The sequence below is a fragment of the Bacteroides sp. ET225 genome, assembly GCF_024733745.1.
Lineage (GTDB): Bacteria > Bacteroidota > Bacteroidia > Bacteroidales > Bacteroidaceae > Phocaeicola > Phocaeicola excrementipullorum.
The window spans coordinates 1-40390 of record NZ_JANRHN010000032.1 but is presented as its reverse complement, the minus strand read 5'-3'; the positions used below and the strand labels follow the sequence as shown (position 1 = coordinate 40390).

Here is a 40390-nt window from a genome sequence, read left to right as displayed (position 1 = left end):
TCCGGGATCAACGTAAAAGCCTGAGGGATTCCTCAGCCTACATCCTTATTATTAGATTTTTTTATTTTGAGAGTTATTATTTAAAGCCGGCTGTTTGAACAGTTGATATAACAGAAAAGTCGGCTGGATAGCTATTGAAAGTTCCGGCCGACTTTTGTTGAAAAAATATCGCGTCTGGTCTTATTGCAATTTCTCACTGATCTTTTCCATTATCTTTTTCAGTGCGCCTGCATTTTCGCGCACGTAGGTGTAGGCTGATTTTCCGGTTTCTTTGAGAAACTCCTTGTTCGTTATCAGTCTGTCTGCAAGCTCCTTGAAATCTTCCTTGTCGTGGATTTCAAATCCCCCTTCACAAGCTAAAAGTCCCAGGGCTTCCCTGAATTTTCTGTTGTTGGGGCCGAAAACAACGGGCATGCCATATACAGCCGCCTCCAGCACATTGTGTATGCCAACGCCGAATCCTCCTCCGATATAGGCGATTTCTCCGTACCGGTAGATGGAAGAAAGCAGTCCGAAACAATCGATTATGAGGCAGTCTGCTTCGGCGATTGTTTTTTCATCGGCCTGCGTGTATCTGACAACTTTGCGTGTTATTTTTTCTGTGATTGACTTCAAGTGGCTCTCGTCTATCACATGAGGTGCGATGATGAGCTTTAGTTCAGGATGCGAGTTGAAATAGGGTATGAAGATGTTTTCGTCCGGTTCCCATGAGCTTCCGGCAATCAGCGTGAAAGCATCGCTCTTGAATTTTTCGACCAAAGGCAATTCTTTTGCCCGTTTATAGATTTCGATTACGCGGTCGAAACGAGTGTCGCCAACGATGGTTGTATTGTTCACGCCGATTTTTTTGAGCAGTTCTACCGATATCCGGTTCTGGACAAACAGGTGGGTGAATGTATGCAGCACTTTGCTGTATTTTCTGCCATACCATTTGAAGAATATCTGATCTTCGCGGAAGATAGAAGAAACGCTGTATGTTGGAATGTGCCGGCGGTGAAGCTCGTTCAGATAATTAGTCCAGAACTCATACTTTATGAAAAAAACCATATAAGGCTGTGCCAGTTCGATGAACCGTCTGGCATTGTGAGGCGTGTCAAGAGGGAGGTAGCAGGTGATGTCGGCCCCTTTGTAGTTCTTTCTCACTTCGTAGCCTGATGGAGAGAAGAAAGTCTGAAGAACCTTATATTGCGGGTAGTTCCGCTTGATTTCTTCTATCAGCGGCCGTCCCTGCTCGAATTCTCCCAGCGAGGCCGCATGAAACCAAAGATACTTTTCCCCCTTTATGATATTTCTTTCCAGAATGGCGAAAGCTTCCTTTTCTCCTTTTTGCATCAAGGAAACTTTTTTGTTGAAGGGTGCAGCCATTCTGACTGCACCTGCATATATGTGTATAGCTAAATTATAAATCATGTCGTCCGGATTATTTGAGCACCTCAATGGCACGGCGCATGCGCTGTATCGTTTCTTCTTTGCCCAGTACTGCTGAGATGTCAAACATGTGCGGTCCTTTTCCTTCTCCTACCAGCGTTAGCCGGAAAGCGTTCATGATATTTCCCAGGTGGTAGCCTTTGTCTTCAATCCATTTCATGACCACTTCTTCCTGATGGGCCAGCGAGAAATCGTCAAGTGATTCGAGCAGGTCTGCCAGTTCGGTCATTCTTTCGGCAGAATCCTCTTTCCAGCGTTTCTTTACTGTCTTTTCATCGTAGGCTGCAGGTGCTACGAAAAAGAACTTGCATGTGTCCCAAAGCTCGTTGATGAAGCTTACCCGTCCTTTCATCAGTCCTACAACTGTCACCACCTTGTCCATCGGCGCATGAATGCCGTGTTCTTCGAGAACAGGTGCGAACATGGATGCAACTTCCTCGTTGCTTTTCATCAGGATATATTCGTGGTTGAACCATTTGGCCTTTTCATAGTCGAAGCGCGCTCCGGCCTTGCTGCACCGGTGCAGGTCGAATTGTTTCACCAGCTCGTCCATCGACATGATTTCCTGGTCGTTTCCCGGATTCCATCCCAGAAGTGCGAGGAAGTTGATGACAGCTTCCGGCAGGTAGCCCGATTCGCGGTATCCTGAAGAAACCTCTCCGGTTTTCGGGTCGTGCCATTCGAGCGGGAATACCGGGAATCCCAGCCGGTCGCCGTCGCGCTTGCTCAGTTTCCCGTTTCCTTCGGGCTTCAGCAGCAGCGGAAGATGGGCGAACCGGGGCATCGTGTCTTCCCATCCGAAAGCACGGTATAGCAATACGTGCAGCGGTGCCGACGGAAGCCATTCTTCTCCGCGTATGACGTGTGAAATCTCCATCAGGTGGTCGTCTACGATATTTGCCAGATGATAGGTCGGCAGTTCGTCGGCTGATTTGTAGAGCACCTTGTCGTCCAGGATTGACGAATTGATGACCACGTCGCCGCGGATGATGTCGTTTACATGAACTTCTTCGTCCGGTTCGATCTTGAAGCGCACGACGTATTGTTTGCCTTCGGCTATCAGCCGGTTCACTTCATCTTCTGGCAGCGTGAGCGAGTTGCGCATGGCGTTGCGCGTAGAAGCGTCGTACTGGAAGTTCGGGATTTCCTTCCGTTTGGCTTCCAGCTCTTCCGGCGTGTCGAAAGCAATGTAGGCTTTTCCGTTGTCGAGCAAGACCTTCACATATTTCTTGTAGATCTCGCGTCGTTCCGACTGACGGTAAGGGCCGCAGTTTCCTCCAAAGCTGACGCCTTCGTCAAATTCGATTCCCAGCCATTTGAATGATTCCAGTATATATTCTTCCGCTCCCGGAACGAAGCGGTTTGAATCGGTATCTTCTATGCGGAAAACCAGATCTCCGCCATGTTGTCTTGCAAACAAATAGTTATACAGAGCGGTGCGTACACCGCCGATGTGCAGTGCGCCAGTCGGACTGGGCGCAAAACGGACTCTTACTCTTCTTTCTGACATAATGGACTTTTCTAAAAATACATCGCAAAAATAATCTAAATTTCCCGTTTTTTTCCTTATTTTGCGGTAAAATATCCTTGCCGATGAAAACTTTATCGTCAGAAAAAAACTTCTCTTACCGGGAGTTTCTTTATAAATGTGTCATATTTGCTGTCACATTGTCGGTTATCGTTTACTTTTTGCCGCGTGAAGGCAAATTCAATTATCAATTTGACATCAACAAGCCATGGAAGTATGGCTTGCTTCAGGCGTCGTTCGATTTCCCGATATATAAGCCTGATACTGAGATGCAGAAGGAGCAGGACAGTATCATGAAGCGGTATGTCCCTTATTTCCAGCTGGACAAGAGCGTTGGCGAGTCGATGATTGCCAAGTTCAGAAAGGATTATGCCGAGAATCTGAAGACGATCATTCCCCATCCGGCTTATGAGCGGCATATTGAAAATGCGCTGAAGAACATTTATTCGGCGGGGGTCATCGCTTCGAACGACCTGGCGCTGCTGGACAGGGATTCGGTTGCAAAGATACAGGTGATAGACCGAAACATGTCGAAGCAGGAGGCGGTGTCGGACGTGTTTACTTTCAAGCAGGCTTATGAAAAGCTGATCGGGGCAGATACGGTGCGTTACCGGAAATCGCTTTTGCAGAAATGCAATCTGAACGATTATATCACGCCCAATCTCACGTATGACGCCGAACGGTCTGAAACGGCGAAGCAGGAGCTGTTCCGCGAGCTTTCGTGGGCAAACGGATTCGTCATGAACGGCCAGAAAATCATTGACCGCGGCGAGATTGTGGATGAAAACACTTACAACATCCTTAAGTCGCTTGAAAAAGAGTGGGACAAAAGAAGCGAAACCGTCACAGAAAAGCGGCTGACGCTGCTGGGGCAGCTGCTGTTTGTCGCCATACTTGTGGGATGCTTCATGACATACCTGGAACTGTTCCGCCACGATTATTACAGCAAGCACCGGTGTCTTGCACTGCTGTTCATCATCATTACGGTTTTTCCGGTCATCACTTCCTTGATGATGGAACAGTCGTTGCTGAGCATCTATGTCGTTCCGTTTGCCATGATTCCGATGATTATCCGTATATTTCTGGATTCGAGGACGGCGTTTATGGCGCATGTGATTACGGTTCTTTTATGCTCTGTCTGCCTGCGCTCGCCCCATGAGTTTATCTTGTTGCAGACGCTGGCCGGCATGGTGGGAATATACAGCCTGCGCGAGCTTTCGCAGCGTTCCCAGCTGCTGCGCAGTGCGGTTCTGGTTGCCTTTTCGTATGCGGTGATGTATCTGGCTCTTGATCTGATCCATGTCAGCGAATGGGAGCAGCTGAACACGCGCATGTATGTCAATTTCTTGCTCAACGGCGCGCTGCTGCTGTTCACCTACCCGCTGCTGTTCATCCTGGAGAAACTTTTCGGATTCACTTCGAATGTAACGTTGGTAGAGCTTTCAAACATAAACAACAAGCTGATGAGGGAGATGTCGGAGGTTGCTCCCGGAACTTTCCAGCATTCGTTGCAGTTGGCCAATCTCACGGCAGCGGCAGCTAACCGTATCGGAGCCGACAGCCAGCTGGTGCGTACGGGAGCCATGTATCATGACATCGGGAAAATGCTGAACCCCGTCTTCTTTACGGAAAACCAGTCGGGAGTGAACCCCCACGACCAGCTGAGCTACAAGCAGAGCGCGCAGATCGTGATTAACCATGTGACAGACGGCATGAAGCTGGCAGACAAGAACAATCTGCCTCAGGTGATAAAGGATTTCATACGGACGCACCACGGGAAAGGGCTGACGAAATATTTCTACATTTCTTATAAGAACGAACATCCGGATGAGGATGTGGACATGTCGGTGTTCCGCTATCCCGGACCGAATCCCTTTACCAAGGAGCAGGCCATATTGATGATGGCTGATTCGGTGGAAGCGGCTTCAAGAAGCCTGCCTTCGTACACCGAAGACAGCATATCCTCGCTGGTCGACAAAATTGTAGATGCCCAGGTGCAGGAGGGCTACTTCAAGGACTGCCCGATAACGTTCAGGGATATTGAAACGGTGAAGACGGTGTTCAAGGAAAAGCTGAAGACAATGTATCATACGCGCATCCAATATCCGGAACTGAAGAAATAGGCCGGTCTGCAAGACCCGTATTCCCGCCTCTTCGGGTATTGAAGGCAAGAATCGAAATGCAAAAGAATATGCCGCAACAGCTTCCACAGCACAAAGCTTTTATGCTTTCGGATTTTGGAGTGCGTCTTCGCAGAATCGCTCCTCCGCAGACCGGCAGCGGACCTGTGGCTTATGCCCATCAGGACGACTATTATATTGTCGGTCTGGTGGAAAAAGGGACGGGGCGCGGCATCATAGATTTCAAGGAATGCAGCTTTGCCCAAGGCGAAGTGTTTCTCATACAGCCGGGGCAAGTGCACCGTTTCATCGGTTCGGAAGATGCAGAAGGATGGATGCTTTTTGCTGACAGCAGCTTTGTCGGAAGCGAGGAAAAGAATATCTTCGACAATTTCCTTCTGTTCGCTCCGGCGGTGAAGATCGACGAGAGGCGGATGGGCGAACTGAAACAGCTTGCAGGCATCCTTGCGGGCAGAGTGGACTGCATCACGGGTGAGCAGGCCAAAGCAACGGCAAGGCGGCTGGCGGAAACTTTTATCGGCATTGTGGCAGAAGCCGTGCAGGAGGCCGGTTTGAATCGGGCGAGGCATAGCCGCAGGCATGTTGAAATCGTCTTGTCGTTCCGCAGCCTGCTTGCCGGACACCTTGCCGCAAACCGCTATCCCTCGTATTATGCCTCGATGCTGAACATTTCGCCTGTATATCTGAATGAGGTGGTGAAAGAAGTCACGGGGATGAGTGCCAGCTCATATATCCGCAATGAAATGGTATTGCAGGCCAAACGGATGCTTGTCTACACCGGCCTTTCTGTCAAGGAGATATCCAACCGCCTCGGCATCGAAGACTGTGCCTATTTTTCCCGCCTGTTCACATGGACAACCGGCCTGCCTCCAAGCCTCTTCAGGCAAAAGAACCTTGAATAGTCCAAGTGCTTCCTCGCTCTGTCTATCTTCCTTTTGCGCTGGTCTGCCTAATTTTGCAGCAAAAAAAGGAGGGTGAGATGAAAAGAACGGAAACAAAGTATGTCGCGATGGATCCATGCCGCTGTGTGGCATGCTGGAAGTGTGTGGATCAATGTCCGCGGAATGTGATCGGCAAGGCCGACTTTTTATGGCACAGGCATGTGGCATTTGAAAATGCGGATGGCTGTATCGGTTGCGGCAAATGTGTGAAGACCTGTCCTAACGGTGTGTTTTTCAGGCCGGATGAAGCGGATCCTGTCCGTCGGGAGAGCAGGAGCGTGTTGTTCCGTATGGAGCGGTTGCAGCCATTGGCTTTTCTGGCATCAGCCGTAACCGGTATCGGGCTGCATGTTGCCGGACATGGAGCCGGGCATGAGTTGTGGCACAATTGGGGAGTGGCGCATGTGCTGGCCAGCCTTCTTTGGCTTTTGTCTGCGGGGATTCATCTCAGGCGGCACGGGGACTGGTATAAAAAGCTTGTTTTACGGGGCATCGCTAAAAAAGAGTGGGCAACTCTTGTCTTGTCGGCTGTTTTTCCGGCGGTGACGGTTACGGGCGTCGTACTTTTATGCTGTGTCGACGGACCGGATTCTGCTGCTGGATTGTGGCACTATCAGCTCGGCATCCTGTTGCTGCTTTTTTCTTTGTTTCATGCTTTCCGCCGGAGATAGCGGGAGTGCATTTCTTTGCAGAGAGGCATCAGCTTGTCGGTGCGGTGTCTGAATGAATGTGTCCGGATGTCTTAAGAATGCCGGAAGAATTCGTCAGAAACTGTATTCCACATCGTGGAATGTAGAAACGACACTGTGGAATGTGCAAACCACGGTGTAGAATATAGAAACCGAAGTGTGGAATAAAGTTTTTTGCCGGTATCAGACTTCTTTGTCAGGGATTTCCGGCTTTGGCGCAGTGCTTCGCGGCTTATTCTTTCGCGCACTTATAGATGAAAAGAGTGGGGCCGCCTTGAAAAGATTGCAGTCCTTTCATGAGCGGCCTCACTTTGCTGTTTGTCGGTGAGCTTTTAGGAACGTAGCCTTACAGCTTGACCAGCTTGTATTTCGGTACAAACGCTTTCATTACGCACCACGCCAGCAGATAGGCTACGGCGCAGATGCAGAAAATGATGAAGTAGCCTGCCTCTTTGCCTTCAAATCCCATGAATGTCAGATGCGTCTTTGCCGCATAGTCAAACAGCATCCCCGATCCCATGTTGATGAGAAACGAACTGACTCCGCCCGCCATGCCGTTGATTCCGGTAATGGTGGCCATGGCATTTTTAGGGAACATGTCGCTTCCCACCGAATAGAGGTTGGCCGACCATGACTGGTGTGCAGCTCCGGCTATGCCGATGATGATGATCGGGAACCAGCAGGAGATGCTTCCGAGGGGCTGTGCAAAGAGTGCGAGCACCGGGAACACTGCAAAAATCAGCATGGCCTGCATACGTGCCGCATACGGGTTTTTCCCCGTCCTGTTGATGATGATGCTCGGAAGCTTCCCTCCGAAGATTGAAAGCATGGTGATGGCGTAGAGTACAAATATGAGCATTTGTGCCATGCTGCTGTCCGACGAGTAGCCGTATACGTCGGAAATGTAGGCGGGAGTCCAGAAGAGGAAGAACCACCATACGCCGTCGGTCATGAATTTTCCCAGGGTGATAGCCCATGTCTGCCGGTAGGTGAAGCATTTCCATAGCGACAGTTTCGGTCCGTTTTCGCCGGTCTGCGGCGATTCTTGTGCCGGTTCGCTGTCTTTGTCCTGCTGTATGTATGCCAGTTCGGCAGCATTCACGTGCGGATTGTTTTCGGGCTTCTTGTATACGAACACCCAAAGCCCCATCCAGATAAATCCCAGTCCTCCGATTATGACGAATGCCATTTCCCAGCCGTTGCCGACACCGATTCCCTGGAAGTAGCTGGCCAGCGTGGGGATGCTGACAGGAGCTATCAAGGCTCCCACCACGGCTCCTGCATTGAATATTGCTGTCGGGAACGCCCGGTCTTTCTTTGGAAAGTATTCTGCCGTAACCTTGACCGCAGACGGAAAGTTGCCCGCTTCTCCTATGGCCAGTATGATGCGTGCTGCTATGAAATAATACACGCTGGTGATTGCTATGGTCGATGCGATCCCTCCCGAAGCGGCGATCATGCCTGTCACGTCGCTTATGCCGAGTGACATTTCGGTAGCCCATCCGCACAGGGCGTGCAGGCATGCGCCCACAGACCAGATGGCGATGGCCCATAAATATCCTTTCCGGCTTCCCAGCCAGTCGATGAAACGTCCGGCAAAGAGGTTGGCGATGGCATAGACCAAGGAAAATACGGCCGCTATTGTTCCGTAGTTTGTGTCAGTCCAGTGAAATTCGGGTGCGATAAAGTCTTTCCAGGTGAGAGAAAGTACTTGTCTGTCAAGGTAATTGACTGTTGTTGCGAAAAAGAGCATGAAACAGATTATCCATCTGTAGTTCGTCTTTTTCCCGTCTGTTCTTTCGAGTGCATTCATGATAAAAGATATTGGTTGTGTATTCTTCTGTTCCAGATTGCGTCTGGTCGGCAAAGGTTGTCCGGACATGCAGGTTTGGATGGGGCATTCAAAAAAGAGAATCTCTGAAGATTCTCCTCAAAGATTCTCTTTTTGTTTATGCAAGTATCCTTCCGTTACCTGCATGGCTGCATTATTTCATTTCTGTGTAAGGAATCTTGTCCATGTCATTGTAGTCCAGATTCTCTCCGGCCATACCCCAGATAAACATGTAGTTGCTTGTTCCGGCTGCTGCGTGGATTGACCATTCCGGCGACATGATAGCCTGTTCGTTGGCCATCCATACCAGGCGTTCTTCCTGGGGCTGTCCCATCAGGTGGCAGATCATGTTTCCTGCGGGCACGTTGAAGTAGAAGTATGCTTCGATGCGGCGGCTGTGAGTGTGAGCCGGCATGGTGTTCCATACGCTTCCCGGCTTCAGTTCGGTCAGTCCCATTTGCAGTTGGCACGGGCCTTCTTCAAGCACGTTGTTTACAATCAGCTGGTTGATTACGCGGTCGTTGCTTTCTTCCATTTTTCCTGCAGGGAAAGAGTTGGCCTTCAGCGAGCCTTTGCGTCCGTCGATGGTGATCAGCTGAGTCTTGTAGGCTTTATGCGCAAGTGCAGAGTTGATGTAGAATTTTGCAGGCTTGCTGGCGTCCTTGCTCTTGAAGGTAACCTTCTGGTTGCCGCGTCCTACATACAGGGCTTCCTTGAATCCCAGCTGGTATTCTTTGCCGTCTACGGTAACGATGCCTTCGCCGCCGACGTTGATTACGCCCAGCTCGCGGTTATATAAGAAATAAGGAGCTTTCAGTGCGTCGAATGTATCGAGCGACAGCTCTTTTGTTGCCGGAACAGCTCCTCCGAAGATGAAGCGGTCGTACATGGAATAAGTCAGGTTGATCTGGTCGGCAACCATCACTTTTTCCATCAGGAAGCTGCTGCGCAGTCTTTGAGTATCATACGTTTTTACATCAAGCGGATGACATGCGGTCTGCATGCGTACATTAACTTGAGCGTTTGCTGCAAGAGCGGCTACGCCCAGCATCATTGCGATTGCAAATTTTTTCATAAGCTTTTTATTGTTATTGTTGGTTAGTTTTCATTCGTTGTCAAGATGCTTTGCTTCTTTGATGATACGGGTGCGGTTGTAGATTGCCATGCCGAGCGCAAGGATGACGAGGACGGCTGAACCTACCCATTTGAAGCTGTATACCGCATGGAAGATAAGCCATGAGAAGAGGCTTGAGGCGAAGTCGAGGGCACCGCCGTGGAATCCGTCAGGAATCTGTACGGCAGCGTCGCCTGTTCTTACAAACACATCCTGGGCGGCCTGAGTGAAGAAAGGAGCCAGGTCTGTCACGAAGTACAGTCCCACTACCAGTCCTACCAGTCCGATGATGAATGTTTTCAGCACATTGCCTTTTGTTATAGGCAGAACGGCGGGGAACAGATAGAACATGCCGGCCAAAGAAGCCAAAGGAAGAAACTGGTTGCCCGGGAGCACGACAGAGAGGAACAGTGCAACGGGTATCAGGAGCAGCGATACGACCAGTGTGGTCGGGTGTCCGATAACCAGTGCCGGACTCATGCCGATGTTCAGGTTCGCGCTGTTCTTGAATTTGCGGGCCACAAGTTCGCGTGTAGCGTCTGAGATGGGACGCAATCCTTCGATGAACAGCGATGTGATGCGTGGAATCAGCTCCATAACGGCTCCCATCTTGATGCCCAGTCCCAGAATGGCAGGGATTCCGTCAACGAGTTCGTCTGTGTTTTTGCATGCCAGTGCTCCGATGGCGCAGCCCACAATCACTCCCAGAAAGAGCGGGTCGCCCATGATGCCGAACTTGCGCTTCATGCCTTCCGCGTCAATGTTCAGCTTGTCAAATCCCGGAATCTTGTCCAGCACCTTGTTGATGACCAGCGCAAAGGGCACGAATCCCTGGCAGAAAGGCTGCGGAATGGAGATTCCGTCCATCTTGTCATAATATGACTGGAATTGCTTGCAGGTCAGGTCGGCCATCACCAGCGTTATGATGTAGCAGATGATAGCGGCAAAGAATCCCCACCAGATGTTGTCGGACGCGAAGTAAACCACCGCTCCGATGAAGGCGAAATGCCAATAGTTCCAAAGGTCGATGTTGACTGTTTTTGTAGTTTTTGTCAGAAGCATCAGGATGTTTATCCCCAGGCAGACAGGAATGATGAACGCTCCCACCGAAGTGTTATATGCCACCGAAGCTGCTGCCGGCCATCCCATGTCAAAGATTTGAAGGCTCAAGCCGTAAATTTCCGTCACTTTCTTCAACGGTTCCCCCAAACTGCTTGTAAGCAGTGCCGTAACAACAGAAAGTCCGACGAATCCGACTCCAACAAGAAGACCGCTTTTCAGCGCTTTCCCGAATTTGATTCCAATACATACCCCCAGAATAGTAAACAAAATAGGCATCATTACGGCAGCTCCCAGCCCAATGATATAACTAAATACTTGTTCCATCTTTTCCTTTTTTTCTTTTTTAATTTATGGATTTTAAGTTAATGATATTTTCATGCACTGCCAAAAATAGTGCCTTTTATTCAAATATGCAATTGAAAGTCAAATTATTTCAAAACTTTACCTATTAAATAACATTATTTTGTTATCGCACACGGAAAATGAGATTCGCCAAATAAAAAAGGATTACTGCTCACGCGGTAATCCTTTTTTTATTTGAGTTAGTAAATCAAATAGAGAGAATTGAAACTTCACAGCCTCGTTTGGTGTTTTAATTAATTTTTATAAGCACTAACTGTTTATATAAAAGCAAATGAAAAATGTTCGTCTATTGCTTGTGCTCCCGTTCCACCTTCGGTTTGCTGGCGGTGCCGGGAATGATGGATTTCAGCGAATCGCCTTCGTAAGCGACCTGAGGGTTGTCCGAGCGGTTGTCAAACTGGTCATAGATGTAGACTATCTCGTTCGAATCGCTGTAGGCCGCATATTTTACCAGCCCTCCCAGTGTGAGCAGCAGGCACAGCATGGCGGCTGCCTTGAACAGAGGCATGAACCGTGTATAAAGTGTCAGATGGCGTGCCTTGACTACCGGACGTTCAATCTCTTGCAGAATCCGCTGGTCGAAGTCCTCTCCCAACTTCACGTCTTCAGCCTTTTTCTGGTAGGAGAACAGGGGCTGATAGGTACGCAGGTGCAACGGTATTTCTTTCTGTTGAAAGAAAATGCGCAGAATCTGTTCTTCTTCAGCCGAAGTTTCGCAGTTCCAGTAGCGTTCCAGAAGTTGTTCAATGTACTTATAATCCATAATTGTTTATTTCTGTCATTTTACTTTTGATATGCTGGCGGGCTCTGAAGAGGTTCACTTTTACCTGCTCTTCGCTTATTTCCAGTATATCGGCTATTTCCTTATAGCTTTTGCCTTCAATGTCCCTGAGCTGGATGATTGTCCGCTGCTTTTCGGGAAGTCCGTTTATCAGCCGGTGCACGAGCCGGAGCTGCTCATCGCGCTCAAGTTCTTTCTCAGGAGTCAGCGCATCGGGCATTTCCTGCGTTTCGGATGTCAGCTCAACGTTCCGTGCTTCCATCTTCTGGCTTCGGTCGATGGCCAGATTGCGTGCGATTGTCAGGCAATACGCTTCAGCCGAATCTACGTTGGCCCATTCATCACGTTTGTTCCATACCCTGATCAATGTGTCCTGAACAATGTCTTCCGCCTCAGCTCTGTCGAGCGTGATGCGTAATGCCAGCCTGAAGATTTTGTCTTTCAGCGGCAATATATCGTTTCGGAAACTGATCTCATGCATTGCTTTCTATAATGAAGACGGGTGAGTGGCAGAAAAGTTACACTCACCCGTTGTTTTTTTTGAATTATTTTTTGACGGTAGTTCCGCCGTTCTGTCCGATTGCTTTTGCAGAAGTGATTATAACCTCTGTTACTCCGGCATTTATGGCTTCGAAGGCATTCTCAAGCTTGGGTATCATTCCTTCTTTGATGATTCCTTCTTTTACGTATTGCCGGAAAAGGTCGGGAGTCAGTACGGGAATGACGCTGTTGTCGTCGCTTTCATCGCTGAGGACGCCCCTTTTTTCGAAACAGTACACAAGCGTTACGTCAAAAAAGCCTGCCAGCGCCTTGGCTGTTTCTCCGGCAATGGTGTCGGCGTTGGTGTTGAGAATCTGTCCTTTGCCGTCGTGTGTGAGCGGAGCCATCACCGGTATCACATTTTTCCGGATGAGTCCGGCCAGTGCTTCGCCATCCACCTTCTTCACGTCGCCTGCATATCCGTAGTCAATGTCCTTTACCGGGCGTTTGACAGAACGGATGACATCCATATCCGCTCCTGTCAGTCCGATGGCATTCACGCCTCTGGCCTGCAGTCCGGCTACGATGGTTTTGTTTACCAGTCCGCCGTACACCATTGTGACCACTTTCAGCGTTTCGGCATCGGTTATCCGCCTTCCGTTGACCATTTTGCTTTCAATTCCCAGCTGCGCTGCGATCTGTGTTGCGGAACGTCCGCCTCCGTGTACCAGCAGCTTGTGTCCGGGAAGCAGGGAGAAGTCATTCAGCAGTTGGCTGAGTGTATCGGCCTCTTCGACGATTTTTCCGCCTACTTTTATGACAGTCAGTTTTTCTTTCATCGTTGTATGCACCTTTATGTTATTCCAGATAGGTATATCCATACAGTCCCGAGCGGTAGTTGGCAAGGAACTCTTTTCCTTCTTCCAGCGAGATTTTGCCTTCTTTCACCGACTTGGTGACCCAGGTTTCAAGCGTGCGTACCAGTTTCTTCGGGTTATACTGCACGTAATCGAGCACTTCCGCCACCGTTTCGCCGTCGATAACCTGGTCGATGGTATAGCCTTTTTCGTTCACGCTGACGTGCACTGCATTCGTGTCGCCGAACAGGTTGTGCATGTCGCCCAGAATTTCCTGATAGGCTCCTACGAGGAAGACTCCGATGTAGTATGATTCCTTGGCCTTGATCGAGTGAACCGGCAGGTCGTGCGACACGTTGCGTGTGGACACGAAGTTCGCGATTTTGCCGTCAGAGTCGCATGTGATGTCCTGCAGTGTCGCCGTACGGTCCGGCCGTTCGTCGAGCCGCTGTATCGGCATGATGGGAAATATCTGGTCGATGGCCCATGAGTCCGGCAGGGACTGGAACAGCGAGAAGTTGCAGAAATACTTGTCGGCAAGCAGCTTGTCGAGATTCCGGAACTCGTCGGGAGCATGTTTCAGTCCCGATGCGATCTGGTTGATTTCCCGCGTTACCGACCAGTACATCCGTTCGATCTGGGCGCGTGTCTTCAGGTCTACGATGCCGTGGCTGAACAGGTCGAGGCTTTCCTCCCGAATCTGCTGGGCATCGTGCCAGGCTTCCAGCATCCGGCTTTGGTTCAGGTTGTCCCAGATTTCATACAGTTCATGAACCAGTTCGTGGTCGTCGGGGCTTACTTCAAACTCTTCATCCATCGAAGGGAGCGAAGCCGTTTCCAGTACTTCGAATATCAGCACAGAATGGTGCGCAGTCAGAGAGCGTCCGCTTTCCGTGATGATGTTCGGGTGCGGGATTCCGTTTTTGTTGCTTGCGTCTACCATGATGGAGATCGAGTCGTTCACATATTCCTGAATCGAATAGTTTACGCTGCTTTCGCTGTTCGAAGAGCGTGTCCCGTCATAATCCACTCCCAGTCCTCCGCCGATGTCTACGAACTCCACGGGGAATCCCATGCGGTATAGCTGCACATAAAACTGCGAAGCCTCTCGCAGTGCAGTCTTTATGCGCCGTATCTTTGTCACCTGGCTGCCTATGTGGAAATGAATCAGCTTCAGGCAGTCCTGCATTTTCTTTTCTTCGATGAAGTCAAGCGCTTCCAGCAGTTCGCTTGACGTCAGTCCGAACTTGCTTGCATCTCCTCCGCTTTCTTCCCATTTTCCGCTGCCTGAGGATGCCAGCTTGATCCGGATGCCTATGTTGGGCCGCACGTTCAGCTGCTTTGCCATTTTTGCGATCAGGCGCAGCTCGTTCAGCTTTTCTACAACGAGAAAGATCCGTTTCCCCATCTTCTGTGCAAGCAGAGCCAGCTCGATGTAGCTTTCGTCCTTATATCCGTTGCAGATGATGAGAGAGTCAGAATCTGTATTGATGGCAATCACTGCGTGCAGTTCGGGCTTCGAGCCGGCCTCCAGTCCCAGATTGAATTTTTTCCCGTGGCTGATGATTTCTTCGACTACCGGCCGCATCTGGTTTACTTTGATGGGGTAGATGATGAAGTTTTCTGCATTGTAGCCGTATTCCTCCGCTGCCAGTTTGAAGCAGTTGGATATCTTTTCGATACGGTTGTCAAGAATGTCAGGGAAGCGTACCAGCATGGGGGCGGTTACATCCCGGAGCTGGAGTTCATCGACCAGTTCCTTCAGGTCGACGGCTACTCCGTCTTTTCTTGGTGTTACCACTACATGACCTTTGTCATTGATACTAAAGTACGAAACGCCCCACCCCGTGATGTTGTAGAGCTCTTCTGAATCTTCAATACGCCATTTTCTCATTTCACAACATAGTCTATATTTATACTGTATCTTAAATTGTTTGGTTGTTAAGCAGCTGGTCTAAAAGTTTTACAGACCTTTCAATCTGCCGGTGACTTTCAAGCTGTTCTGCATTGAAATGGTATTTAGCCTGCAGGTAATAGGGCAGACGTTGGCTGAGTGCCGAATTTATCGTTTCGGTCAGTTCGTCGTCTGTCTTGTCTGCCAGCAGCGGACGTTTCATTTTCGCGATTTTAAGCCGGCGGAACAGGACTTCCGGGTTTACGTCCAGAAATACGGTTGTTCCGACGCTGTTCATGTACGGCATGTTGTCGAAGAAGCATGGAGTCCCTCCTCCGCAGGCGATAACTACGTTTTCAAACTCTCCGACCTCATGCAGCATGGCCCGTTCGATTTCGCGGAAGCCTTGTTCCCCCTTTTCCGCAAACAGTTCGTTGATTGTCTTGTGCATCCGTCCTTCCACGTACCAGTCGAGGTCGATGAACTCCAGGCCGCAAGCTTGGGAATAAGCCTTTCCGAGCGTGGTTTTTCCCGACCCCATATAGCCGATTAAAAAGATTCTTTTCATTTCTTTTTGGCTTTGGCGCTTTTGGCTTTCCTGTTTTCCGCCTTCTGATTCTGAAGCTCGATCACCTTGAAGCATGATTCGATGCTCAGGTAAGCAGGATCGATGTTTTCCGGAATCTTGTAGTTCTTTTTCTGGTAAGAGATGTAAGGGCCGTAGCGTCCGTTCAAGATCTGCAGGTCCGGATTTTCATCGAACGTCTTGATGACCCGTTTGGCTTCGGCTTCCTGTTTCTCTTTCAGCAGTTCCTGTGCATCCTCCAGTGTGATGCCCATCGGATCCATCGTTTTTGGGATGGATACATATTTGTTGTCATACCGGATGTAGGGTCCGAATCTTCCTACTCCCACCGTCACTTCTTTGCCTTCGATTTCTCCGAGCGAACGGGGCAGTTTGAACAGGTCGAGCGCTTCTTCCAGCGTGATGGTTTCGAGCGAGTGCTCCTTGTTCAGCTGTGCGAATCTCGGCTTTTCTTCGTCTTCCGAGGTGCCTATCTGTGCAACGGGTCCGAATTTCCCGATCTTGACCGACACCTGTTTCCCGCTGGCGGGATCGGTTCCAAGTATCCGTTCGCCCACTTTATGCTCGCTTTTTGTAGCGAGGGTATTTTCTACATAAGGATGGAACTTCGTATAGAATGTATCCAGCATGTCTGTCCATGGCTTTTCCCCTTCGGCCACTTCGTCGAATTCCTTTTCAACCTTGGCTGTAAAGTTGTAGTCCATGATTTGCGGGAAATACTGCAGCAGAAAGTCATTGACCACGCATCCCACATCGGTTGGGATGAGCTTTGACTTTTCGCTGCCGGTAGTTTCTGTCTGGCTGGTTTCGCGGATGGAGTTCTTGACAAGGCTCAATACCTGGTATGGACGTCTGACTCCTTCTTTGCTTCCCTTTTCCACATAGCCTCTCTGCTGGATTGTGGAGATTGTCGGGGCATAAGTTGAGGGGCGTCCGATGCCCAGCTCTTCCAGCTTGCGCACAAGGCTGGCTTCTGTGTACCGTGCCGGCGGCTGCGTGAACCTTTCTACCGCTGAAATTTCTTTCTGCGCTACTTCCTGTCCTTTCTTCAGGGCGGGCAGAAGACGGCTTTCGTCTTCCTGTTCGTTGTCATCGTCGTACGATTCTTTGTATACGCGCAGGAATCCGTCGAATTCTACGGTTTCTCCCGTAGCCACAAACTTGTCATTGTTGTTGGATATACTGATGGTTGCCGTTGTCTTCAGAAGTTCTGCATCCGCCATCTGCGAGGCCAGCGTCCGTTTCCATATGAGTTCGTAAAGACGCTGCTCCTGGCTGGTCCCGTCGATTGTTTCGTTCTGCATATAGGTCGGCCGGATGGCTTCGTGCGCTTCCTGCGCCCCTTTGGTCTTGGTTGCGTACTGGCGCGTGTGCACGTATTTTTCGCCCATGAGCGAAATGACGGTTTCGCGGCTTGTGCCCAATGCCAGTTCCGAAAGGTTGACAGAGTCGGTACGCATATACGTTATCAGTCCGCTTTCATACAGCCGCTGGGCCAGCCTCATGGTCTGCGCCACGGTGTAGCCCAGTTTCCGGGCTGCCTCCTGCTGGAGCGTAGAAGTTGTGAAAGGCGGAGCCGGCGATTTCTTTACGGGTCTTGTCACGATGTCTTCGATCGAGAATTTCGCTTCCTTGCATTTTTCGAGAAAGGCGCGCGCTTCGTCTTTTGTCTTGAAGCGCTGGTTCAGGGTAGCGCGGATTTCCGCTCCTTCCGCATTCTGGAAAACGGCGATCACCTTATAGGATGCTTCGCTGACAAAGGCGTGTATTTCCCGTTCGCGCTCGACGATGAGCCGGACGGCTACAGACTGCACGCGTCCGGCCGACAATGCCGGCTTTATTTTCCTCCACAGCACGGGCGAAAGTTCGAAGCCCACGATGCGGTCGAGCACGCGCCGTGCCTGCTGGGCATTTACGAGATTGATGTCTATGTTCCGGGGATGCTCGATTGCTTTCAGAATCGCGGATTTGGTAATTTCATGGAATACAATTCGTCTGGTCTTTTCCGGATTCAGTTTCAACACCTCATACAAATGCCATGATATGGCTTCCCCTTCGCGGTCTTCATCGGATGCAAGCCATACCATGTCGGCTTTTTTTGCTTCGCTTTTCAGTTCTGCCACAACTTTTTTCTTGTCATCCGGTATGACATAAATCGGTTTGAAGTGATCGTTGATGTCGATACTGAATGCCTTTTGCTTCAAGTCGCGTATATGTCCGTAACTTGACATAACTTTGTAGCCTGCTCCCAAGAATTTCTCAATTGTTTTGGCTTTTGCCGGGGACTCTACTATAACTAAATTGTTTTGCATGATGTTTTTTTGTACTCCATTATGATTTGGGGACAAATGTAGGAAAAAATTTAGAACATCTGTGAAAACGGGTCCCGAAAATAACTTTTCTTCGGATAACTGCGGCCTGCCGGACTGGGGGAGGGATGCCTTGGAGAACCGCTGCTGCGTGTTCCATAAGGCTGGCCGATCTGTGTGGAGAGGCATGGCTTCGTTCGCAAAAACTTTATCTCCAGCCTGAAGATCTGTATCCTCAGGCTGGAGATATATATCTTTAGGCTGGAGATTCATATCTCCAGGTTAGAAGTATGGGCTTATTCTGCGCCGGTCCGTTTTTTCTGCGGACTGAAAAAAGTTGGACTCCATTTCGGCGGAAGCCGGATCAGTCTTGGAAATAGACTCGTTTCACCCGGTTTGATACGCTTGTAAGAATTTCGTAGGGAATCGTGTCCAGAATATCTGACAAGACGGTGACAGGCAGTTCATTGCCGAAGATGACAGCTTTGTCACCCTCTTTGCAGTCGATGTCCGTTACGTCAATCATGCACACGTCCATGCAGATGTTTCCCACATACGGCGCTTTCTTGCCGTTGACGATGCAGTAGGCGTTTCCGTTGCCCAAGTGGCGGTTCAGCCCGTCTGCATAGCCGATTGGTATGGCGGCGATGCGCGAATCCCGTTTCAGTATCCCTTTGCGGCTGTAGCCTACGGTTTCTTCCGCCGGCACATCATGTATTTGCAGGATAGTTGTTTTCAGCGTGGTGACATTGTGGAGGATGTTGTTGGTGTAAGGGTCTACTCCATAAAGTCCGATGCCCAGGCGGACCATGTCGAATTGCGCTCCGGGGTAGCGTTCTATTCCGGCAGTATTGCAGATATGGCGCAGTATCTTGTGTCTGAATCCGTCCTGCAAGATTTGTGAAGCCTTTTCAAACGTTTCGATCTGCTGTCGCGTGAACGGGTCGAACTTTTGCGAATCGCTCCCTACAAGGTGTGAGAATACAGACCGCGGAATCACTGCCGTCTGCTTGTGGAGCCGTTCGACCAGTTGGGGGATTTCTTCGGGGGAAAATCCCAGCCGGTGCATTCCCGTGTCGATCTTGATGTGGATCGGGAAGTTGGTAACCCCTTCTCTTTCGGCGGCCTTGATCAGTTCTTCAAGCAGGTGGAAGCTGTAAACCTCCGGCTCCAGCCTGTAGTCGAACATGGTCTTGAAAGCTGTCAGTTCCGGATTCATTATCATGATGGCGCTGCTTATGCCTGCCTTGCGCAGGTCGGCGCCTTCATCGGCCACTGCAACGGCCAGATAGTCCACGCGCTGGTCTTCGAGTGTTTTCGCCACTTCAAACGAGCCGGCTCCGTAGGCTGAGGCTTTTACCATGCATACAATTTTTGTTTCCGGATTCAGCTTGTTGCGGTAATGGTTGAGGTTTTCAACGAGGGCGCTGAGGTTGATTTCCAGAATCGTTTCATGCACCTTCAGCTCCAGCTGGTCGGTTATTTTGTCGAAATGGAAGATGCGCGCCCCCTTGATCAGCACGACTTCGTTCCGCAGGCTGTTCAGCAGCCCGGAATCGAGCAGTTCGGCTGTTGTCTGGAAAAAGTTCTTTTCGATGTCAAAGCGTCCGGACGCCGCTGATATTTCCTTGCCCACTCCGATGATATGGTCCACCTTCCTGCTGTGCACCAGATCGGCAATCTGCCTGTAGAGCAGCTTGCTGGTTTGTCCGCTTTCGAGCATGTCCGACAGGATGAGTGTGCGCTTGCGTCCTTTGTCTTCAGAACGCCGGGCCATGAAATCGAGTGCAATATCAAGCGAAGCGAAGTCCGAATTGTAGCTGTCGTTGATCAGGATGCAGTTGTTTTTCCCCTCCTTCACCTCAAGGCGCATGGCTATCGGCTCGAGGTGCAGCATCCGTCTGGCTATTTCGTCGGGCTGCACCATCAGATAGAGGGCTGCAGCCAGGCAGTGCAGCGAATTTTCAATGGATGCCTCGTCGATGAAAGGTATTCTGTATTCCTTGAAGAAGCCTAGGTATCTGTATTTTATTGTCGTTCCCGTATCGTCTTTCAGAATCTTCTCGATGAAAAGCGGGCGTTCCACGTCTTTGGTAGACCAGGCTATCTCGCGGGCCGTGAAAAGAGATTTTGCCACACAGTTGCTTATCAGTTCGTTGTCGCCGTTGTAGATGATCACGTCGCAATCCTTGAAAAGCTGCAGTTTCTCCATGCATTTGTCCTGGAGTGACGGGAAGTTTTCCTGATGGGCGCCTCCGATATTGGTCAGGATTCCTATTGTAGGCTGGATGATGGGCCTAAGCGTTTCCATTTCGCCCATTTCAGAGATGCCTGCTTCGAAGATTCCCACCTCTGTGTGTTCGTTCATCAGCCATACAGACAGCGGAACTCCGATTTGTGAATTATAGCTGCGCGGTGAACGGGTGACCACTTTGTCCGGGCTGAGGAGCTGGTAGAGCCATTCTTTGACCACCGTTTTCCCGTTGCTTCCTGTGATTCCTATTGTGGGGATCTGGAATTTCTCGCGGTGCCTGGCGGCAAGTTTCTGCAACGCTTTTAGCGGATTCGCTACTTTCAGAAAGTTGGAGCCTGCGAATTTGCCGGCGGTTTCTTCCGGCAGTTCGCTCACTACAAAGTTGCGCACTCCCCGCCGATGCAGGTCGGCTATGTATTTGTGTCCATCGTTGCGCTTGGTTTTCAGTGCGAAGAAAAGGGTTTCTTCAGGGAAACACAATGAGCGGCTGTCGGTAAGTATCCAGTCGATTGTAGCCGGTCTGTCACCGATGCGTTCTGCTCCGATGGCTGCGATTATTTCTTCAATAGAGCTTGACATGTTTGTTCTTCATTTTGGACATCTAAGTACGGAAATTTTTCTTTTAGATCTCTTATCTTTAACAGTATTTGACTAACAAATTTGCGGTAAGTGTCCGATTGGGGATTGAACGGGCGGTGGTCAAGGCCTTTACGGATGCTTTCCCATTGTTTGATGAATGACAATGCGGGGCCGCTCAAATAAGTTCCGGAGAATTGCTCCCAGATATAGTCGGTTGCCAGCTGGCTGGGATGGAGCATGTCGTCGGCGTAGAAGCGGTAGTCCCTCAGTTCGTCCATCATGATTTCGTAGGAAGGGAAATAGTAGCAGAACGGCAGCCGTGCGCAAAGTTCGTTGATGGCAAGCAGCAAGGTGGCTTTGCTGAGCTGGTTGCCGTGCATCCCGTCTTTGGCATGGCGGATCGGGCTGACGGTAAACAGCATTTTCATGTTGGGGCTGTCCGCATGCAGGCTGTTCAGCAGGTCTTCGTAGACTGTGACGATTTCGTCGGTGGCAAGCAGCCTGCGCGAGAACATCCGCTCAGGGAGTTTGTGGCAATTCCCAACAATCTCTCCGTTTTCATTCCATGAATAGACTCTGGCTGTTCCCCATGTGAAAATGAGCCAGGATGCCTGTTCCAGGTATTCCATGCCCTTTTCTATCCGTGTGTTTATGTTCTGAAGGCATTGTTCCCGGTCGGGCGAATTGAACGAGCTGTGGTGCATGAGGCTGAACCAGACGTCTTTTTCATGCATCAGGTCGTCGGGCGTATAGCGTTTTCTGCAGATCAGCTGCTTGACGGCTTTTGCTATCGAGAGCGGGTTGTAAAGAACCCCGAAAGGATTGGTGTCGCACTGGAATTTGTTGTCGAGCAATCGCTTCCCTATATTTTCTGCAAAACAAGACCCCCATACCATCAGCTTGTCCGAATGGGCAATCTGCGGGTGGTCGGAGGGCATTTCAACTGTCGTCCTGAACTCCATAGATAGAAAATTTGGTGCAAATGTAATATTTAATATATATTTATGTTATTTTTGTGCGATAAAAGTTTAATGAATTTGGAATGGAACAACAAGTATCGCACGATTTGTTGAAGAGAATAGACAGTCCCGGTGATCTGAGGGAGCTGCCGGTCAGCCTGTTGCCTGAAGTGTGCAGTGAACTGAGGGATATGATTATAGATGAACTGTCGCGTAATCCGGGACATCTGGGCTCCAATTTAGGTTCCATCGAACTGACTGTGGCCGTTCATTATGTCTTCAATACACCGTATGACCGTATCGTCTGGGATGTAGGGCATCAGGCCTACAGCCATAAGATACTGACGGGACGGCGTGACCGCTTCTGCACGAACCGCAAACTGAACGGACTTTGTCCTTTCCCTTCTCCTGCCGAAAGCGAATACGACACGTTTACGTGCGGACATGCGTCCAACTCCATTTCCGCGGCATTGGGCATGGCTGTGGCTGCTGCCGGAAAAGGGGAGGACGACCGCCATGTGGTGGCAGTGATAGGCGACGGCTCGATGAGCGGCGGACTGGCTTTTGAAGGACTTAACAACGTGTCTTCTATCCCGAACAATCTGCTGATCATTCTCAATGACAACAACATGGCCATCGACAGAAGCGTGGGCGGCATGAAACAGTATCTGCTGAACCTGCACACGTCGGAAGGCTACAACCGTTTCCGTAACCTGTTGTCGCGCAAGCTTTACAATTGGGGTGTGCTCAATGAGGAACGGCGGAAAAGCTTGATACGTTTCAACAACAGCTTGAAATCGATGCTCATGCAGCAGCAAAATATATTTGAAGGGCTGAACATCCGCTATTTCGGCATCGTGGACGGACATGATGTGGGGGCGCTGGTAAGGGTGCTTAAGGAAATAAAGGATATGAAGGGTCCTAAACTTCTGCATGTGCATACCCGGAAAGGAAAAGGATACGGGCCTGCGGAAGAGTCGGCAACTGTTTGGCATGCTCCCGGACTCTTTGACAAGGAAACGGGCGAGCGGATTGTAAAGGATACGGAGGGGCAGCCTCCCTTGTTTCAGGAGGTTTTCGGAAATACGCTGCTGGAACTGGCGCGCCAAAACGACAAGATAGTCGGGGTTACTCCTGCCATGCCTACAGGCTGTTCGATGAATATCCTGATGAAGGAAATGCCCGGACGTGCTTTCGACGTGGGAATTGCAGAGGGACATGCGGTGACGTTTTCCGGAGGCATGGCGAAAGAAGGACTGCTTCCTTTCTGCAATATCTATTCCTCGTTTATGCAGCGGGCATATGACAATGTCATACATGACGTGGCCATACAGAAGCTGAACGTCGTGCTTTGTCTTGACAGGGCGGGGCTTGTGGGTGAAGACGGTCCTACGCATCATGGGGTGTTCGACCTGGCTTATCTGCGTCCTGTTCCGAATCTGACAATAGCTTCGCCTTATGACGAACACGAATTGCGGAAGCTGATGTATACGGCACAGCTTCCCGGCAAAGGTCCGTTTGTCATCCGCTATCCGAAAGGACGCGGTGTGCTTGTTGACTGGGAGTGTCCGCTGGAAGAGATTGAAGTGGGACGGGGGCGCAAGATGAAGGACGGGACGGATCTGGCCGTGATTACGCTCGGGCCAGTTGGAAACGATGCTGCCAGGGCGTTGGCACGTGCTGAGCAGGATACGGGACTCAGCGTGGCGCATTATGACCTCCGCTTCCTGAAGCCTCTGGACCAGGATATGCTTCATGAGATCGGACGGAACTTCAAGCGGATCGTTACGGTTGAGGACGGAGTGCTGATGGGAGGCATGGGAAGCGCTGTGCTTGAGTTCATGTCAGACAACGGATATGCTCCGAATGTGAAACGCCTGGGCATCCCGGACTGCTTCGTGCAGCACGGAACGGTGCAGGAGCTTCGGAAAATTTGCGGGATTGACGAAACTGGAATATATAACGCGATAATTCAGATGTTGGATCAATGAAAATCATTATAGCCGGGGCAGGGGCGGTGGGAACTCACCTTGCCAAACTTTTATCGGGAGAGAAGCAGGACATTATTCTGATGGACGAAGATGAAAGGAAGCTGGATGCATCGGGAGGAAACCTTGACCTGATGACAGTCAACGCTTCGCCTACATCCATCAGCGGACTGAAAGAGGCTGACGCGGCGGGTGCCGACCTGTTTATCGGGGTAATGCCCGACGAAAGCCGCAACATGACGGCTTGTATGCTGGCTGCCAGTATGGGAGCAAAGAAGACCGTGGCCCGGATAGACAACTACGAATATCTCTTGCCCAAGCACAAGGAGTTTTTTGCGAAACTGGGAGTGCATTCGCTGATTTATCCCGAAATGCTGGCGGCGCGCGACATTGTTGACGCTGTGAAGATGAGCTGGATCAGGCAATGGTGGGAGTTTGCCGGAGGAGCATTGGTGCTGATCGGCACACGGATGGGCGAGGCGGCAGAAATACTGAACGTGCCTTTGCATGAGCTGGGAGGAAGAAACATTCCTTTCCATATCGTTGCTGTCAAACGGGGGGCGGATACGATTATCCCCCGCGGTGACGACATGATCAAGCTGAATGATATCGTTTATTTTACCACCACCAAGAAATACATTCCTTATATACGGAAGATTGCGGGCAAGGAAAACGAGGCCGATGTGAGAAATGTCATGATTATGGGAGGAAGCCGCATCGCCGTGCGTACCTGCCAGTATCTTCCCGACTATATGCGCACGAAGATCATCGAGAGCGATCTGAACCGTTGCAACCGTTTGACAGAGCTGGTGGACGACGGGGTGATGGTGATAAACGGCGACGGACGGGATATCGGCCTGCTGCAGGAAGAAGGGATACGCAATACGGAAGCTTTCGTCGCTTTGACGGGAAACTCTGAAACCAACATCCTGGCTTGTCTTGCCGCCAAGCGTCTTGGGGTTGTCAAGACGGTGGCGGAGGTGGAGAATGTGGATTATATCGGCATGGCTGAAAGTCTGGATATCGGTACGGTCATCAACAAGAAATTCATTGCGGCCAGCCATATCTACCAGATGATGCTTGATGCGGATGTGTCAAATGTGAAGTGTCTGACAGTCGCAAATGCCGATGTTGCCGAGTTTACGGTCAAGGCCGGATCGAGAATAACAAAGGCGCCGGTCAAGGATCTTGGCCTTCCCAAAGGTGCTACCATCGGCGGACTGATCCGGAATGGAGAAGGTGTATTGGTTACGGGAAATACGATGATCCGGGAGAACGACCATGTGGTTGTCTTCTGCCTGGGCATGATGATCAAGAAGTTGGAGAAGTATTTCTGAAATGTATGATTCGGGGGCTGGCCGCATACCGGCTCCCGGCAAGCAAAACTTTGCCGGATAAGTGTACGGCTTGGCGTCCTTAGCGTTTCTTCTAGAAAAAAGTCTTATGAAACAGCTATGTAGTTTGCTTTTCGCGGCATTCGGGACGCTTTGCCTTCTGGGCGGCTGCGGAGGCTATCAGCCGGAAGATGGCAGTGAAGGTTCGCAGTCCGGCAATTGTCTTGTGAATCTGGAATTGGGGAATGCTGAAATTTTCCCGTCAGTCTATCCGCTGGATATCTATCTTTTTGATTCGCGGAACCAGTGTGTGTATGATCGCACGGTATCGTCCGTATCTGAAATTCCGGTGTTTGACCTGTCTGCCGGAAGTTATCAGTTGTCTGTGTTTTCCGGACTGTCGTCCGGTGAATATGTGCTTCCGCTGGAAGTGCATCCCCGCCAGTACCTGACTTTTGCCAAGGACTGCTGTGCGGATGTTCCTCTGATTGCAGGGAGGAGCCGTCTTCTGCTGGAGAAAGACACCGGTGTTTCGGTGACGCTTTCCTATGCGGTCGCAGCCCTTTATTTTTCGTTCCCTTTCTTTCCTTCTGATGTATCGGAGGTTACGCTGCACATATCTCCGGTCAGTTCGGGCATTTCCTTGGGCGGAGATCTCAGCAACGACTACAGTCTGGCTGCTGTCGCTTGTGAGAAGAAGGGCGGCTCCTGGATTGCAGGACCTGTCTATGTGTTTCCTGCCGACGCTTCGCGTGTACACTTGTCGGTCAAATTGAAGCAGGGAGGTGCTGAAAAGATTTACGGCTATGATTACAACTCGTCCTTTGAGTCCGGCAAGGTCTATCGTTTCGCCGGAAAAGAAGACGGAAAAATCGAGATCGGGGGAGAGTCGCCTGTGGAATCATGGGAAACGGGTGTGGACGTGGAACTGGACTTGGGGGACTTTGAGATTGAATCGGAAGAGGACTGGGAGAAGCCGGAAGATGGGGAGGATGATGGCGGACAGCAGAAACCGGATTCGGGTGACGGAACGGTCCTTTACTCGGAAGTGCTTCCTGAAGCAGAGGCTGTGTGGGGGCCTTTTTACGCTTGGAAAGTCGTTCCGCTGTCTGCAAATAGCGTGGAGGCCACATTGCTTGCTCCCCGCCAGTGGTTGGCCAGGACTGATGATGCCCGTTCAATCTGCGGAAGTTATGAAGAAGACGGGATAGGGGGATGGAGGCCCTTTACCTTGGATGAGGCAGAAGCGTTTCGCGACCAGTACTCGGCGACGCTTCTCGAGTTGAGCGACTTTCTGGAGGATCAGGGATTTGATCCTTTCAACAAGTATGATCTGAGGTATTTGTGTGCTGATTTCAGCAAGACGTTCAGCTTTGAGAACACACGGATCTTAAATGCCGGGAAAACGGTCAAGTACGGGCTGAGGCTTGTAAAGGTCGTGCGTGTGGAAAAAGCGAAGAAAGAGGCCGCCCGTTGATGAACGAAGGTTCCGCCGGGCTCCTCTTTCCGGAAGGTGGCTGTTCTGCTATTTCAGATAGCGTGTGATTTGTCCGCTGAGCTGCAGCAGAGATATTTCACACATTTTGGTATCGTACTCGGCCGAAAGGATACGTTCTTCCGCATCCAGCAGACTCTTTTGGGCTTCGCGCATCTCAATGCCAGACAGATCCCCCAGCAAGTAGCGTTCTTTCGCTATTTCGTGGTTCTCTTTGGCCGAGATGAGATTCTGTCGTTCCAGGTTGAGCAGGCGGATATTGTTTCTGTATGCCTGCCAGAGATTGCTCAGGTCAGCGCGCAGCCCCTGTTCCAGCTCGTCGCGGGCGAGCTGCGCGTTACGGATTGCCAGACTGGCGTTCTTTTTCTCTCTGCGGCGGTTCCCGTCGAATATGTTGAATCCTACGGTAATTCCTCCGCTGAATCCCCAGTTACTCCGTTGGCGTGTAGCGTTTACGTCGTATTTGTTCAGTGTATATCCGTATCCTGCGTTCAGGCGCACATAAGGATAGTTCCGCGACAGGACTTTCTTGTAGTCCAGTTGGGCGATGGTTGTATTCTGGTCGGCCTGCAGCAAGCTGGCGTTAGCGTTGAGTGTTCCGTTCCATAATTCATTGAATTCCAGATGTTCGTTTACGTCAATCAGCGAGTCTTTCACTTTGATCGGACGGTCCATGTCTTTGGCGGCCATCAGTTCGTTCAGATTGATGCGCGAAGTGTGCACCAGTTCCCGCTGCTTGATGTATTGGGCGCGGTCGGCATTGAAGTCTACCGTTGCCTGCTGATAGTCCAGCCGTGAGAAATTTCCGATATGATACCGTTCTTCCACAATGCGGAGGCGTTCCCTTGAGAGGGTCACGGCGTACCGGAAGTTTTTCAGGCGTATTTCCTGCTGGATGTAATTGTAGTATTCTGCCGTAAGGTTCGCGATGAAGTCTTCGATAGCGATGCGCGTATTGGTTTTTCCCAAACGCTCCATTTCTTTCAACTGCTTGTAAGTTGTGCTGATGTTGAATCCGTCGAAGATGGTCCAGTTCAAGTCAATGCCCGCGTCCAAAGTCTGGTCGTAGACTCCCCGCACTTTCGTTGTTTCGCCGGTGCTTCGTGACTCCGAGTTGCTGTTGTCGTTGCTTCCGGTGTATCCTGCGGTCAGGTCGATGGTGGGCAGGTATCCCGCATTCCCCAGCGTGGCGTTGTTCTTGCTGACCAGCTCTTCATTGCGTGTGATGCGCAGCGAATAGTTGTTGGCAAGTCCTTCTTCCAGGCATTGCCTGAGGGTGTATGTGTATTGTGCCCGGGCAGACAGGCCCATGCCTGCCAGTGCTGCTAATATATACAGATGCTTTTTCATGCTTTCTTCTTTTTAGATCGGTCTGTTGAGATGTATGAATAGATTGCCGGTACGATATACATGGTCAGGAATGTCGATACGAGCATACCTCCCACAACGGCTGTACCCATGGCAATGCGCTGGTTGGCTCCTTCTCCCGTTGCGAATGCCAGCGGAATCAGTCCCAGCACGGTGGCTGCGCTGGTCATCAGGATCGGGCGTAGCCGTTGCAGGGCCGCATCGCGGATGGCATGCATCTTGTCTTCTCCCGCTTCCTGCTTCTGGTTGGCAAATTCCACGATCAGGATACCGTTTTTTGCTACCAGACCGATCAGCATGATGATGCCTATCTGACTGAATATATTCATCGTTATATCTCCGAAATACATGAATATCAGTGCTCCGGCAATGGCCAGCGGAACGGTGAGCATGATGACGAGCGGATCTTTGAAACTTTCGAACTGCGCCGAAAGAATCAGGTAGATCAGCACCAGGGCAAAGATGAAGGCAAACATCAGGCTCGACGAACTCTCGCGGTAGTCTTTCGAGTCGCCCGACAGAGCCGTGCGGAAGGTTTCGTCAAGCACCTTCTCTGCAATCTTGTCCATTTCGTCCAGTCCGTCGCCGATGGTCTTCCCTTCGGCCAGTCCCGCAGAGATGGTGGCCGACACGAAACGGTTGTAGTGGTAAAGTTTCGGCGGCGCCACGGTTTCGGCAAAGTCCACCAGGTTGTCCATCTGGATCATTTCTCCCTTGTCGTTGCGGATGTAGATGGATTTCACGCTGGCAGGCTGGTTGCGCTGCTGGCGGTTGATCTGTCCGAGAATCTCGTACTGCTTTCCGTTCATGTAGAAATATCCCATGCGCTGTCCGCTCAGCCCGTACTGCAGGGCCTCGCCGATATCGCGCACGTTTACTCCCATTGTTCCCGCCTTGTCGCGGTTGATGTTTACGTGCATCTCGGGACTGCTGAATTTCAGGTCAACGTCAGCCATCTGGAAAGTGGGGTTGTCGTATACTTCCGCGAGAAATTCGGGCAGCACTTCCTGAAGCTTTTCCAGACTGACTGCCTGAAGCACATACTGCACCGGCATACTGCTTTTCCGTCCTCCGAATGACGACTGCTGGCGGACGAACGACCGCGCTTTCGTGTGCTTCTGGACGGCTTTCGATATTTCTTCCGCCACTTCCATCTGTGTATAGTCGCGTTCTTTGATGTCTTTCAGGGTTATCTGGATGTTTCCGCTTCCGCTTGATACGCGTGCGGTGACAAATGCCGCGTCCGGGATGACAGAATCCACCAGCGCGTTTATTTCTTCGGTATAATCGCGGATATATTCGTAGCTGGCGCCTTCAGCCGCGCGCGTGTTGATGGTGATTTGCGAGCGGTCTTCCAGCGGTGCCATTTCCGAAGGAATCTGTCCCCAGAGTATGCCGATAAGCACCATTGTGACGATGACGATGGGGATAGCTACGGCTCTTCTTTTCAGAAAGCTTCTGAGCGAGCGCGAGTAAAGGTTGTTCATGCCTTCGAAGAAAGGTTCCGTTTTCCGGTAGAACCAGTTTTTCTTTTCCTGATATTTCAGCATTTTGGTGGCGAGCATCGGTGTGAAGGTGAGTGCCGCAAAGGCAGAGATGATGACCGAACCTGCCACGACAAAGCTGAACTCGCGGAAGAGCCGTCCGCTGGTTCCCTCCATAAAGACGATGGGGAGGAACACCGCCGCCAGTGTGATAGTGGTGGACACTACGGCGAAGAAGATTTCCTTGGCCCCTTCGATGCCTGCCTCAAACGGTTTCATCCCCCGTTCGATGCGGATGTAGATATTTTCGGTCATTACAATCGCATCGTCTACCACAAGTCCCACCGAGAGCACGACTGCCAGCATGGTCAGCACGTTGATGGAGAATCCGGCGACATACATCACGAAGAAAGCTCCGATGAGCGATACCGGAATCACAATGCACGGTATCAGGGTGACGCGCCAGTCGCGCAGGAACAGGAATATGATGATGATTACCAGCACGAATGCCTCATATACGGTGCTTTCCACTTCGGCGATGGAGGCGCGGATAAACCGCGTATTGTCGAATCCGTAGGTATACGTCACGTCTTCGGGCAGGTCTTTCTCCATCTGCTTCATGCGTTCGTATACAGCATCGGCGATCTCTATGTGGTTGGCTCCCGGCTGGGGAATCACTACAACACCCACCATCGGCACCCCATTCATCTTCATGTAGCTCTTCAGGTCGGCAGGTCCCAGTTCGGCGTAACCGATGTCGCTGAACCGGATGATGCGCCCGTTGTCTTCTTTCAGAATCACGTTGTTGAACTCCTTTGCAGTGTGCATCAGTCCCATGGTGCGCAGCGTCAGTTCCACTGTGTTTCCTTCGATGCTTCCGGACGGCAGCTCCAGGTTCTGTTCGTCGACCGCGTTCTTCACGTCGACGGGCGTAATTCCGTATCCTGCCATTTTCACAGGATCGAGCCACAGACGCATGGAGTAGCGTTTTTCTCCCCAGATGGATACGCTGCTCACGTCAGGAATGGTCTGGAGCTGTTCCTTGACGGTCAGGTCGGCGATTTCGCTCAGTTCGAGCAGCGAGCGTGTGTTGCTCTGGATGGCCACCATCAGGATGGGGCTGGCATCGGCATCAGCCTTTGAAACCGTGGGCGGGTCGCAGTCGCGGGGCAGATAGCGCTGAGCGCGCGATACCTTGTCGCGCACGTCGTTGGCAGCCGTTTCCAGATCGACGGAAAGCTCAAACTCTACTGTGATGCGTGACTGTCCCTGCTGGCTGGTACTCGAAAGGGAACGGATGCCCGGGATACCGTTGATGTTCTGTTCCAGCGGCTCTGTGATCTGGTTTTCAATTACTTCGGCATTTGCTCCCGGATAACTGCATGTAACGGATATGATCGGGTTGTCTACAGACGGATATTCGCGTACTCCCAGTGTGGTGTATCCTATCAGGCCGAACAGCAGGATAATCACGGTAAGCACGGTTGCCAGCACCGGCCGTCTGATACTAAGTTCGGATATGTTCATGGATGTAGGGAATTAGAGTTATTCAATACGGTCGATAATGACCGGCATTCCTGTGCGCAGCTGCAAGGTTCCCGAAGTAAGTATTGTGTCGCCGGCAGCCAGGCCTTTGATAACCTGTATTTCAGCTTCCGTGCGTATGCCTGTCGTCACGTCTACGGGATAAGCTTTCCCTGCGCGGTAGACAAACACCTTGTTCTTCCCCATTTCCGGAACGATGGCTTCCGAAGGAATGGCCAGTGCCTCTTTGATTTCCTCCTGCTTCAGGCTGATGTCGGCATATCGTCCGGGCAATAGTTCGCCGTTTCTGTTCGGGTAGAGCGCGCGCACGGTAAGCGTGTGCGTTTCGTCGTCTATGCGCGATTCGGTGGCATATACCTGTGAATTGAATTCATTCAGGAAGCCTTCTATCTTGAACGTCAGGTTTGTTCCCTTCTTCACCTGGCGGGCATAGCGTTCCGGCACGGCGAATTCCACTTTCAGCGGAGTGATTTTGGTGAGTTTGGCGATGACTGTAGTCGGCGAGGCGTATGCACCCGTGCTGACCTGCCTCAGGCCGATGATGCCGTCGAAAGGAGCGCGCAGTTCCGTCATGGCGATGTTTGCCTTGACGTTTTCGATGTCGGCGTTCAGGGTGGCCAGTTCGGTCTTCACCTGCTCGTAGGCTTCCTTGCTGACAGCATCGCGCTGCAGAAGTGCATTCTGCCGGAACACCCGGTCTTCAGCCAGCGGCATCTGTGCCTCCAGCCGTTTCAGCTGCGCCTGAAGCTGGCTGTCGTTCACTTTGGCCAGCAGCTGTCCTTTGGTCACGAAGGTTCCCTCCGTAAAGTTGATGTCGATGATTTTTCCGGAGGTTTCGAACGAAAGGTCCACTTCTTCGTCGGGCACCAGTTTTCCGCTGACAAAAAGTTCATCGGTCAGCAGGTGCGGTTTTACGATCTTTGCGTTGACATTCAGTGCTTTCTGGCTCTTTTGTCTGGGCGTGTCTTCCGTTTCGGCCAGTTCTTCATTTTCTTTCGGCGTGAATGTGTGGATGCCGGCGGCAACCAGTCCGCCGGTGATGATTACGATAATTCCCCATTTGATTCGTTTGTCCATAAGATGATGTGTTTTCAGGTAAAAGGATGTGTCAGTAGGCGGCCCGGTATTTCCCCTCCTCTCTGTCTTCCAGTATGTTCAGGTACGACAGGTAGCGGGACTCGCTTATGTAGTGTTTTTCAACGGCTTCCCGTACGGCGCATCCGGGTTCGTTCCGGTGCGTGCAGTTGCCGTATTTGCAGTTGGCTGAGAATTCAAAAATCTCCTTGAAGTAATGCCCCACCTCTTCGTCTTTCATGTCAAAGGTTCCAAAGCCCTTTATCCCCGGCGTGTCTATGATGTATCCTCCCTCGTCAAGGGGATACATCTCAGAGAAGGTCGTTGTATGCGTTCCCTTGTTGTGAACGGCGGATATTTCCCCCGTCTTCAGGTTCTGGCCGGGCAGAATGGCATTGATGAGCGTCGATTTCCCCACTCCCGAGTTGCCGGACAGCAGCGTGATTTTTCCGGCAAGCATTTTTTTTATTTCCCCAATTCCGGTTTCGTTCAGTGCGGAGATGCAGAAACACGGATAGCCTATGTGTGTATAGAGGTTGGTCAGGCCTTCCAGCAGCCGTTTCTCGTCGTCCGAGTAGATGTCGGTCTTGTTGAATATCAAAGCCACCGGCACACCGTACGCTTCGGCCGATGCCAGAAAGCGGTCGATGAAAATGGTCGATGTTTCCGGGTGGTTGACCGTGGCGATGAGCATGCACTGGTCTACGTTTGCCGCAATGATGTGCAGTTGTTTGGAAAGGTTGGATGCCCGGCGGACGATATAGTTTTTCCTGTCTTCTATTTCGGTGATGAAGGCCGTACCTTCCGTGTTCAACGTGATGTGCACCCGGTCGCCCACAGCTATCGGGTTGGTGCTTTTGAATCCTTTCAGGCGGAAGCTGCCTTTGATCTTGCAGTCCACCAGTTGTCCGCTGTCAGTCTTGACCTGATACCAGCTCCCTGTACTTCTTATTACCAGTCCTTTCTCCAAGTTCTTCAGATAGTTGATTGTTGGCCGTTGGCGGCTGGGAGGAGCGCCTGTTCCGGCCTTCCCTCCAGCCGCTTCAGCCGTGTTATACGGTCATGATTTCTTTGTCTTTTGCGGCCAGCAAGTCGTCAATCTGTTTGATGAACTTGTCGTGGATTTTCTGCAGTTTGGCTTCCGAATTTTTCTGTTCGTCTTCCGGCATGCCTTCTTTCACAGCCTTTTTCAGCGAGTCGATAGCGTCGCGGCGGGCGTTGCGCACACTCACCTTGGCCGTTTCTCCTTCGCCCTTGCATTGTTTTGCAAGCTGCTTGCGCCGTTCTTCGGTCAGAGGAGGGATGCCGATGCGTATGATTTCGCCGTTGTTTTCAGGCATGATGCCCAGTTCGGAATCGATGATTGCCTTTTCGATGATGCGGAACATGCTTTTATCCCACGGCTTGATGGCGATGCTTCTCGCATCGGGGGTGGTTACGGCTGCCACGTTGTTGATTGGCACCATGCTTCCGTAGGAGTCTACCCGGATGCCGTCGAGCAGGCGTACATCCGCTTTTCCTGCACGGATGTGGGCCAGCGCTTCGTCCAGATACATGATTGCCATATTCATTTTCTCTTCAGCTTCGCTGATAATTGCTTTTGAATCTGCCATATTACTTACAGTTTAAATAGATATTATTCTCAGAACAATGTTTTGTGAACAAAAGTAAGCTATTTTTTAGTCTTTTGCAATAGGTGGGCGAAATATTCGGGCGAACTTTCTGATTTTCATTTCGCCCGATTTTGTCCGTTGGGGTTTTGTTGCTACATTTGCCCCGCAAATGACAATTTGCCGTGAATGTCTGCTTTTTGCCGGTCGGGAACAGACGGACATTTATCTGTTTTTGTATATTCTTACTTATAAAATATGACTACACTTTATTTGGCTCGCCACGGGCAGACGGAAGAGAATCTGAAACGCATTTTTCAAGGGCATTTGCCCGGGATACTGACCGAAGAGGGGAAACGTCAGGCCGCAGAGCTGGGAGAAGCATTGGAGGAAATTGAACTGGACGCTGTGGTGAGCAGCGATCTTCAACGGGTGGTTGACACTGTCAGGATTGCGCTGGGAGAACGCCGGCTGCCATGGGAAACGACTCCTTTGCTCCGTGAGATAGACTGGGGAAGCTGGACCGGACTTTATCTGAGTGCCGTAGACAGGAACGACCCTCCGGCTGATGTGGAAACATGGGAGATGCTTTATCGGCGTGCCGGCAAGTTTCTTGATTATATTCGCCGGAATTATGACGGAAAGCGGGTGCTGGCGGTCGGTCACGGGCAGATCAACCGTGCTGTTCAGGCTTGGCTGGAACAGATTCCGGCAGAAGGCATGAATGTAATTCCGCTGATGCGGAACGGTGAGGTCAGAGAGTTTGCCCTGGACTGACGGTTTTTGCGGGAACACCGGCATGGAGCTTTCACCGCAGAGCCGGCAGAGGCGCACGCTCTTGCGCTTCCTTCTGTGGCGTTCCGTGCCTCTGCGGTGAATGCTGATTTAGTTGTGTACCAGCGTTCCGATATTTTCTCCGCCGATGACTTTCTTCAGGTTGCCTGCCGTATCCATGTCGAAGACGATGATGGGCAGGTTGTTTTCTTTGCACATGCAGGTGGCGGTCAGATCCATCACTTTCAGTCCGCGCGCCAGCACTTCGTCGTAGGTGATGTCGTCAAACTTGGTTGCTGTCGGATCTTTTTCCGGGTCTGCCGTATAGATGCCGTCCACACGTGTGCCCTTCAGCATCACGTCCGCCTCTATTTCGATGCCTCTTAATGAAGATCCGGTGTCGGTCGTGAAGAACGGGTTTCCGGTTCCTCCCGACATGATGACCACTTCGCCGTTTTCCAAAGCTTCGATGGCTTTCCATTTGGAATAGAACTCGCCGATCGGTTCCATGCGGATTGCTGTCAGGACACGCGCCCTTACTCCTTCTGCCGCCAGAGCGGAGCTAAGTCCCAGGCTGTTGATTACCGTGGCCAGCATGCCCATCTGGTCGCCTTTCACGCGGTCAAACCCTTTTCCCGCGCCTGTGAGCCCGCGAAAGATGTTTCCCCCTCCGATAACGATTCCTATCTGTACGCCCATCTCATGGATCTCTTTGATTTGCCGGGCATATTCGCCCAGGCGTTTTTCATCGATGCCGTACTTTTTTTCTCCCATCAGGCTTTCCCCGCTGAGCTTTAATAAGATGCGTTTGAATTTTGCCATGGCTGTATGTTTTTTATTGATTATTCGCAAAGGTAGAAAAAAATCCTTGACTGAGCAATTTTCGGCTCAGCAAGGCCTGCATTATTCCGCGCAACCCCAGGTAGGAAATGAAGGCCAGCCAGAGCGCATGGTTCCCCATTGTGCCGTGGAGCCCGTAATAGAGCAGAAAGAAGCAGGCTGATGCGATGAAAATGGCGCGCAGCATAATTCGGGTGGCGGTGGCTCCGATGCAGATTCCGTCGAGAAGAAAGGCCGAAAAGCCTGCGGCGGGGATGGCAAGTACCCATGCGAAATAGTCGCCTGAGGCGCTGATCACCTCCGTGTCATTGGTCAGCAGACTTAGGAAGTCTTTTCCTCCGATGCCGTACAGCAGCGTGAAGCCTGCCGCCAGCGCGGTGCCCCAATAGAAAAGATGGCGGACGGTTTGCCGGAATGCAGTGCGGTTTCCGGCTCCGGCGTATTTTCCCGACAGCGCCTCTCCGGCGTATGCAAATCCGTCCATGACGTAAGAAAACAGCGTAAACAGTTGCATGAGCAGCGTGTTCACAGCCAGTACGACATCACCGTATGCCGCTCCCGTGGAAGTGAAGAATACGGTTACGGCCACAATGCACAGCGTGCGGAAAAATATATCCCTGTTTACGTTGAAGAAGCGTTTCATCGCCTGCCTTTCAAACAGTCTGTGTCTTCGGACGTAGGGGCGGAGGCTTTTGTATTTGTGCCGGCACAGCAGGCACGCCATCAGCAGTCCGGCATATTGGGCGATAAGCGTTCCCAATGCGACGCCTGCCACTTTCATGTCGAGGGCGAATACGAAAAACAGGCTTGCGGCTATGTTGACGACGTTTTGCGTGATGGCGATGAACATGGGGTATCTTGAATTCTGCATTCCGATGAACCAGCCGATGAAGCTGTAGAGTCCGAGGGTGGCAGGAGCTCCCCAAATGCATATATGGAAATAGCGTGTGGCCATGTCCTGCACTTCCGGGCTGGCATCGATGAAGAAGAAGGCGAGGTGTCGGATGGGATATTGCAGGATGAGCAGGGCGGCGGCAAGCAAAAAGCTGACCGAAAGGGAGCGCAGCAGAATCCGGGTGATTTCCGCCTCGTTCCGTTGTCCGAAGGCCTGCGCCGTCAGTCCCCCTGTTCCCATGCGGAGAAATCCGAACACCCAGTAGATCATATTGAACAGCATGCCTCCCACGGCTATGGCACCGATATATGCCGCCGACCCCAAATGGCCGACAATGGTCACGTCAACCAGTCCCAGCAATGGAACGGTGATGTTCGATACGATGGAGGGTACGGCGATGTGCAGTATCTGTTTATCTGTCTGGTTCATCTTATGGTGCTGTTGTGTTGCTGTTTTTGTTGAGTCCGGTAAGGGTGGGGGATGGAAGCACGTATTCCACTTCCTTGAACATGTATTTTCTGATGGCTCCGTCTTCGTCTTCCAGCACGAGCTTTCCGCTCGGCTCAATGTCTTTGAAGGATGCCATGAACTCTCCCCCCTTATCTTTGTATTTGTGGAGTCCGTCTTTTCTGTACAGACATTGTTTGTATCGTGTCGTCAGCACGTCGGTCTGTTCCGTTTTCAGCAGTCCGAAATAATGTGCGGTCCGCTCAAGAATCTGGAGGAGCATATCCTTCGGGCAATACGTGTGTCCGGTGATTTGTTTCAGCGATACCGGATTGGGGGCGTTGCTTGCGAATCTTTCCTGATTCAGATTCACCCCCGTCCCCGATATGGAACGGCTTATGTGTGTGCCTGTCAGGTCGTTTTCGATCAGTGTCCCGCAAAGCTTCCTGTCTTTCCAGTAAATGTCGTTGGGCCACTTGATGCGGATATTGTCGGCAAACTGCGACAGCGTTTCCTTTAGAGCCAGCGCGGTTATCTGTGAAAGCAGGAACTGGCGTCCCGCTTCCAGGCGGCTGGGATAGACGACGAAGCTGAACAGGAGGTTTTTTCCTTTTTCCGATTCCCAGCTGTTTCCCCGCTGCCCCCTTCCTGCCGACTGGAAGGAAGTGTATACGCAAGTCAGGTCTTCCTGTCTGGTACGGTCGCATAATGCCTGCAGATACAGGTTGGTAGAAACCGTTTCCTCCAGAAAGACGGGCTCCGGGAAGTTTATCGTTCGTTTAAATAGTTCATTTACCATATGGGCGGCAAGAAAGCGTTTTCAATATGTTCTATGTCGAAAGGAGGCCTTTCTCCAATCAGTGTGATGATGTCGAATCTGACAGGCAGATCAATCTCAAACCGGTTGAGGTATGAGTCTGTTGATGATACGATATGGCGGATTTTGCGGTCGGTTACGGCTTCTTGCGGCTGGCCGTACTTGTCGTTCCTTCTGGTTTTGACTTCTATCACAATGAGCGTATGGTCCTTTTCGGCCACGATGTCGAGGTCTTTTTTTCCGTCGTGCCAGTCTGTGTGCCTGATGAGATACCCTTTTTGCTGCAGGAAAGAAACTGCCGCTGTTTCGCCTTCCTTTCCGAGTTCATTATGTGCTGCCATATTTTTCTTTTCGGCAAAAATACGTATTTTTGTGCAATGAATCAAAAGGATGATCTGTTTTATATGAAGCAGGCACTTCTTGAAGCCCGGAGGGCAGCCGATTGCGGAGAAGTGCCGGTGGGAGCTGTTGTGGTCTGCCGTGGTGTCGTTCTGGCCAGAGCGCATAACCTGACAGAGGCTTTGAACGATGTGACGGCCCATGCGGAGATGCAGGCCATTACTGCTGCGGCGAATGCGCTGGGAGCCAAGTATCTGACAGAGTGTACGCTTTATGTTACGGTGGAGCCATGTGTGATGTGTGCCGGAGCGATTGCCTGGGCACAGACAGGACGGCTTGTGTTCGGCGCGGCTGACGAGAAAAGAGGATACAGGAGGTATGCGCCTGATGCCTTGCATCCCAAGACGGAAGTCGTGGACGGAGTGATGGCTGAAGAATGTGCTGCTTTGGTGAAAGACTTCTTCAGGAAAAGACGTTGAGGGCAGGCTGGAGCTTGGGTGGTTCCTCTGCCCGGATAGAAAGTTACGGTTCTTTGATTTCTTCAAAGTCTACGTATTCGCCTTCGTCATCGTCAAAAACTTTCTTCTTCTTGGGCGTTTTCTGCTTTTGCGCAGCATTTGAATAATCGGCTGTGCCGGCTGTTTGCGAGCGTCTTTCGCGGCTGAAGTCCTGTCCCGTCATCTTTTTGCCTATGGAAAAGAACCCCTTTACGACACGCAACAGGATGACTGCCCCGATTATCAGAACAAACAGGAAGATAAATACTATGATTCCTAACAGATGCAGCATGAAAAATTATTTGTTGTTTTTTTTATAAGTCAGCAGCGAGAGCAGGATATACCATACTATCACAGCCGCGAATCCGCTCAGGCGGAAAACGACAAGCAGGGGAATGCTTGCGATAAGGAATATGTAGCGCACCTTGTTGTGTCCCCATGACAGGTCCTTGAACTTCAGCGAAAACATCGGAAGTTCCGCAACCAGAAGCAGCGACATGACAATAACCAGAACAAGCAGGTAAATGGCGTTGAAATGGGTCGAAACCAGAAATTCATGCCCTCCAACAACCAGCGATCCCCAAAACAGCGCGTTTGCCGGAGTCGGCATTCCGATGAATGAACTGGTCTGCCGTTCGTCAAGGTTGAACTTCGCCAGCCGCAAGGCTGAAAAGACGGCGATCAGAAAAGCGGCGTAAGGAAGTATTCCGGCCATTGGCAGAAGAAAGTCGGGATAGTGCATTTCCTTAAAAAGCGAAAACGCGATGGCTGCCGGAGCCAGTCCGAAAGTCACGTCGTCGGCCAGCGAGTCCAGTTCCTTTCCGATGGGAGAGGATACGCGCAGCAGCCGTGCCGACATTCCGTCAAAGAAATCGAATACAGCTCCTGTCACAATGAACAGGAGGGCTAGCTCATAATTGCTGTGAAATGCCATGTAGCACGCGATGCATCCGCTGAACAGGTTGCAACTGGTAATGGCATTCGGTATGTTTCTTACAATTGCGTTTGGCATATCTTATTTCAATCTGGCTATAACCGTTTCATTGCCCGTGGTTGCCTGCCCCATTTTTACGCAGACTTCTGTCCCTAGAGGCAGATAAACGTCCACTCTCGAGCCGAACTTGATGAAGCCCATGTGCTCGTCGATGTAGCAGTCATCTCCCGGCTCGGCATAAGTGACGATTCTTCTTGCCACCGCTCCCGCTATCTGCCGCGCCATTACGGTTTGTCCGTCCGGAGTTTCTATAATGACGGTAGAGCGTTCGTTTTCGGTGCTGGCCTTCGGCAGCCATGCTTTCATGAAGCGTCCGTTGTGGTGGGTCACTTGTTTCACCACTCCGTCCACGGGATACCAGTTGGCATGTACGTTGGTGATTCCCATGAAGATGGAAATCATCAGCCGTTTGTCATGAAAATATTCATGTTCTTCCACTTCCTCTATGACAACGATCCGGCCGTCTGCCGGTGCCACCACAACCTTTTCTGTATCTCCTTTGAAGATTCTGATAGGGCATCGGAAGAAGTTTACCATCAGTCCGTAAAGGATTATGCTGGCAAGCAATACGATATAAAAAGGTATCTTCCATGCCAGTCCCCAGTACAGCAGTCCGTTAGCGGCAGCCAGCAGCAGTGCTGCTATCAGCAGGATATGGGTTCCTTCATGGTGAATACGGATTTTCTTTAGTTTCTTTTTTATCTTATTCATTCGGATTCCGGTAAAAAGATCACTTTAATGATGCAAAAATAGATTTTATTTGAAAACTCTCCAAATAATGGGGATGAAAAAGCAAATAAATTCGAATGAATTGTTGCGAATCCCCGTCCGCCCAAATGCTTGCATAAATGGACTGTATGTGTCCGTAATGCGTTGTTCCAGACTTTTAAATGCAATGCGGCACTCCTATATTCAAAGCCTTTCGACGGCTTCCGCATCGAGTCCGGTGGCTTTGGCGATGGACGCAGCGTCAAGCCCCATCTGCTTGAGGTTTCTCGCTACGGACAGCCTGCCCTCGGCAATGCCTTCTGCCCGTCCTTTCTCAATGCCTTTCTTGATGCCTTTTTCAATGCCTTTGCGCATACCGCTGTTA

Annotated in this window: 33 protein-coding genes and 1 pseudogene; 8 read left to right on the top strand and 26 right to left on the bottom strand. The window is 50.9% G+C overall.

Annotated features, from left to right (window positions below):
- Positions 1-180: 180 nt before the first annotated feature.
- Positions 181-1410 (bottom strand): 3-deoxy-D-manno-octulosonic acid transferase, encoded by a 1230-nt coding sequence (locus NW212_RS12330; RefSeq protein WP_258338940.1) that lies wholly within the window; start codon positions 1408-1410, stop codon positions 181-183.
- A 10-nt stretch (positions 1411-1420) separates the two neighbouring features.
- Positions 1421-2938 carry a glutamate--tRNA ligase gene (gene gltX, locus NW212_RS12325; RefSeq protein WP_258338939.1) on the bottom strand — a complete coding sequence of 506 codons (1518 nt, stop codon included), beginning with the start codon at positions 2936-2938 and terminating at the stop codon, positions 1421-1423.
- An 83-nt stretch (positions 2939-3021) separates the two neighbouring features.
- Between gltX and NW212_RS12320 the strand changes: the two genes are divergently transcribed.
- The 3 genes from NW212_RS12320 (at position 3022) to NW212_RS12310 (ending at position 6709) form a co-directional block, all read left to right on the top strand.
- Entirely contained in the window at positions 3022-5079 is a 2058-nt protein-coding gene (locus NW212_RS12320) for an HD family phosphohydrolase (protein ID WP_258338938.1), read from the top strand.
- A gap of 101 nt (positions 5080-5180) precedes the next feature.
- Entirely contained in the window at positions 5181-5999 is an 819-nt protein-coding gene (locus NW212_RS12315) for an AraC family transcriptional regulator (RefSeq protein ID WP_258338937.1), read from the top strand.
- A 77-nt stretch (positions 6000-6076) separates the two neighbouring features.
- Complete coding sequence (locus tag NW212_RS12310) at positions 6077-6709, top strand: DUF362 domain-containing protein (protein WP_258338936.1); 633 nt, start codon at positions 6077-6079, stop codon at positions 6707-6709.
- 364 nt (positions 6710-7073) lie between these two features.
- Here NW212_RS12310 and NW212_RS12305 read toward each other — a convergent pair whose 3' ends face one another.
- The 11 genes from NW212_RS12305 to NW212_RS12255 all read right to left on the bottom strand — a co-directional run bounded on the left by NW212_RS12305 (position 7074) and on the right by NW212_RS12255 (position 21799).
- Positions 7074-8540, bottom strand: coding sequence for an MFS transporter (locus NW212_RS12305; protein ID WP_258338935.1), 1467 nt, complete (start codon positions 8538-8540; stop codon positions 7074-7076).
- A gap of 172 nt (positions 8541-8712) precedes the next feature.
- Positions 8713-9633: a 5-dehydro-4-deoxy-D-glucuronate isomerase gene (kduI, locus tag NW212_RS12300; RefSeq protein ID WP_258338934.1), complete on the bottom strand. Its 921-nt coding sequence runs from the start codon at positions 9631-9633 to the stop codon at positions 8713-8715.
- Between the two features lie 30 nt (positions 9634-9663).
- On the bottom strand, positions 9664-11058 hold the full coding sequence (locus NW212_RS12295; protein ID WP_258338933.1) for a PTS galactitol transporter subunit IIC: 1395 nt from the start codon (positions 11056-11058) through the stop codon (positions 9664-9666).
- Positions 11059-11383: 325 nt separating this feature from the next.
- On the bottom strand, positions 11384-11860 hold the full coding sequence (locus tag NW212_RS12290; protein WP_258338932.1) for a hypothetical protein: 477 nt from the start codon (positions 11858-11860) through the stop codon (positions 11384-11386).
- Positions 11850-12359, bottom strand: a complete 510-nt coding sequence (locus tag NW212_RS12285) for an RNA polymerase sigma factor (protein WP_258338931.1) — start codon at positions 12357-12359, stop codon at positions 11850-11852. The genes NW212_RS12290 and NW212_RS12285 overlap by 11 nt, the downstream gene beginning before the upstream one ends.
- Before the next feature lie 64 nt (positions 12360-12423).
- The gene (gene argB, locus NW212_RS12280; RefSeq protein WP_258338941.1) at positions 12424-13197 is read right to left on the bottom strand and encodes an acetylglutamate kinase; all 774 of its coding nucleotides are present in this window, start codon (positions 13195-13197) and stop codon (positions 12424-12426) included.
- Between the two features lie 19 nt (positions 13198-13216).
- Positions 13217-15109 carry a biosynthetic arginine decarboxylase gene (gene speA / locus NW212_RS12275; protein WP_258338930.1) on the bottom strand — a complete coding sequence of 631 codons (1893 nt, stop codon included), beginning with the start codon at positions 15107-15109 and terminating at the stop codon, positions 13217-13219.
- Positions 15110-15140: 31 nt separating this feature from the next.
- Complete coding sequence (locus tag NW212_RS12270) at positions 15141-15677, bottom strand: shikimate kinase (protein ID WP_258338929.1); 537 nt, start codon at positions 15675-15677, stop codon at positions 15141-15143.
- Positions 15674-18007, bottom strand: coding sequence for a type I DNA topoisomerase (topA, locus tag NW212_RS12265; RefSeq protein WP_258338928.1), 2334 nt, complete (start codon positions 18005-18007; stop codon positions 15674-15676). Before topA ends, NW212_RS12270 begins: the two co-directional genes overlap by 4 nt.
- 361 nt (positions 18008-18368) lie before the next feature.
- Positions 18369-20837, bottom strand: coding sequence for a bifunctional UDP-N-acetylmuramoyl-tripeptide:D-alanyl-D-alanine ligase/alanine racemase (locus tag NW212_RS12260; RefSeq protein ID WP_258338927.1), 2469 nt, complete (start codon positions 20835-20837; stop codon positions 18369-18371).
- On the bottom strand, positions 20813-21799 hold the full coding sequence (locus NW212_RS12255; RefSeq protein ID WP_258338926.1) for a GSCFA domain-containing protein: 987 nt from the start codon (positions 21797-21799) through the stop codon (positions 20813-20815). Before NW212_RS12255 ends, NW212_RS12260 begins: the two co-directional genes overlap by 25 nt.
- An 80-nt stretch (positions 21800-21879) precedes the next feature.
- On the opposite strand from NW212_RS12255, the gene dxs reads away from it, so the two are divergent.
- The 3 genes from dxs (at position 21880) to NW212_RS12240 (ending at position 26595) form a co-directional block, all read left to right on the top strand.
- Positions 21880-23787, top strand: coding sequence for a 1-deoxy-D-xylulose-5-phosphate synthase (gene dxs / locus NW212_RS12250; protein WP_258338925.1), 1908 nt, complete (start codon positions 21880-21882; stop codon positions 23785-23787).
- Positions 23784-25121 carry a Trk system potassium transporter TrkA gene (gene trkA / locus NW212_RS12245; protein WP_258338924.1) on the top strand — a complete coding sequence of 446 codons (1338 nt, stop codon included), beginning with the start codon at positions 23784-23786 and terminating at the stop codon, positions 25119-25121. Before dxs ends, trkA begins: the two co-directional genes overlap by 4 nt.
- Positions 25122-25227: 106 nt before the next feature.
- Complete coding sequence (locus NW212_RS12240; protein ID WP_258338923.1) at positions 25228-26595, top strand: FimB/Mfa2 family fimbrial subunit; 1368 nt, start codon at positions 25228-25230, stop codon at positions 26593-26595.
- A 48-nt stretch (positions 26596-26643) separates the two neighbouring features.
- Here NW212_RS12240 and NW212_RS12235 read toward each other — a convergent pair whose 3' ends face one another.
- The 5 genes from NW212_RS12235 to frr all read right to left on the bottom strand — a co-directional run bounded on the left by NW212_RS12235 (position 26644) and on the right by frr (position 33697).
- The gene (locus NW212_RS12235; RefSeq protein ID WP_258338922.1) at positions 26644-27963 is read right to left on the bottom strand and encodes a TolC family protein; all 1320 of its coding nucleotides are present in this window, start codon (positions 27961-27963) and stop codon (positions 26644-26646) included.
- The gene (locus tag NW212_RS12230) at positions 27960-30992 is read right to left on the bottom strand and encodes an efflux RND transporter permease subunit (RefSeq protein WP_258338921.1); all 3033 of its coding nucleotides are present in this window, start codon (positions 30990-30992) and stop codon (positions 27960-27962) included. The genes NW212_RS12235 and NW212_RS12230 overlap by 4 nt, the downstream gene beginning before the upstream one ends.
- Before the next feature lie 18 nt (positions 30993-31010).
- A complete protein-coding gene (locus NW212_RS12225; protein WP_258338920.1) occupies positions 31011-32087 on the bottom strand; it encodes an efflux RND transporter periplasmic adaptor subunit in 1077 nt (358 codons plus the stop codon).
- A gap of 31 nt (positions 32088-32118) precedes the next feature.
- Positions 32119-33054: a ribosome small subunit-dependent GTPase A gene (rsgA, locus tag NW212_RS12220; RefSeq protein WP_258338919.1), complete on the bottom strand. Its 936-nt coding sequence runs from the start codon at positions 33052-33054 to the stop codon at positions 32119-32121.
- An 82-nt stretch (positions 33055-33136) separates the two neighbouring features.
- Positions 33137-33697, bottom strand: coding sequence for a ribosome recycling factor (gene frr, locus NW212_RS12215; protein WP_258338918.1), 561 nt, complete (start codon positions 33695-33697; stop codon positions 33137-33139).
- A gap of 255 nt (positions 33698-33952) precedes the next feature.
- On the opposite strand from frr, the gene NW212_RS12210 reads away from it, so the two are divergent.
- A complete protein-coding gene (locus tag NW212_RS12210; protein WP_258338917.1) occupies positions 33953-34471 on the top strand; it encodes a histidine phosphatase family protein in 519 nt (172 codons plus the stop codon).
- 108 nt (positions 34472-34579) lie between these two features.
- Here NW212_RS12210 and pyrH read toward each other — a convergent pair whose 3' ends face one another.
- The 4 genes from pyrH to NW212_RS12190 are packed head-to-tail and all read right to left on the bottom strand — an operon-like array spanning position 34580 to position 37808.
- Positions 34580-35290, bottom strand: coding sequence for a UMP kinase (gene pyrH / locus NW212_RS12205; RefSeq protein WP_258338916.1), 711 nt, complete (start codon positions 35288-35290; stop codon positions 34580-34582).
- A 13-nt stretch (positions 35291-35303) separates the two neighbouring features.
- A complete protein-coding gene (locus NW212_RS12200; protein ID WP_258338915.1) occupies positions 35304-36632 on the bottom strand; it encodes an MATE family efflux transporter in 1329 nt (442 codons plus the stop codon).
- Between the two features lies 1 nt (position 36633).
- A complete protein-coding gene (locus NW212_RS12195; RefSeq protein WP_258338914.1) occupies positions 36634-37449 on the bottom strand; it encodes a biotin--[acetyl-CoA-carboxylase] ligase in 816 nt (271 codons plus the stop codon).
- Positions 37443-37808, bottom strand: a complete 366-nt coding sequence (locus NW212_RS12190; RefSeq protein ID WP_258338913.1) for a YraN family protein — start codon at positions 37806-37808, stop codon at positions 37443-37445. The genes NW212_RS12195 and NW212_RS12190 overlap by 7 nt, the downstream gene beginning before the upstream one ends.
- Before the next feature lie 36 nt (positions 37809-37844).
- On the opposite strand from NW212_RS12190, the gene NW212_RS12185 reads away from it, so the two are divergent.
- Entirely contained in the window at positions 37845-38285 is a 441-nt protein-coding gene (locus NW212_RS12185) for a nucleoside deaminase (protein ID WP_258338912.1), read from the top strand.
- 43 nt (positions 38286-38328) lie between these two features.
- Here NW212_RS12185 and NW212_RS12180 read toward each other — a convergent pair whose 3' ends face one another.
- The 4 genes and pseudogenes from NW212_RS12180 to NW212_RS12165 all read right to left on the bottom strand — a co-directional run.
- Positions 38329-38595 carry a DUF4834 family protein gene (locus NW212_RS12180; RefSeq protein ID WP_258338911.1) on the bottom strand — a complete coding sequence of 89 codons (267 nt, stop codon included), beginning with the start codon at positions 38593-38595 and terminating at the stop codon, positions 38329-38331.
- 6 nt (positions 38596-38601) lie between these two features.
- The gene (pssA, locus tag NW212_RS12175) at positions 38602-39315 is read right to left on the bottom strand and encodes a CDP-diacylglycerol--serine O-phosphatidyltransferase (RefSeq protein WP_258338910.1); all 714 of its coding nucleotides are present in this window, start codon (positions 39313-39315) and stop codon (positions 38602-38604) included.
- A gap of 3 nt (positions 39316-39318) precedes the next feature.
- Complete coding sequence (locus tag NW212_RS12170; protein ID WP_258338909.1) at positions 39319-40008, bottom strand: phosphatidylserine decarboxylase family protein; 690 nt, start codon at positions 40006-40008, stop codon at positions 39319-39321.
- 201 nt (positions 40009-40209) lie between these two features.
- Positions 40210-40390: pseudogene (locus NW212_RS12165) on the bottom strand (hypothetical protein); the annotation flags it as partial.

What these genes read in the sequence shown, in the direction of transcription:
- NW212_RS12330 (WP_258338940.1), bottom strand. Translation starts at nt 1,410, where the DNA reads ATGATTTATAATTTAGCTATACACATATATGCAGGTGCAGTCAGAATG.
- gltX (WP_258338939.1), bottom strand. Translation starts at nt 2,938, where the DNA reads ATGTCAGAAAGAAGAGTAAGAGTCCGTTTTGCGCCCAGTCCGACTGGC.
- NW212_RS12320 (WP_258338938.1), top strand. Translation starts at nt 3,022, where the DNA reads ATGAAAACTTTATCGTCAGAAAAAAACTTCTCTTACCGGGAGTTTCTT.
- NW212_RS12315 (WP_258338937.1), top strand. Translation starts at nt 5,181, where the DNA reads ATGCTTTCGGATTTTGGAGTGCGTCTTCGCAGAATCGCTCCTCCGCAG.
- NW212_RS12310 (WP_258338936.1), top strand. Translation starts at nt 6,077, where the DNA reads ATGAAAAGAACGGAAACAAAGTATGTCGCGATGGATCCATGCCGCTGT.
- NW212_RS12305 (WP_258338935.1), bottom strand. Translation starts at nt 8,540, where the DNA reads ATGAATGCACTCGAAAGAACAGACGGGAAAAAGACGAACTACAGATGG.
- kduI (WP_258338934.1), bottom strand. Translation starts at nt 9,633, where the DNA reads ATGAAAAAATTTGCAATCGCAATGATGCTGGGCGTAGCCGCTCTTGCA.
- NW212_RS12295 (WP_258338933.1), bottom strand. Translation starts at nt 11,058, where the DNA reads ATGGAACAAGTATTTAGTTATATCATTGGGCTGGGAGCTGCCGTAATG.
- NW212_RS12290 (WP_258338932.1), bottom strand. Translation starts at nt 11,860, where the DNA reads ATGGATTATAAGTACATTGAACAACTTCTGGAACGCTACTGGAACTGC.
- NW212_RS12285 (WP_258338931.1), bottom strand. Translation starts at nt 12,359, where the DNA reads ATGCATGAGATCAGTTTCCGAAACGATATATTGCCGCTGAAAGACAAA.
- argB (WP_258338941.1), bottom strand. Translation starts at nt 13,197, where the DNA reads ATGAAAGAAAAACTGACTGTCATAAAAGTAGGCGGAAAAATCGTCGAA.
- speA (WP_258338930.1), bottom strand. Translation starts at nt 15,109, where the DNA reads ATGAGAAAATGGCGTATTGAAGATTCAGAAGAGCTCTACAACATCACG.
- NW212_RS12270 (WP_258338929.1), bottom strand. Translation starts at nt 15,677, where the DNA reads ATGAAAAGAATCTTTTTAATCGGCTATATGGGGTCGGGAAAAACCACG.
- topA (WP_258338928.1), bottom strand. Translation starts at nt 18,007, where the DNA reads ATGCAAAACAATTTAGTTATAGTAGAGTCCCCGGCAAAAGCCAAAACA.
- NW212_RS12260 (WP_258338927.1), bottom strand. Translation starts at nt 20,837, where the DNA reads ATGTCAAGCTCTATTGAAGAAATAATCGCAGCCATCGGAGCAGAACGC.
- NW212_RS12255 (WP_258338926.1), bottom strand. Translation starts at nt 21,799, where the DNA reads ATGGAGTTCAGGACGACAGTTGAAATGCCCTCCGACCACCCGCAGATT.
- dxs (WP_258338925.1), top strand. Translation starts at nt 21,880, where the DNA reads ATGGAACAACAAGTATCGCACGATTTGTTGAAGAGAATAGACAGTCCC.
- trkA (WP_258338924.1), top strand. Translation starts at nt 23,784, where the DNA reads ATGAAAATCATTATAGCCGGGGCAGGGGCGGTGGGAACTCACCTTGCC.
- NW212_RS12240 (WP_258338923.1), top strand. Translation starts at nt 25,228, where the DNA reads ATGAAACAGCTATGTAGTTTGCTTTTCGCGGCATTCGGGACGCTTTGC.
- NW212_RS12235 (WP_258338922.1), bottom strand. Translation starts at nt 27,963, where the DNA reads ATGAAAAAGCATCTGTATATATTAGCAGCACTGGCAGGCATGGGCCTG.
- NW212_RS12230 (WP_258338921.1), bottom strand. Translation starts at nt 30,992, where the DNA reads ATGAACATATCCGAACTTAGTATCAGACGGCCGGTGCTGGCAACCGTG.
- NW212_RS12225 (WP_258338920.1), bottom strand. Translation starts at nt 32,087, where the DNA reads ATGGACAAACGAATCAAATGGGGAATTATCGTAATCATCACCGGCGGA.
- frr (WP_258338918.1), bottom strand. Translation starts at nt 33,697, where the DNA reads ATGGCAGATTCAAAAGCAATTATCAGCGAAGCTGAAGAGAAAATGAAT.
- NW212_RS12210 (WP_258338917.1), top strand. Translation starts at nt 33,953, where the DNA reads ATGACTACACTTTATTTGGCTCGCCACGGGCAGACGGAAGAGAATCTG.
- pyrH (WP_258338916.1), bottom strand. Translation starts at nt 35,290, where the DNA reads ATGGCAAAATTCAAACGCATCTTATTAAAGCTCAGCGGGGAAAGCCTG.
- NW212_RS12200 (WP_258338915.1), bottom strand. Translation starts at nt 36,632, where the DNA reads ATGAACCAGACAGATAAACAGATACTGCACATCGCCGTACCCTCCATC.
- NW212_RS12195 (WP_258338914.1), bottom strand. Translation starts at nt 37,449, where the DNA reads ATGGTAAATGAACTATTTAAACGAACGATAAACTTCCCGGAGCCCGTC.
- NW212_RS12190 (WP_258338913.1), bottom strand. Translation starts at nt 37,808, where the DNA reads ATGGCAGCACATAATGAACTCGGAAAGGAAGGCGAAACAGCGGCAGTT.
- NW212_RS12185 (WP_258338912.1), top strand. Translation starts at nt 37,845, where the DNA reads ATGAATCAAAAGGATGATCTGTTTTATATGAAGCAGGCACTTCTTGAA.
- NW212_RS12180 (WP_258338911.1), bottom strand. Translation starts at nt 38,595, where the DNA reads ATGCTGCATCTGTTAGGAATCATAGTATTTATCTTCCTGTTTGTTCTG.
- pssA (WP_258338910.1), bottom strand. Translation starts at nt 39,315, where the DNA reads ATGCCAAACGCAATTGTAAGAAACATACCGAATGCCATTACCAGTTGC.
- NW212_RS12170 (WP_258338909.1), bottom strand. Translation starts at nt 40,008, where the DNA reads ATGAATAAGATAAAAAAGAAACTAAAGAAAATCCGTATTCACCATGAA.